Genomic DNA, 53,573 nt, shown 5'->3' with positions numbered 1-53,573 from the left:
CGACTTGAGCCAGGTCGATGAAGGCGGCGGCGTGCTTGATGCGGCGGTCGAGGATCCCGAGGCCCTCGCCGAGATGCTGGCATCGGCCCGAGAGAGCGGCGGAGATGTGGTGACCCGCACCCTCGAGTGGTCCGGTGAGGAGCGAGTGGTGGCGGTCAGCTACATGCCGGAGCTCGACTGGTGGTTGGTGTCGGCGGTCGATCCCTACGCCGCCACCTTGCTGGAAAAGCGTTGGTTGTGGCCGCTGATGTTCGCCCTGGTGGCCAGCCTCGGGGTGGTGCTGCTGGTGGTGGTGATCGCCCTGCGGCGGCTGATCGTCAACCCGATGCGTCGCCTCAGTCAATCCGCCCAGGCGCTGGCCCAGGGCCGTTATGACACCAGGCTCGACAGTGACCGCGGTGACGAGATCGGCGATCTGTCACGGGATTTCCAGCGCATGGCCGATCAGGTTCAGGCCCATACCGAGGAGCTCGAGGAACGCATCCGTCAGCGCACCATGGATCTCACCCTGGCCAATCGGCAGATGAGCGAGGCCAAGCGTCAGATCGATGATTCCCTCGACTGCGCTCGGGTATTGCAGCAGGCGATCCTGCCCAGCCGCGACATGCAACGCTGCGCCGGGCTAAGGCACGGCGTGCTGTGGAGTCCCAAGGATACGGTCGGCGGCGACATCTTCGTGTTCCGGGACTTCGGTCATGACCGCGGCTATCTGCTGGGGGTCATCGACTGCGCGGGACACGGCGTGCCCGGCGCCCTGATGACCATGCTCGCCCGTGCGGCCTTCGACAACTCGGTCAACCAGGTGGGGCCCGAGAATCCGGCGGGTATCCTCGAGGAGATGGACCGGCGCATTCGCCGCACGCTCGAGGCCGACAGCGATGCCCACGGCGTGACGCCGCACATGGATGCGGGGCTGGTGTGGGTCGGCGCCGACCAGCAGCAATTGACCTTCTCCGGCGCCAAGCTGGATCTCTATGCCACCGATGGCCAGCGCCTGGAGGTACTGGCCGGTGGCCGACGCGCCCTGGCGTTCAAGCGTCGTGGGGAGTTCACCAATCAAACGTTGGCACTGGTACCTGGCTGGTCCTGTACGCTGTGCAGTGACGGCTTCCTGGATCAGGCAGGCGGCGAGCACGGGTTCGGCTTCGGCAGGCGGCGTTTCGAGGCCATGCTGCTGGAGCACGCCGGGCTCGATCCCAGGGCACAGGTCGCGGCCTTCCTGGATGCGCTGGCGCGATTCCAGGGCGAGGCGCACCAGCGTGACGATATCACCCTGCTGTGCTTCCAGCCGGCGGTCGAGGACGAGCAGGACGGCACCGCGTCCGCGACGTCCAACATTCACCACGGTCACGATGAGGGAATTCCATGGACCTCTTGACGCTGCGCGACCAATTCGACAAACAGCGCGTGCTGCTAAGCTTCAATGGCCCGATTTCCCATAGCCTGATCGAAGAGATCGGCAAGGCCATTCGCAACTACCTCAACAACGAATCTGCGGCACCATCGGCGGCGATGGACGTGTTCTCGACCTACATCGAAATGACCCAGAACATCAGCCATTACGCCACCGCCATGGGCTATGACGAACAGCGGGCCACCGCCACCGTTGCGGTGGCGCGGGGCGAGCAGGGGCACTATCTGGTGTCGGCGGGCAACGTGGTCGAGCATGCCGATGGCCAGCGTCTGATGGCGACCGTCGAGGAACTCGGTGAGATGGACGCGGTCGAGCTCAAGCGATGCTACAAGCAGCAACTCAGAAAGCCGCGTGAAGACGGCTCCCGGGGAGCAGGGCTGGGGTTGATCGACATGGCGCGCAAGTCCTGCCAGCCGCTTCAGTCGAACCTGACGCCGCTCTCCGATCAACAGAGCTTTTTCTGCATCACCGCCACTATCTGACGGAAAGTCGAGAAAATGATCAACGACATTGCGATTGACGGGACCCAGTCGACCCCTGACATTCGTTCTGACTGGGACGCCGGAACGCTGACCATGCGCGGCGATTCCTATCCCGAAAACACCTTCGAGCTCTACAGTGGCGTGCTGAACTGGGTAGATCACTACCTGCGAGACGGCGAGAGCCCCCTCGAAGTGTGCCTGGAACTGGTCTACCTCAACACCAGCTCGGTCAAGGCGATGATGGACATCTTCGACCTGATGGAGGAGGCTCACCTGGAAGGCAAGGCCTGCAGCGTGGATTGGCGCTACGATGTCAGAAACGAACGCATCGCCGAGCTGGCCGAGGAGTTCAAGGAAGACTGCAGTTTTCCGTTTGCGATCACCCCCGTCGAGGATACCAGTTCATGACCGAAAGGGATCGTCAGCTGCTGCGGGACATCGAGGCACTGCTGGCCTCGTCCGAGCATCAGGACAATCCACTGAAGGCACCGCTCGAAGCGCTCTAACGGCGGCATACCGAGCAGCTTGAGCGGCTGGACCGCATGGCTTCCATTTCCGATGGCTTTCAGCGCAACGTCAAGAGCGACCTGTCCACCGCCGAACGCCGGCTGGAGCGACAGCAGCGTCGCCAGCACAAGCTGTCACGCATCGCCGATGGTTATCAGGAGCTGCTGTTCGAGCGCAAGCAGACGCTGGAAAGCGAGGTCATGCTCGATCCATTGACCAAGATCCCCAACCGTCGTGGCCTGCACACCGAGCTGCGTCGACTGATGGCCGCCTCCAGCCGACAGCAACGCCCTTTTACCCTGGCGATGGTGGACATCGACCACTTCAAGCGCTTCAACGACGAGCATGGGCATGATGTCGGCGATCAGGCGCTGCTGGTAGTGGCCAAGGTCCTCGACGACACCCTGCGTGGTGGCGATATCGTCGGCCGCTGGGGGGGCGAAGAGTTTCTGATCGCCTTGCCCGGCGCTTCGCTGTGGGCGGCTGAACCCCTGTTCGAGCGGCTCCAGGCCAAGCTGCGTACCACCCAGGTGGTGAGCGACGACTCCCTGACGCTGACCGTCAGCATCGGCGCGGCGGAGCACCGTCATGACGAGACCTACGAGCAGACCATGAATCGCGCCGACCAGGCGTTGTATCAGGCCAAGCGCAATGGCCGAGATCGCTGGGAGGCCGCCGAGTGACGGGCGTTCTGACTCAGTATCAGATGGTGTGTCGGCGTTGGAGGTTGCGCGGGTCCGGACCTGGCAGGCAGGAGGTGCCGGCAGCATGCTGAGGGTGTCCGAGCGGCTGTGGCTTGCGTCGATCGGCAAGGAACACTGTGACGCTCTGTGGCACGCCATCGATGCGAGCCGGGAGTCGTTGAGGCCCTGGCTGCCGTGGGTCGATGCCACCCGCGAGCCGGGAGATTGCGAGGTCTTCGTTACCGCTGCCATGGCCGAGCGGCGTCTGGGCTGCGCTCGACACTTTGTCTTGCTCGAGGACGATGAGCTGATCGGCGTCGTCGGCTTCAACCGCATCGTCGAACGTCATCGCTGGGCGTCGCTGGGCTATTGGCTGCGCAACGACCGCCAGGGCGGGGGCCGGATGTCGCAGTCCGTGGCAAGGCTGGTGGAATGGGGCTTCGCCGAGCTCGAGCTTCATCGACTCGAGATTCGTTGTGCCGAGGGCAATAGCCGTAGTCGCGCTATCCCGGAGCGACTCGGCTTTCGGCAGGAAGGCGTGCTGCGCGAGTGCGAATGGGTCGGCGGACGGGCGCTGTCCCATGTGGTCTATTCGCGTCTTGCCGGTGACCCCGCGCCAGGCTGACGGCCTCGCCCTCAGGCCCAGCGTTCCTCGGCGGTAAAGGCGACGGTAAACCAGCGGCGCTCGGGGGGAATGCTCAGTCGTGAGGATATCTCCTCGCGGATCTCGTCCATCTCTACCATGCCGCGCCCGGCGGCGAAGTTCGGCGCGGTGACGATATGGATCTCGATAAAGTGGCCCCGGCCACTCTTGGCCACATGACTGTAGTAGTGGCTGAGACCCTCTCTTTGCATGATCTCCTTCATCGCCGCGTGTACCTCACGATCGATGGCGCTGGGTGCCATCAGCAGGATGTCCTTGGCGGCTCGCCGAATGATGTTGATGGGCACCGGCATGAACACCAGGGTCAGCACCACCAGCAGCGCCGAATCGACGTAGGGCGTCCAGTGGTCGAGCGCGGTACCTTCCAGCATAAGGGCGATCACGAAGGCCACCAGCAGCGCGCCGGTGATCAGCGCCGCCATCAGCCAGTTCTTCTGATCGATTCGCAGAAACTCGGAGTTGGCCCTGCGATTGATCTTCTTGAGATACACCGCCATGGCGCTGCAGATCACCAGCACCACGGCGGCGTAGAGGGTGGCCGCGCCGAAGGCGAGGGCGTGGCCGCCGCCCAGCAATTCCCGCAGCGCGTTGAGAAAGGCATAGAAGCACAAGAGCAGCAGAATGCCACCGTTGAGCGCCGCCACCATCGGCTCGAAGTGCCAGAAGCCATGCTGGAAGCGTGAGGTCGCCTCGCGCACGACCAGCCGCGATACCGCCAGCGCAAGCCCCGACATGGCGGCGTCGATGGTGGAAAAGACGCCATCGAAGAGGATCGACTGGGAGCCGGCCAGCAGGCCGAAACTGACCCCGAGCAGGGCGACGCCCAGGGTGGTGATGATCGAGAGCGACAGGGCCCGTTGTTCGAGTCGTGAATCCATGATCCGATGCAGTGTCGAGGAAAGCTCGACTATAGGGGCTGGCGTCGTTTGGCACCAGCCGGGGCGTTCGCGTCGGCTATCACAGGGCGTGGGAAACAGGGAGAACACCATGAGCAACAATCTCTACGCCAGGGCAGAGTGTGGCTGCGGCGCCATTGCGCTGCTGGTCGCCGGTGAACCCGAGGCCGTCGATCCTCGCCTGAGGCTGGCCTGGTGGCCGGAGACAGCGCTGCAGTTGACGCAAGGGGCGGACTGGCTCGAGCTCACGGATGAACGGCGCGGAGAGCATCGCTTGCTGGTGGAGAGTTGCCGCCGCTGTGGTGACCGGCTCATGGTCTCACGGGACGGCTGGGTCGAGACGACGCTTGAATGGGTGGAGAGGCTGGGGCTGGAGGTATCGACGCTCAGTGCCAGTGATGCACTTCGAGAGAGCTTCGGGCATGCACGCCCCGTTGACTGAGTCGTCGTGATATCCGCCCATGGGCGCTCGCTGCCTGCGCGGTGAAGGGATCAAGGGTGCGCGTTGGCGAGCGAGGGGTAGCCCAGCAACTGCCCCAGGCGCTCGGCGTGAAGCGACAGCCAGTCGGGGTCGATCGGCCCCCAGTCATCGATGCGATAGTGACCGATATTGTGAGGCTTGCCTGGCTGATGCTCGAAGCGGCAGCGGATGTCCAGTTCCTCGAGGGCGGCGAGGGTGTCCTGAGCGGTACGTCTCGGCATGCCGGTGGCGGCGGTGATGGCCGGCACGCTATCGATGCCGGTGGCCACCAGATGGGCCAGGTAGAGGCGTCGATAGAAGCTGGTGCGGGTCTTGCTGAGGCTGGTCATGGGCTTTCGCTATCTCGTCAGGGGCCTTTGGTACCGATGGTTCAGCGTCACGTAAAAGCGCGGCCAGTGCAACAGAGGTTCGAGACTTTGATGCACGTCACAGGCGTGCCTGCCGGCACAGGCTAGAGTGTGGCGACACCGGGCGGTGCTTCATGAACTTCGTCATGGAAATGATTCTTGAAGCGCGAACGGTTCTCGCCATTTTCTATCCCGAGGTTCTCGCATGTCTGCATCGCCGATCTTTGACCGCTCCGCCCTGGCCGCCCTGGCCACCACCCTCTGTCTTGGTGTCTTTTCCAGCAGTGCCTCGGCGCTGGAGTATCCGATCGGCGAGCCCGAACTGGTCAACGGCATGGAAGTCGCCGCGGTCTACCTGCAGCCGGTGGTCATGGAGCCTGCCGGTGAGCTGGCCGCTGCCGAGGCCGATATTCATCTCGAGGCGGATATTCACGCCCTCGAGGACAACGACAACGGTTTTCCTCCTGGCGCCTGGATTCCTTTTCTGCACATTGACTATCGGTTGCAGAAGGAAGGCAGCGACAGTGTGATCGAAGGTAGCCTGATGCCGATGATCGCCAGCGACGGCACGCACTATGGTGTCAATGTGGCGCTCGAGGGCATGGGGCGCTATCACCTGAGCTTCCACATCGAAGCGCCGCACCTGATGCGTCACATCGACAAGGAAACCGGCGTGGCACCCTGGTATGCGCCCTTCGACGTCGAGTACGACTTTGTCTACGCCGGCGTGGGCAAGAAGGGCGGCTACTGAGAGGAGGCGGTCATGTTGCTGCTACGTCGTTCCCGTCTCTCGGGCGCGCTGATCACGGCGCCGTTGGTCGCGCTGTCGCTGATGACACTGTGCGCCACCTCTGGTCAGGCAGAGGCCGGAGCGCTGCCTACCTACCGGTTGACCCTTGTTGACGGCAGGCTTGATCCCGTCGAACTTGAGGTCGTCGCCGGGCAGCGGTTCAAGATCGAACTGCATAATGCCGGAAGTACGCCGGTGGAATTCGAGAGTCGCCGGCTTCGCCAGGAAAAGGTGATGGGCCCCGGCGTTCACTCCTTCGTCGTGGTCCACCCGCTGAAGCCGGGGCGCTACGACTACTTCGACGAGTTTCACCTGCCCGATGCCCAGGGCGTGATCATCGCTCGGGAAGCCTCCGAGGAGGCTCACCCATGAACGAAGCGGCCTTTATCGTGGTCCTGCGCGAGAGCCTGGAGGCCATCCTGGTGGTCGGCCTTGTCTACGCCTGGCTCGCCCGAGAGGGGCGTCGCGATGCCTTGAATTGGCTGTGGGGCGGTGTCGCGGCGGGTATCGCCCTGGCGGTCGTGCTGGGTGCTGTGCTGATGGGAGTAGGGCGCTGGTTGACCGGTGACGCCCAGACCCTGTTTCAGACCGCCATGTCGGCGCTTGCCGCCGCGTTGATCGTGCAGATGGTGGCGTGGATGCGCCGTCGCGGTGCCTCCTTCAAACGCTCCATGGAGTGTGACGCCATGCTGTGTCTGTCGCGCTCACGGCTGTGGGGCATTGCTACCCTGGTGGCCCTGGCGGTGGCTCGGGAAGGCGCCGAGACCCTGGTGTTTCTGTACGGTCTGGGTCTGGCCCAGTGGCGAGGCGGACAACTGACCTCCTTCGCCCTGGCCGCAGGTCTCGGCTTTGTCACGGCGGCTGCCTGCTTCGTGATGCTGCAGTGGTCCTCGCGACGACTGGCCTGGCGCGGGTTCTTCCGGGCCAGCGAGATCCTGCTGCTGCTGGTGGCGGCGGGCCTGTGGGTGGCGGCGCTCGAGCGGTTGATGAATCTGGGCTGGTTGCCGGTCGGGATCGATCCGCTGTGGGACACCAGTGTATGGCTGGATGATGGCCAGGGAGTCGGCGGACTGCTGGCCAGTATCGCCGGTTACCGTGCCTGGCCTTCCTCGACGCTGGTGCTCGGCTACCTGTGTTATTGGGGGCTCGTCTACTGGTGGGTGGGCGGGCAGCGCCCGTCCCACAACGTCGTTGAGGGAGCGGTGTCGTGAACGAGGCGGCGGCAGTGCCGGCAACAGGGACGGCAACAGTGACGCCAGCAGTGATGCCAGCAGTGATGCCAGAAGCCAGCGATCGCCGCTGCGGGTCTGGCAAGGACACTCGGCCAACCGTGGCTGAGAATCGACATCCAGGCGCCCGCAAGACCCGACGCTGGGCGCGTCTGGGAGCCTGGCTGAAGCATCATCGGCGCTGGATTCTGACACTGCAGTGGGCCGTGGTGGCGTTCTACGCCGTGCTGCTGCTGGTGCCGCCCTTGTTGCCCCTGCCGAACCATGAGGCACGCATCCTCGATCACCTCACGGTGTTCGCCGAGTTCGTGTTCTGGGGTATCTGGTGGCCCTTTGTCATGGTCAGCATGGTGGTGGCGGGGCGGCTATGGTGCGGGATGATGTGTCCGGAGGGTGCCATCACGGAAGCAGCCAGCCGTGTCGGCATGGGCCGGGCGATACCGCGCTGGATGCGTTGGGGTGGCTGGCCGTTCGTGGGCTTCGCCATGACCACGATCTATGGGCAGCTGGTCAGCGTCTACCAGTATCCCAAGGCCGCGCTGCTGGTGCTGGGGGGCTCGACCCTGGCGGCGGCCGTGATCGGTCTGGTCTACGGCAAGGGCAAGCGCGTCTGGTGTCGCCATCTGTGTCCGGTCAGCGGCGTCTTTGCGCTGTTGGCCAAGCTGGCGCCGTTGCACTACCGCGCCGACCCCGAGGTGTGGACCGAACACGGACGGCGCCAGCGCCGGCGTGAGGTGTCAAGAAGTCGGGCTCCGGACTGCCCGGTGCTGATCCCGCTGAAGCAGCTGGACAGCGCCAGTGACTGCCATCTGTGCTCGCGTTGTTCAGGCTACAAGGATGCTATCCATCTCGAGCTCAGGGCGCCCGGCATCGAGGTGGTGTCGCCACCGCCTCAGCGACCCGCGACCCTGTGGGAGTTCGTGCTGGTGGTGTTCGGCCTGCTGGGCATCGCGGTGGGGGCATTCCACTGGTCGGCGAGCCCCTGGTTCGTGGCCGCCAAGCAGCAGGCGGCCGTCTGGCTCTATCAGCACGGTTGGGGATGGCCGCTGGAAACCAGCGCACCCTGGTGGCTGCTGACCCACTATCCCGAACACAACGACGTCTTCACCCTGCTCGATGGAGCCCTGCTGCTGGGCTATATCGGTGCCACGACCCTGGTGCTGGGGGGGCTTGTCTCGCTGTCGCTGTCGCTGACCAACCGTCTGCTTGGCCGCTGGCGCTGGCAGCGACTGTGGCACCTGTCCTACGCCCTGATACCCCTGGCCGCGGTCGGCGTCTTCCTGGGCCTGTCGATGACCACCCTGACCCTGCTGCGAGGCGATGGCCTGCTGATCCACTGGGCCAATGACGCCAGGGCGCTGTTGCTGGGGCTTGGCGTGCTGGCAAGCGCGGGGCTTGGATGGGGCATCCTCGGACGCTACGCCAGTGGCCCGCGTCGACTTCTGGCCATGCTGCCCATGCTCGCCGCCCAGGCGCCGGTGATCGGCGCCTGGTGGCTGCTGTTCTGGGGCTGGTAGAACGTGGTAGCGCCTGGTAGAGAGCCAGCCAGCGCCGACCCTGACTATGCAGAAAGAAACGGCGCTTTCATTGCGATGATGATCTGGCGCATTTCGTCATCCGAGGTGATATAGGCCGGCGGGCTGGTAGAGAGCTAGTCAGCGCCGACCCTGCCCACTAATTATGCGTTTGCTGTGAAAGTTATGCGTTTGCTGTGAAAGGCGCCTTCATGGCCTTGATGATCTGGCGCATTTCGTCATCCGAGGTGATATAGGCAGGCATGGTGTAAAGCCATCTGCCGAAGGACCTCAGCCACACGCCCTGTTCACGGGCGATGGCGGCGGCGCCTTTCAGCGCTTTACTGTCGTGCACCTCGATCACGCCGGTGGCGCCGAGCACACGGATGTCGGCCACCGCAGGGTGGGCGCGCAGGTCACTGTCGCCGGCGAGTTCCTGCACAAGGATGGCGTTGAGCCGAGCGATACGGCCCAGATAGTCGTCCTCCTCGAAGACCCTGAGGCTTTCCAGTGCCACGCGACAGGCCAGCGGATTGCCCATGAAGGTCGGGCCGTGCATAAAGGCGTGAAGCTCGCTGTCGCCGATAAAGGTGTCATGGACACGGTCGTTGGCCAGGGTCGCCGCGTGGCCAAGGTAGCCGCCGGTCAGCCCCTTGGACAGCACCATGATGTCCGGACTGACACCGGCATGGTCGGCGGCGAACATGCGCCCGGTGCGGCCAAAGCCGGTGGCCACTTCGTCGAACACCAACAGCACGTCGAACTCGTCACACAAGGCGCGAGCACCCTTCAGATAGTCCGGAGAGGTCATGTTGAGGCCACCGGCGGCCTGCAGCAGGGGCTCCATCAACAGCGCGGCGATCTCGTGGTGGTGGGCTTCCAGCACCGCTCGCAAGGCGTCGAGGTCGGCGGCGACCTGCTCTGGCGTGGCCGTATAGGGTGCCGTCGGCGCCGGGGCGAAATGGTGCTTCGGAAGAAAGCCGGAAAACAGCGAATGCATGCCCTCTTCGGGGTCACACACCGCCATGCAGCCGGCGGTATCACCGTGGTAGGCCTTCATCAGCGACAGCATGCGGTGCTTGTTGGGGCGGCCGCGCAGATGGTGGTACTGCACCGCCATCTTCATCGCCACCTCCATGCCCACCGAGCCGCTGTCGGAGAAGAACACGTGGTTGAGGCCCTCTGGCGTGACGCGAACCAGTTCCCGGGCGAGCTGGTCGGCGGGATCGTGGGTCAGTCCCCCAAGCATCACGTGACACAGCGTGGCAGCCTGCTCCTGAATCGCCTTGACCAGCCGTGGATGTCCGTAGCCGTGGATCATGCACCACCAGGAGCAGGTCGCGTCGAGCAATGATTCGCCGCTGTCCAGGGTAAAGCGGGTGCCCTGGCCGCCGACTACCCGGGGGGCAGGGGCCTGGGTCTTGAGATGGGCGTAGGGATGCCACACCGGAGAGGTCATGTCGGCTCCTGAAGGACGCTTGGTGGTAAACTGAGTGACGAGTTAAAAGTTTACCACTGCTGCTGCTACCGTCGCCAACGCCAGCGCTCGTACCCGGAAAACCGGGGTAGAGCGGGGCAGGCGAGGGCACAAGGAAGAGCGGTGCTTTTTCAGGGATGCTGGGCTCAGGGATGCTGGGCTCGGGGATGCTGGGCTCAGGGATGCTGGGCGTCGACACGTTCGAGAAAGCGTTCGAACAGGAACGCCTCGTCGTTTTTCAGCGAGCGACTCAGGCAGTCGATGAACTCTCGGCGCGGATAGGTGAAGATCCGCGGCGCCTTGTAGGCATCCAGATCGATGGCGATCACCTCTCCGTCGACGACCAGGAAGTTCTCGGTGTGCAGGCCACGACAGTGGATACGGTCACGGTACAAGGCTTCGAGAATGTCCAGGTAGCGGTTCTGCAGTTCCGGCGAGTCGAGGACCAGCTGTTTGAGCGCGATGCCGTGCACGTTGGCGGTGACCAGGCGATAGCGCTCTGCCGACAGGATTTTCGGTGTGGCGATACCCAGTCGCTCCAGTCGGCCGGCGACATAGCGAAAATTGTGGCCGGGGTAGCGCCGGATGCCCAGGCGGTAGCGCCAGCGATCGCTGGTCTTGGGCGTGAAGGTCTTGATGAAGGCGTCCTGGTCCGGATCGTAGTGGACCTCGGTGTACTTGCCGGTCTGGATCAGTTGCATGGCGTCCTTGGCAGGCAGGGGGTGGCGGTCAAAACAAGGAGAGGGAAGACGTCAGGCGTCTTCGTCGAAGCGTGCGTCGAACAGTGCCTCCAGAGCGTCCAGCACCGCGTCCGCGTCCTTGCCTTCGGCCTCCAGGGTCAGTTCCGTTCCGCAGGGGGCGGCCAGCATCAGCAGCGACATGATGTTGGCGGCGTCACCCGAGCGGCTGCCATGGTGGACGGTGACGGTGGCGTCAAAGGGTTGGCAGCAGGTGACCAGGCGTGTCGCGGCGCGTGCATGCAGGCCACGACGATTGGTCAGGGTCAGGGTGCGTCGGGCCACGCCTAGAGTCCTCCGCTGTCCAGTCGGCGTTGCTGGCCGAGTTCGCGGTGGCGTAGACGGACGCGGGGATGCTGGTCGGCCAGGGCCGAGGCGATTCCCTCGGCCAGGTAGACCGAACGATGCTGTCCTCCGGTGCAGCCCACCGCCACGGTGAGGTAGCTGCGCTGGCTTTGCTGATAGCGCGGTAGCCAGGTGCGCACCCAGGCGAGAATGTCGCGCTTCATGTCGGCGACGTCCTGATAGCGTTCGAGGAAGTCGATGACGCTGGGATCGCAGCCATTGGCATCACGCAGCGATGGTTCCCAGTAGGGATTGGGCAGACAGCGGGCATCGAACACGATGTCTGCATCCGGCGGCACGCCACGCTTGAAGCCGAAGGACTCCACGGTCAGGCTCAACTGGCCGCTGCGGTGGTCGGCGACCTGTTCGGCGATGCGCGAACGCAGTTCGTGCACCGACAGGCGAGAGCTGTCGATGACCAGATCGGCCAGGTCTCGAATACCCGAAAGGGCCTTCTGTTCGGACTCGATGGCTTCCGCCAGGGTCATGTCGCTATCACGGGTCAGGGGGTGACGGCGCCGCGTGTGGGAATAACGCTCGAGCAGAATTCGCGCATCACTGGTCAGGTAGACCACCTGGCAGTCGATCGGACTCTGCTTGAGGGACGCCAGCTGGGCGGGGAAGCGTTCCAGTGCCTCAGGCAGGTTGCGGGCGTCGACGCTGACGGCGATACGGCGGGAATGACCGTTTTCCAGCTCGTCCACCAGGGCGCCCAGCAAGGTCGCGGGAAGGTTGTCGATGGCGTAGAACCCCAGGTCCTCCAGGGCTTGAAGGGCCACGGACTTTCCCGAGCCGGAGCGACCACTGATGATCACGAGCTGCATGTCCTGTCTCCTTGGGCAGGCGTCCATTGCTGATGGCCTAGGCAAGGCCGCGATCAGGAGGGAGTGTCGTCCCCTGGCGCCTGTTGGCGGATGGCTTCCTGCAGGCGCTCGTGAAGCTCGCGCTGGGAGCTGGCGTGGCGCAGACGGTGACGTGTGTCGGCGTCGTTCATGACGCCGGCGACCTGGCCGAGCAGGGCGAGATGGGCGTCGTCGGCCTCTTCCGGTACCAGCAGTACGAACACCAGATCGACGGGCTCACCATCGATGGCATCGAAGTCGACAGGTTCCGCGAGTTTGAGGAAGCCGGAGATGGGCGCCTTGCAGTGGGGGTTGCGGGCATGGGGAATGGCGACGCCATTGCCTATGCCGGTACTGCCCAGGCGCTCACGTCCGATCAGCCGACTGAAGACCTCCTGGCTGTCCAGGCTCGGGGTGTTCTGCGCAATGAAGGTGCTGAAAAACTCCAGCACCCTCTTCTTGCTGCCTCCCGGGACATCGAACAATGTGCGCTCGGGAGGGAGAATGGCTTCCAATGTCATGAGAGTCAGCGAATTCCGGCGCCTTGGGCGCGGGCTTGGGATTTTTCCTTGTGCTTGACCAGCTGGCGGTCCAGCTTGTCGGCAAGGGCGTCGATAGCAGCATACATGTCGCCGTCCTGCGCTTCGGCATGCAGGTCGGCACCGGCGGCGTGAAGGGTGCAGGCGGCCAGCTGGCGTTCCTTTTCCACCGAGAGGGTCACCTGGACGTTGGTGATGTTGTCGTAGTGGCGCTCCACACGGGTGAGCTTCTCTTGTACGTAGTCACGCAGGGGATCGGTCAATTCGACGTGGTGGCCGGTGATGTTGACTTGCATGACAGGCTCCTTGCTCTTTCGGGTGGTGGCTTGATTGTAACCCTTTTTCCGATCCTGCAAACCCCCTCGACGCTACGCAGAAAGACGCAGATGTCATGCGAAATTTCAAGTGCTTGCGCTTTCCCGATAACTAGGCTAGCGACGCCGCAGCGCAAGGCCTCAGCGCAGTCGCTTGCGCTCGCTGGAAGACGGAATATTCATGGCTTCCCGGTACTTTGCCACGGTGCGTCTGGCGACATTGACGCCGTCTTCCGCCAGCAATTCCACCAGTTTGCTGTCCGACAGAGGTTTGCGGGCAGGTTCCTTTTGAATCAACGATTTGATCATGGCGCGGATGGCGGTACTGGAATGGGCGTCGCCATCCTGGCCGACCTGGCTCGAGAAAAAATACTTCAACTCGAACACGCCGCGAGGCGTGTGCACGAACTTCTGGGTGGTCACGCGGGAGATGGTGGACTCGTGCATCTCCACCTTGTCTGCGATATCGGCCAGCACCAACGGTTTCATGGCCGCTTCTCCCTGCTCGAGGAAGTCGATCTGACGCACCATGATTTCCCGGCCGACCTTCAGTAAGGTGTCGTTGCGGCTGGACAGACTCTTGATCAGCCAGCGCGCCTCCTGCAGGTGGTCCTTGAGGAACTGGTTGTCCTGGCTCTTGTCCGCGCGCCGAATCAGTGCAGCGTAGTCGGGCTGGATGCGCAGTCGGGGCATTGCATCCGGGTTGAGTTCAACGCGCCAGCCCTCTTCGGTGTGGCGTACCACCAGGTCGGGTATGACGTAGTCGTTATCGCTGTCACCGAACTGGCTGCCGGGACGTGGGTCGAGGCTCCGGATCAGCTCGATGACGCTGTCGAGTTGGTCGTCATCGAGTCCTAGTCGGCGCTTCAGCAGACGTCGGTCGCCGCTGGCCAGCGCCTCGAGAAACTGTCTTACCAGTCGTCCGGCCTGGGGCAGCAGGACGGTATCGCGAGGCAGGCTATCCAGTTGCAGCATCAAACACTCGCGCAGGTCGCGGGCGAACACTCCGGTCGGTTCGAACTGTTGCAGCCGAACCAGCACCGCCTCCACCTCGGCGAGGGGAGGGGGGCGACGACCGTCTTGCTCGAGCCCCTGGGCAATGTCATCCAGCGTCTGCTCGAGATAGCCGTCGGCGTTGACCGCGTCGAGCAGGCTCTCGGCGATCAGGCGCTCCTGGTCGCTGACGTCGAGCATCGCCAGTTGCCAGCTCAGGTGGCTGTGCAGTGACTGGGAGCTTGCCTGGCGCTCGAAATCCGGCGCCTCGCCACTGCCGGCGGGGGTGGTGCCCAGGTCCTGGTAGGTGTCGGACCAGTCGCTGTCCACACTGAGTTCCGAGGGAATCTGATCCGCCCAGTCATCTTCCACGGCTTCCCTCGTCTGCTGTTCGCCGAACTCGTCCTCGAGTTCGAGCATGGGGTTGGCCTCCAGCGCCTGCTGGACCTCCTGGCGCAGGTCCAGGGTCGAAAGCTGCAGCAGGCCGATCGCCTGTTGCAGTTGCGGGGTCATGGTCAGCTGGGTACCGATGCGCAGCTGCAGTGACGCCTTGAGGGCCATGGGTCGGGATCCACCAGTGTTGTCGAAAGGCTTTACCCTAACGACGAGTCATCAGACATGCAAGCATCTTGCCAAGTTGGTGTTTTTTGACCTGTGGGAGGGAGTGTAAAGGTCGATGTGGAACAACTTGGTAGGGGGGAGGTGCTTCTTTCGAGGGAGGCCCTGTGTGCAAGGTGAGGCCGACCCTTTCGGGGCCGGCGGTTGGATGCTGATGCTGGCAAGTGTTGCGGCCGCTTGATGCGACTGCGACTGCGACTGCGGCTGTCGGGCGGCCCTGCGGTCTAGAGGCGGAAGTTCTCGCCCAGGTAGACCTCCTTGACGCGCTGGTTGGCGAGGATGGACTCGGCGCTGCCCTCAGCGATGATCTGGCCGTCGCCGACGATGTAGGCACGATCGCAGATATCGAGGGTCTCGCGCACGTTGTGATCGGTGATCAGGACGCCGATATCGCGGGCCTTGAGTTGACGAATGATGGACTTGATCTCGCCCACCGAGATCGGGTCGACCCCGGCGAAGGGTTCATCGAGCAGGATAAAGGCCGGCTCGGTGGCCAGGGCGCGAGCGATCTCGACCCGGCGCCGCTCCCCGCCGGACAGGCTCATGCCGGGGTTGTCACGAATATGGCTGACGTGGAAATCCTCGAGGAGTTGCTCGAGACGTGCTTCTCGGCCCTCGCGGTCGAGGTCCTTGCGGGTCTCGAGGATCGCCATGATGTTGTCGGCCACCGACAGCTTGCGAAAGATCGAAGCCTCCTGAGGCAGGTAGCCGATACCGGCCAGCGCGCGCTGGTGCATGGCCGCGCGGCTCAGGTCCCGATCATCGATGCTGATGCTGCCGGCGTCGGCTCTGACCAGGCCGACGATCATGTAGAAGGAGGTGGTCTTGCCGGCCCCGTTGGGGCCCAGCAGACCGACGATGCTGCCCTGCTCGATCGACAGGCTGATGTCCTGGACGACGCGACGCTTCTTGTAGCTCTTGGCCAGATGGCGAGCGTGGAGAGTCTTCATCAGTTTCCTTGGCTTTCCGGCTCGAGGGTCATGCGAATGCGCTGCTCGCCCTGGACGCCCTGGGCGCTGGAGCGGGCCTGGACCACGCGGCGATCGAGGAAGTACTCCAGATAGGCACCGTCGAAGGTGTCATTGGCCTTGTGCAGCTCAGCCTGGTCGATCAGCTCCATGCGGCGTTCGGCTACGTGGTAGATCACCTTGCGGCCCCAGCCCTTGACCACCGGTTCTTCCGGGGATGGCTTCTGCTCGAGGTAGGCGCGGGAGCCGGTCGCGGTCGCCAGTGACAGTTGTCCCTGGTCGTTGCGCTGGATCTCGACGCGTTCGCCGGTGAGGATCATGCTGCCTTGCACAATGCGCACGTCGCCGGTATAGACCGCGGTACCGGCGCGATCATCGAGATCCAGCTGGTCGGCCTCCACCTGAATCGGTGCGCTGCGATCACTTTCCAGCGCCAGGACACTGCTGCCGGTGGCGCCGGCGGCCAGGCCAAGGGCCAGGGCAAGCAGGAGGGCGGGACTTGGACGCATCATGGAAGGGGCTCCTTATTGAGGCTCTGGCGGATGATGACCGGTGACATTGTCGGTCAGGCGAGCGGTATTGTCATGGATCCAGGCGTCGAAGCGCTCCCCTTGCATCTGTTGAGGGGGTTGGCGTAGGACGGCTGGCGTTTCGCTCCAGACATGGCCACTGTCGCTGTCGTAGACCAATACCTCGGTATCAAGCTGCCAACGCTCCGCGGGGGCCTCGAGATGGGCGTCGCCCGACAGGGTCAGGGGGTTGCCGTCCGGACCCAGTTCACCGTTGTCGGCGTCGGCGATCCACTCTCGGCCGCTGTCGTCGATCAGCGCAAGGTCCGGCTGGTCCACCCGGGTGATGTCGTCGAGCGGTGTGTGCACAAGGCGTGGCGTATCGATGCGCTGGTGGGGGGTGCCCTGGGCATCGAAGCGGGTCAGGCGGGCATCCACCAGGTAGTAGTCGGGCTCGCCGGCCTTGTCATTGGGTACCAGGTCGGGGACGTTGCTCTCGCGGGGGTCGAGCAACGTCAGGCCGCCACCGAGTACCAGCAGCAGGATGACCAGCCAGAAGCGAAAGCCTGGACGCAGTGCGCTCAGTTTCATGTCAGCGGTCCGTTGCTCAGGTAGCTGTCGATGATATCGTCGAGGCGGCCCTGGGCCATCAGCAGGGTGTCGGTGATCTCGCGCACCGCGCCATGTCCGCCGGCAACCTGGGTGACCCAGTCGGCGTGCTGACGAAGATAGCAGGGGGCGCCTGGCACGGTGATGCCGACCGCACTGCGATGGATGCAGGGAAGGTCGGGCAGGTCATCGCCGCAGTAGGCGACCTGGTCGAGGGTCAGGCCAAGCGAATCGCACAGCGATTCAAGGGCGGGCAGCTTGCGCTCGACCCCTTGCTGTACGTGCTCGATGCCGAGTGCTCTGGCTCTCTGGGTGACCATGGGGGAGCTGCGCCCGGTGATCAGGGCCACCTGGATACCGGCGCGCTTGGCCAGCTTGAGGCCGTGGCCATCCAGGGTGTTGAACGCCTTCAACTCGGAGCCGTCGGCGTGGAAGTGCAGTCGACCATCGGTCAGTACGCCGTCCACGTCCAGCGCCAGCAGCTTGATGTGGCGCAGGCGCTCCACCAGTTCCGGCGCGAGGGAGGCGAGAAGCTCGTGAGACATGACGGCGTTCCTTGTAAAGGGATAAATGAGGCTCAGATGACACCGGCGGCCAGCAGGTCGTGCATATGCAGTGCACCGACTGGGCGCTGCTCGTCATCGACCACCGCCAGGGCGGTGATCCGGCCTTCCTCCATCAGCTTGACCGCTTCCGCCGCCAGGGTGGCGGGGCCGATGCGTCGCCCGGGGGTGGTCATCACGTCATCCACGGTAAGCGAGCTGAAGTCCTGATGGCGATCCAGGGTACGGCGCAGGTCGCCGTCGGTATAGACCCCGGCCAGGGTGCCGTCGGGGGACACCACGCAGGTAAAGCCGAGTCCCTGACGGGTGATCTCGAGCAGGGCGTCGCGCAGCGGCGAGCCCGACGGTACCGAGGGCAGCCGGTCGCCGGTATGCATCAGGTCGGCCACGGTCAACAGCAGTCGCTTGCCCAGGCTGCCGCCCGGGTGGGACAGGGCGAAATCCTCGGCGGTGAAGCCGCGGGTCTCGAGCAGCGCCACCGCCAGGGCGTCGCCCAGCGCCAGCGCTGCGGTGGTCGAAGAGGTCGGGGCCAGGTCCAGTGGGCAGGCCTCGCGCTCGACCCCTGCGTATAGATGGGCTTCGGCGTGGCGGGCCAGGGTCGACTGTGCTCGGCCGGTCATGCTGATCAGTGGAATGCCCATGCGCTTGAGCAGCGGCAGCAGGGCAGTGACCTCGGCGGTTTCGCCGGAGTTGGACAGTGCCAGGACGACGTCGCCGGGCGTGATCATGCCCAGGTCACCATGACTGGCTTCGCCGGGATGGACAAAGAAGGCCGGCGTGCCGGTGCTGGCCAGGGTGGCGGCGATCTTGCCGCCGACATGTCCCGACTTGCCCATGCCGGTGACGACCACCCGGCCGCGGCAGGCCAGCAGCAGTTGGCAGGCACGGTCGAAGTCGCCGTCGAGACGCCCGATCAGGGCGTCGATGGCGTCACGTTCCAGCTCCAGGGTGCGTCGTGCGATATCGCGGACGCTCAGGGTCGGCGTCTGCGCCGAGGAGGGGTGTTTGCTCATGGCCATGATTGTTGCCGTTTACTGCCGTTGTCACAAGGGGCCTGCCGCGACCGAAAGGCCGAGCCAGGTCAGATAAAGCGCATAGGTGCAGGCCAGCAGCGCGCCGATCCAGCGCCCCAGGCGCCCTCGGCGTTGCCACAGCAGCAGCGCCGCCAGCAGCAGCGTCAGGCCAAGCATTACCGGAAAGTCGCGGCCGGCGGCTGCGGGATCGGTGGCTCCCGGCGCCAGCAGCGCCGGTACCGGCAGTACCGCCAGCATATTGAACAGGTTGGAGCCGATGACGTTGCCGATGGCCAGATCGTGGTGGCGCTTCAGCGCGCTGGCCACGCAGGCGGCGAGTTCCGGCAGGCTGGTGCCGATGGCGACGACGGTCAGACCGATCACCAGCTCGCTTACGCCAAAGGTGCGTGCCAGCTCAGTGGCGCCCCAGACCAGGGCGCGGGAGCTGGCGATCATCACCGCCAGGGTCAGCACCAGCCAGCCGATGGCCTTGCCCAGTGCCATGCCGGGAATGTCGTCGGCCATCTCCTGTTCGGCCTCGTCGGCGCGAAACAGCCACCACAGACTGAATACCAGCAGCGCGATCAGCAGGGCCGCGTCGAGGCGTTCGAGGCTGCCATCGGCCAGGGCGTAGCCGGCGAGGCCGGTGGCGCCCAACAGCAGTGGCAGCTCGCGGCGCACGATGGTGAAGCGCACCGGGATCGGCACCACCAGTGCAGTCACGCCCAGTACCAGCGCGATGTTGGCGATATTGGAGCCCAGCGCATTGCCGGTGGCCAGGTCGGGGGCGCCATCCAGCGAGGCCATCACCGAGACCACGATTTCCGGGGCAGAGGTGCCGATGGAGACGATGGTCATGCCGACCAGCATGATGCTCATGCCGGCGCGGTAGGCGGTGGCGGCGGCGGCGCCGACAAAGCGATCCGCGCTCCAGAGCAGGCCCACCAGGCCCAGGGCGACGACGACAGACGGTAACAGCATGGAGAACGACTTGGTTGCAGAAAGGGCGCCCATTGAACCCTTAGATAAACCTGCGCGCAAGCGCGCAACCGGGGCACTGGCATGCTGCATTTGAGTTAAGATACGATGTTCGAAAACCGAGCGCGGCTCAAGGCGCTCTATTCTCAAGGTTCGGGCTCAGGTCTGGCCAGGCGTCGAATCCGAGGATTCGGGGCGGGCGTCCGGTCTGAACCGCCGGTTCACGGTGATACTGACTCTATAGGGACTGCGATGACGGCTTCCTCCTTGGTGGAGGTGGAGAATCTGCATTTCACGCGCGGCGACAGGGATATCTTTCGCGGCGTGGATCTCTCCATACCCCGCGGCAAGATCACGGCCATCATGGGGCCAAGTGGCACCGGGAAGACTACCCTGCTGAAACTGATCGGGGGGCAGCTCAACCCCAGTGGCGGACGCGTCCTGATCGATGGTCAGGACGTCCATCGCCTGTCGCGCAAGGATCTGTTCCAGATGCGTCGGCGCATGGGCATGCTGTTCCAGAGTGGCGCGCTGTTTTCCGATCTCAGTGTCTACGAGAACGTGGCCTTTCCGCTGCGGGTGCACACCGATCTGCCGGAAAGCATGGTGCGTGACGTGGTGCTGATGAAGCTCGAGGCGGTGGGGCTGCGTGGGGCCAGAGACTTGATGCCAGCAGAGCTGTCCGGCGGCATGACACGGCGTGTGGCGCTGGCGCGGGCGGTGGCGCTGGATCCTGAATTGATTCTCTACGATGAGCCCTTCGTCGGCCAGGATCCGATCTCCATGGGTGTGCTGGTCCAGTTGATTCGACGGCTGAATCAGGCGCTGGGCTTGACGGCGGTGGTGGTCTCCCATGATATCAAGGAGACCCTGTCCATCGCCGACTACGTCTACGTGGTCGCCGACGGGCGGGTCATGGCCCACGGCACGCCGGCGTCGCTGGACGTGGAACAGGACGCCCGAGTCAGTCAGTTCGTGCATGGTGAGCCGGATGGCCCTGTGCCGTTTCACTACCCGGCCAACGATTTTCACGATGACATTCTGGGCCAGGGGAGCCGTCCATGATCGAACGAATCACCCATATGGGACGGCGCGGCTGCGACCTGCTGGAGGCCGTCGGCCGGGCCAGCATCTTTCTCGGCCAGTCCATGCTGGGGCGCCCCTCGGCAGAAGGGTTCAGCCTGTGGGTGGCCCAGGTCTATGCGGTCGGTGTGCTGTCGTTGGCCATCGTGCTGGTGTCGGGGCTGTTCATCGGCATGGTGCTGGCGCTTCAGGGTTACACCATCCTGGTCGGGTTCGGTGCCGAGGACGCGCTCGGCCAGATGGTGTCGTTGGCCCTGTTGCGTGAACTGGCGCCGGTGGTGGCGGCGCTGTTGTTCGCCGGGCGCGCGGGCTCGGCATTGACCGCCGAGATTGGCCTGATGAAGGCCACCGAGCAGCTGACCAGCATGGAGATGATCGGCGTCGATCCGCTGCGTCGTATCGTGGCGCCACGCCTGTGGGCGGGGTTCGTCTCGCTGCCGCTGTTGACCATCGGCTTCAGCGTGGTCGGCGTGTACGGCGGCTACCTGGTCGGGGTCGAGTGGCTCGGGGTGTTCGAAGGCTCGTACTGGGGCAACATGCAGGCCAGCGTCGGCTTCTTTACTGATATCGGCAACGGCGTGGTCAAGAGCATCGTGTTCGCCATAGTGGTCACCTGGATTGCCGTGTTCCAGGGGTATGATCTGGTGCCGACCTCGGAAGGTATTTCGCGGGCCACCACCCGTACCGTGGTGTATTCCTCCCTGGCCGTGCTGGGCTTGGATTTCGTTCTTACCGCCGTGATGTTCGGCGGGCTTTCCTGATTCTGCGGAGACTGTCCATGAAGCGCAGCAAGACGATGGAGTTTGGTGTGGGCCTGTTCATGCTGGCCGGTATCCTGGGGCTGGTATTCCTGGGGCTCAAGGTCAGCGGCCTGGACCTGCAACGTGCCGACGACACCTACGAGCTCCGGGCCAACTTCGCGAATATCGGTGGGCTCAAGCCGCGGGCACGAGTGACGATGGCCGGGGTGACCGTGGGACGGGTAGAGAGCATCGAGCTGGATACCGAGTTCTACGATGCCGTGGTGGTGATGTCGCTGGACAGCTCCCTGGCCGGCAAGCTGCCGGATGACAGCACCGCGGCGATCCTTACCTCGGGCCTGCTTGGTGAGCAGTACATCGGGCTGTCGGTCGGGGGATCACCGGAGATGATCGCCGAGGGTGAGGCGATTCGTGATACCCAGTCCGCGCTGGTGCTCGAGGAACTGATCCAGCAGTTCGTGTCCAATCTGACGAAAGACTGATCCGGCAGTTTCCGGAGATACAAGGAGGCAACCCATGACCCGTTCTTTGCCCGCAATGGTTCACCTGCGCCGCTGGTTGATGGCGCTGATGATGGTGCTGGCCAGTCTGCCGGCCATGGCCCAGCAATCCCCCGAACAGCTGATTCGCGACAGCGTCAATGATCTGATGGGGATGATCGGCGGCCGAGAGGCCTACTTCATGGACCGTCCCGACGAGCTCAAGCAGATGGTCGACGAGAGTCTGCGTGGCGTCGCCGACTTTCGCTACATCGGCGCCAGTGTGATGGGCCGCTACTTCAACAATGCCACGCCGGAGCAGCGTTCGCGCTTCGTCGAGGTGTTCAAGCAGACCCTGCTCGACACCTATGCCAAGGGCCTGGTGACCTTCGAGTACAAGGAAGTTCGCGTGCTCGATAACCAGTCCGCCTCACGCTATGACGATCAGGACAGCGTCGAGATGGAAGTGGTGGCCACCGATGGCACCATCTACCCGGTCAACTACACCCTGCGCAAGTCCAACGGCCAGTGGCGGGTGGTCAATGTCATCGTCAACGGCATCAATCTCGGTCTGACCTTCCGCAACCAGTTCGATCAGGCCATGCGTGACCACAACCGTGACTACGACGCCGTGATCAACAATTGGTCGCCGGATGTCGGCGTCGACGAACTGGAGCGCGGTGCGTGAGCGTGTTGATGGAAGTGGCGTCGGCCCGCCTGCTCGAGGACGGAAGTACACTCCGGGTGTGTGGCAAGGTCGACTTCGACGGGGCCGCGGACATGGCCGAGGCAGGTCGTGAGTGGCTCCAGAGTCGGGCATCGGGCACCTCGGTGTGCCTCGACCTGAGCGAGGTGGAGCACGTCTCCAGCGCGGCGCTGACCATGATGCTCGAGTGGGCGCGTACCATTCGCCGGATCGGGCTGTCGCTCAACAGCATCAAGCTGTCGGCGCAGCTCAGGCAGTTGACCGAGCTTGCCGGTCTGGATGATCTGTTGCCTTCCAGCACCGTTACCGCCTAGCGGCGGTTGTCTGGCTGCTGGTGTCCGTGACGCGCCTGGTTCGACGTCTGAATCCAGCGCCTTGATCCGGGCTGCTCGCCCTCGCCGCTAGCCCTTCCGGCACCCCCGACCACCGCAAGGTGGCCGGGGGTGTCTTTTTTGTGACGGATGTATAGGTGGAAACCTCGCTGCGTCATCGCCAAGCGCGCCGCTTTTCTTTACCATATGCCCTTTGAGTTTTTTCGGGACGTCACGGCGAGGCCGTGGGCGTCTCCCGTCATTGGTCTGGTCAAGGAGCAGGTGCATGCAACCCAGCGACGTCAAAGCGCTGCTCGAGAGCCGTGTCGACGGCTGTGAATTTCATATCCAGGGTGAAGGCTGTAACTTTCAGGTGATTGCGGTGGGCGAACGCTTCGCCGAGCTGTCACCGGTCAAGCGTCAGCAGGTCATCTATGGTGCGCTGTCCGAGGAAATCGCCTCCGGCGCCCTTCATGCGGTCAGCATCAAGACCTATACCCCCGCACAGTGGCAGGCTGCCGCCGAAAACACCGGAGCCTGATGGTACCGCCTTCATGGACAAATTGATCATTACCGGCAACGGACCCGCCGAGGGCGACGTCTGGGCCAGTGGCGCCAAGAATGCAGCGCTGCCCATCCTGTGCGCCACCCTGCTGTCCGAAGAGCCGGTAACCATCGGCAATCTTCCCCATCTGCAGGACATCACCACCACCCTGGAACTGCTCGGCCACATGGGCGTGCAGGCGGTGATGGGCGAAAAGATGTGCATTCAGCTCAACGGAGCCCAGGTCAGCGATTGCCACGCGCCCTATGAGCTGGTCAAGAAGATGCGCGCCTCGATCCTGGTGCTGGGACCGCTGCTTGCCCACTTCGGCAAGGCCGACGTGTCGCTGCCGGGCGGGTGCGCCATCGGCTCGCGTCCGGTGGACCTGCATATTCGTGGCCTCGAGGCCATGGGTGCCGATATCCGGGTCGAGGGTGGCTACATCCGTGCTACCACGCCGGGCCGCCTCAAGGGGGCGACCATCTTCTTCGATACCGTGACCGTGACCGGTACCGAGAACCTGCTGATGGCCGCGACCCTGGCCGACGGCACCACGGTGCTCGAGAACGCCGCCAAGGAGCCCGAGATCGTGGATCTGGCCGAGTGCCTGATCAAGATGGGTGCCGATATCCGTGGTCACGGTACTGACACCATCACCATCGAAGGGGTGGAGCGGCTCCACGGGGCTCGCCACGACGTCATGCCGGACCGTATCGAGACCGGCACCTTCCTGGTCGCAGCGGCGCTCAGCCGTGGCCGCGTTAGGGTGCGTCGTACCCGTGCCGACATTCTCGAGGCGGTGCTGGCCAAGCTCGAGGAGGCGGGGGCCAGGATTACCACCGGTGAGGACTGGATCGAGCTGGACATGGAAGGGCGCAGGCCCAGGGCGGTCAATATCAGGACCGCTCCGTATCCGGCCTTTCCCACCGACATGCAGGCCCAGTTCGTGGCCATGAATGCGGTGGCCGAGGGCTCCTCGCGAGTGGTCGAGACGATCTTCGAGAATCGTTTCATGCACGTGCAGGAGTTGAACCGCATGGGCGCCAACATCGCCCTGGAAGGCAACACTGCCGTCATCGAAGGCGTCGAGCATCTGTCCGGTGCACCGGTGATGGCCACCGATCTGCGCGCTTCGGCCTCACTGGTGATCGCGGCGATGATGGCCAAGGGCGAGACCCTGGTCGATCGTATCTACCACATCGATCGCGGCTACGAATGCATCGAGGAAAAGCTCCACCTGCTGGGTGCTCGGATCAAGCGCGTCCCGGGCTGAGCTTTCTTCGCCCAGCCGGCTCGGACTGCCCGAGCCGGCGCGGGGAAACACGCCACATTGACTTCCAACCCGACAACCGGGCGAGACCATGAGCAAGCAATTGATAGTGGCGCTCTCCAAGGGGCGCATTCTCGACGAGACGCTGCCACTGCTGGCGGATGCCGGCATCCGGCCCGCCGAGGACCTGGGCAAGAGTCGCAAGCTGTTGTTCGACACCAATCTGCCAGACGTCAAGCTGGTGGTGATTCGTGCCACCGATGTGCCGACCTATGTGCAGCTGGGGGCAGCGGACCTGGGGGTCGCCGGCAAGGATGTGCTGCTGGAGCACGGTGCCGAGGGGCTGTATGAGCCGCTGGACCTCAATATCGCGCGTTGCAAGCTGATGACCGCTGGTATTCAGGGTGCCGAGCCCGCCCGTGCCCGGCGTCGGGTGGCGACCAAGTTCGTCAATGTGGCGCGGCGCTATTACGCCGAGCAGGGCATCCAGGCCGAGGTCATCAAGCTGTACGGTGCCATGGAGCTGGCGCCGCTGATGAACCTGGCCGACGAGATCGTCGATATCGTCGATACCGGCAATACGCTGCGTGCCAACGGTATGGAGCCACGGGAACTGATGGCCCATATCAGCACCCGGTTGGTGGTCAATCAGGCCTCGATGACCATCAAGCATGATCAGATCAAGCCGCTGCTGCGCCGCTTGAGCGACGCCGTCGAGGCGCGGCGGCAGGCGGCAAGCTGAGCGCACCAGCCAACGGAACCCGAGGGTTCTCAACGTATGGCCAAGACAGAAGCGGAGATTTCCGACATGAGCCAAGACACGCCCCTGGTGGCCCGACTCTCGACCCGGGACGCGGATTTCGAGTCCCGTCTCACCGACCTGCTGGCGTGGGAAGGCGTGTCGGACCATGGTGTCCAGCAGGCGGTCTCCGAGATCATCAGCCAGGTGCGTCGGGAGGGCGACGCCGCCCTGGTGGCGCTGACCTGTCGCCTCGATCGCCTCGAGGCCTCGAGCATGGCGGATCTGACCCTGGGGGACGATCGTCTCGAGGCCGCCTACGCCGCTCTGCCCGACGACCAGCGTCAGGCGCTGGCCACCGCCGCCGAGCGTATCCGCGTCTACCACGAACGCCAGAAGCCCACTTCCTGGCAGTACACCGAAGATGACGGCACCGTGCTGGGGCAGAAGGTGACGCCGCTGGATCGCGCCGGTATCTATGTGCCCGGCGGCAAGGCCGCCTATCCCTCATCGGTGCTGATGAACGCTGTGCCGGCCCACGTGGCGGGAGTGCGGGAGATCATCATGGTGGTGCCCACGCCCGACGGCGTGGTCAACGATCTGGTGCTGGCGGCGGCGCATCTGGCCGGGGTCGACAAGGTGTTTACCCTGGGCGGTGCCCAGGCCGTGGCGGCGCTGGCCTATGGCACCGAAAGCGTGCCCAGGGTCGACAAGATCGTCGGGCCGGGCAACATTTATGTGGCCACCGCCAAGCGCGCGGTCTTTGGTCAGGTGGGGATCGACATGATCGCCGGGCCCTCCGAGATCCTGGTGGTGTCCGACGGCCAGACCGATCCTGACTGGCTGGCCATGGACCTGTTCTCCCAGGCAGAGCACGACGAAGACGCCCAGGCGATCCTGGTCAGCTGGGATGTGGAGCATCTGGCGGCGGTGGAAGCGTCCATGGAACGGCTGCTGCCGACGCTCGAGCGCGAAGCCATCGCCGGGGCCTCGCTGCGTACGCGCGGTGCGCTCATCGCCTGTCGTGACGAGGGCGAGGCGCTGGAGTTGATCAATCGCATCGCGCCGGAGCACCTGGAGTTGTCGGTGGAGCACCCGGAGCGACTGGCGGAGCAGGTGCGCCATGCCGGAGCCATCTTCATGGGACGGCATACCGCTGAGGCGCTGGGCGACTACTGCGCTGGTCCCAACCACGTGCTGCCGACCTCGGGTACGGCGCGCTTTTCGTCACCGCTTGGCGTCTATGACTTCCAGAAGCGCTCTTCGATCATTCACTGCTCGCCACAGGGGGCGTCTACCCTGGGCAAGACCGCCTCGGTGCTGGCTCGTGGTGAATCGCTGACCGCCCACGCGCGTTCGGCGGAGTACCGCATCAAGGATTGAAGCGACGCAGGGCCGGTGGTCGTTGTGACCGAGCGCCCCCGGCCCCAGACAGGCATCCAGACATGAAAAGGCCCGGAGCAATTCCGGGCCTTTTCATGTCTGGACGGTGGGGCACGCTTGGACACTGCTTCTGCGTTACCCACCTCGGGGTGCGTCTCAGGGGGCTGACTGGCTGCTGCCGGTCTGCTGCGACTGGGATTGGGGCGTGGGGCGCTCGCCGACTTCCAGTTCCACCTCGATCGGCTTGCCGTCGCGGGCGACGCTGACGGTCAGGGTGGTGCCGGGAGCCACCGCAGCGATGTCGCTCATGGTCCGACGCGGATCGATCACCGCGCGACCGTCGACCTCGAGCAGTACGTCTCCGGGTTTCAGTCCCGCCCGGTCGGCCGGTCCCTGGGACACCACGCCGGCGATGATTACCCCGGCTGGCGCCTGCAGGCCGAAGGAAGCGGCCAGTTCCTGGTTCAGCTCCTGGGCCTCGATGCCGAGCCAGCCGCGGATGACCCGGCCGTGGGTGACCAGCTCGTCGAGGATGCTGCGGGCCAGGTTGGCCGGGATCGCGAAACCGATACCCTGGGAGCCCCCCGAGCGGGAGAAGATGGCGGTGTTGATGCCGACCAGGGCGCCGTCGGGGTTGATCAGGGCGCCGCCGGAGTTGCCCGGGTTGATCGCCGCATCGGTCTGGATGAAGTCCTCATAGGCGTTGAGTCCCAGATGGCTGCGACCGGTGGCGCTGATGATGCCCATGGTCACCGTCTGGCCGACCCCGAAGGGGTTGCCGATGGCCAGCGAAACGTCGCCCACCGCGACCTTGCGCGAGTCGGTCAGCTCGATCACCGGCAGGTCGCCGAGATCGATCTTGAGTACCGCCAGGTCGCTTTCGGGATCGGTGCCGATGACCCGGGCCAGGGTCTCGCGGCCGTCGCGCAGCGCCACCTGGACCTGGTCGGCGCCGCTGATGACGTGGTGGTTGGTCAGCACGTAGCCGTCCTCGCTGACGATGACGCCGGAGCCAAGGCTCGAAAGCATGCGTTGGCGCGACGGCACGTCATTGTTGCCGAAGAACTGGCGGAAGAAGGGGTCTGACATCAGCGGGTGGGTTTCCCGTTCCACGACCCGCGAGGAGTAGACGTTGACCACCGCGGGCGCGGCCTTCTCCACTGCCTCGGCGTAGCTCACGGGGCCGCCACGGCGGTCCAGCGGCGCAGCCTCCTTGACCTCGGGGGCAGGACGTTGCGGTGCCTGCTGCTCGGTGGTTGTCGCTGGTGGCGTGGCGGGAACTACCGTCAGGCTGTCACCGCTCGGTGACGGTAGTCTGCCGAGCCGTTCGGGGAAGGCATTGATCAGCACGATGGCGAGCAGAATGCCGATGAGGACCGGCCAGATATAGGTCGAGAGGGTGCGTCGCATGCGGCGATGATCCTTGGCGCTTGGCAGTGAGGCGGTCGCGGGCCGGCGGGGCGGTGCGTACAATGTGCGCCATTGTAGCATCGCCAACCTGATGCTTGTTTGGAGCTATTTCAGGAGATCTCATGATAGACCGCGACGAACTGGTATCGGCCTGCGAGCAGCTGCTGGAGGCCCGGCGCTTCAAGGACTACACCGAGAACGGGCTGCAGGTGGAGGGCGCACGCACAGTCACCCGTGTGCTCTCCGGCGTTACCGCCTGTCAGGCGCTGCTTGACGAGGCGGTGCGCTGGCAGGCCGATCTGGTGCTGGTGCACCACGGCTACTTCTGGAAGAACGAGCCGGTGGCGGTTACCGGCATGAAGCGCCGGCGGCTGTCGACTCTGCTGGCCAACGACATCAACCTGCTGGCCTACCACCTGCCATTGGACGCCCATCCCGAGCTTGGCAACAATGCGACCCTGGCGCAGCGCCTGGGGTGGACGGTGGAGGGAACGCTGGACGCGCCCATGGGCGAAGGGCTTCTGTGGCACGGTCGGCTGGAAAGGCCAATGGGCGTTGCCGAGCTGGCTGCCCAGGTAGGAGCGTCGCTGGCACGCGAGCCGTTGGTGATCGAGGCGCCTGGTACCGAGGCGGTGAGTCGAATCGCCTGGTGTACCGGCGGCGCTCAGGACATGATCATCCCGGCCGCCGAGGCCGGTGCCGAGGTGTTCGTTTCGGGCGAGATATCCGAGCGCACCACCCACCTGGCGCGGGAGATGGGGATCCACTATCTGGCGGCGGGTCATCACGCCACCGAGCGCTACGGCGTCCAGGCGTTGGGGGAATGGCTGGCGCAGCGCTTTGGTGTCGAGCACCGCTTCGTCGACATCGACAACCCTGCCTGAGCAGCAAGCGCCATCGACCGCTTGTGTCGCTGTCAACGCCAGAGCCCGCACCAGTGTGCGGGCTCTGTCATGGCGGGGTGGTCAGTAACGTGGCGGGCGCGGTTCTGCGTTCTGGTCGTCATTGGCCTGGCGCAGACCGAAGTCCTCTGACAGGGTGCCGCGGTTGCCGTCGGCGTAGTCCCGCGGAATGGCGATATCATCGCTGGTCTCGCCGGGTTCGCTGGGCGGTGTCACCTCGCCGCCGATGGCCTTGCTGCCAAGCTGGCGCGCCGACTCGTGAAGTTGCCGCTGCAGGGTGAGGGCGTCATCGCAGACCTGCCGGGCCAGGTCGTCCATCTGTTGCAGGTGATCGTCGACACCGTCTTTCCACTCGGTCAGCTGGCGTTCCCGTTCGGTCAGCTTGAGGCGCAGCCTTTGGGCACTGCGTGCGCCGCCGTTGAGCAGGTGGTAGCCCAGCGCGCCGAGTCCAATTCCCGCCACCAGGCAAGCCGCCGCCAGGATCATGTTGAAGTTGCTTGGTTCCACGTAGTTCTCCCTGAGCTCTTTCGGACGACCCGCGGCCGCCGCCGGCCTGGCCGACGGCCCATTATAGAGGCGTTGGCTCATAAAGGGTCAATGGCCTGGGGCCTCCCTTGTCGTGCTGGCGTGATGCGCTGTTGCCGGTCGCGGCCTGGGACCTGCCATTCCTGTGTGGTCTGCGTATAATGCGGCTCCGAACTTGTTGACAGTCAGGACGCTACATGAGCTCTTCCCCGTCGAGCAGTGGTCGGCCAGAAACTCCGCTGGAACGCTACCGGCGCGACCTCCAACGTGATGATTTCACGGAGGATGCCGCCCAGGCCAATGCCGTGGCGCATCTGCAGCGACTGTATGACGAGCTGGTGGCAGCGCCCAAGGCCAAGGCGCCGGCGGCGGCGCGCGACGGCTGGGCGTCGAAGGTGAAGGGCCTGTTCGGGCGCAAGGAGGAAGAGCAGGAGCCGGCGCTGCCAGCCATCTCCGGGCTCTATTTCTGGGGCGGCGTCGGTCGTGGCAAGACCTACCTGGTCGACACCTTCTACGAAGCGCTGCCGTTTCCCCAGAAGATGCGCACCCATTTCCATCGCTTCATGCAGCGTGTCCACAACGAGCTGGATCACTGCAAGGGCGAGAAGAACCCGCTCCGGCTGATCGCCGGCAAGTTTGCCGAGGAGGCGAGGGTGATCTGCTTTGACGAATTCTTCGTCAAGGACATCACCGATGCCATGATTCTGGCCAATCTGCTCGAGGCGTTGTTCGAGCGCGGTGTGGTGCTGGTCGCCACCTCCAACATCGTGCCGGACGATCTGTACAAGGATGGCCTGCAGCGCTCTCGCTTTCTGCCGGCCATCGATCTGCTCAAGCGCCACTGTGAGGTGGTCAACGTCGATTCCGGCGTCGACTATCGACTGCGGGCGCTGGAGCGCGCCGAGATCTTCCATTCGCCGCTGGACGAGGCGGCGGATCAGGAGCTCGAGCGCAGCTTTCGCGAGATCGCCGGTCAGGCGGGGGAAGAGCAGGTGCCGGTGGAGATCAACCATCGCATCCTCAAGGCGCGTCGACTGCACGAGGACGTGGTCTGGTTCGACTTTCTCGAGCTGTGCGACGGGCCGCGCAGTCAGAACGACTACATCGAGCTGGCTCGCGAGTTCCACACGGTCCTGGTGTCCTGTGTGCGGCGCATGGACGCCGCCACCGATGATCAGGCCAGGCGCTTCATCAACATGGTCGACGAGTTCTACGACCGTGGCGTCAAGCTGTTGATGTCCGCCGAAGCGCCGGCAGAGGCGCTGTACCAGGGTGGCAAGCTGGAGTTCGAGTTCGAGCGCACTCTGTCCAGGCTTCAGGAGATGCAGTCCCGGGAGTACCTGGCGCTGCCCCACAAGCCTTGAGCCGACGGTGATTGCGTGTGTCCGAGGGGGTGACGGCACGCTTTCGCTCATGTAGAATGCGCGCTCGCTCGACCGTTGTGGCGGCATCGTCCGGATTTCCGGGTGCCGCGCAACCAAGAAAAATAGGGATGATCTCTTCGCGGCGTGGTCTCGCTGAACACCTGTCGGGTGTCCAGAACACGACGAAAGGGATCCAACACATCGAATTGGTGATTTCATCCATGAAGACGTTCAGTGCTAAGCCGCAGTCCGTCCAGCGCGACTGGTATGTCGTCGATGCCGCGGACAAGACGCTCGGTCGTCTGGCTACCGAAATTGCTCGCCGCCTGCGTGGCAAGCACAAGCCGGAATACACTCCTCACGTTGATACCGGCGACTACATCGTCGTGATCAATGCCGAGAAGGTTAAGGTCACCGGCAACAAGGCCAGCGACAAGATGTACCATCGTCACACCGGTTACCCGGGTGGCCTGCGTTCCATGACCTTCAGCCAGCTGATCGACCACGCTCCCGAGCGTGTCATCGAAGGTGCCGTCAAGGGCATGCTGCCGAAGGGTCCGCTGGGCCGTGCCATGCACGCCAAGCTCAAGGTCTACGCCGGTTCCGAACATCCGCACGCTGCCCAGCAGCCGCAAGAACTGAACATCTGAGGGGATCTTCGCCATGACACAGCAGTATTACGGTACCGGGCGCCGCAAGACCTCAACCGCGCGCGTCTTCCTCAAGCCGGGCACCGGCAAGATCACCGTCAACAGCCGTGACCTGAACGAATACTTCGGTCGCGTGACTGGCCGCATGGTGGTTCGCCAGCCGCTGGAACTGACCGAGACCCTCGGCCAGTTCGACGTCTATGTCACCGTCAAGGGTGGCGGCGGCAGCGCCCAGGCCGGCGCCATTCGTCACGGCATCACCCGTGCCCTGATGCAGTACAACGAGGACTTCCGTCAGCCGCTGCGTGCTGCCGGCTACGTCACTCGTGACGCACGTGAAGTCGAGCGTAAGAAGGTCGGTCTGCGCAAGGCGCGTCGTCGCCCGCAGTTCTCCAAGCGTTAATCACCCACGCTTGCCGATCAACAACGCCCGGGCTATTGGCCCGGGCGTTGTCGTGTCCGGGGTTCGAAAAATTGTGTGCTGTAGTGCTCTGGTGGTGGGGATCATCGGGTCGCCTGGCGGCGCTTGTTTCCCTCGTTAATCTGTCATCGTCTATGCCTTTTGAGCCGCCCTGTCCCTCAAGGCGAACAGGCACAGTGGTATAAAGTTGTTCCACGTCAATTGTCTGGGGCTTGCGCAGGGGGTCTGGGTCAGCCGGCTTCTTGTGCCGGTGGGGGGGATTTCCTAACATACAATCCACTTGTATCCGTGGTCACGGACATTCAAGGGGCCGTGAAAACAACAACGGATAAAGTCTGATGGGAGAAACCAGATCATGGCAGACAACGGCGTGAACAAAGGGCGACGCCGTTTCCTCGTAGGGGCGACCTCCGTAGTTGGAGCAGTCGGCGCCGTCGGGGTAGCGGTACCCTTTGTGGCTTCCTGGCAGCCTAGTGCCAGGGCTCGGGCGGCGGGTGCGCCCGTTCAGGCGGATATTTCGAAGCTCGAACCCGGGCAGCGAATGACCGTCGAGTGGCGGGGCCGTCCTGTATGGGTCATCAATCGCACGCCGGAGATGATCGAACGTACCGAGGCGTTGACCGACGAGGTGCTGGCAGATCCGGATTCCGCCAAGCCGATGCAGCCGGACTATGCCGGCGGTTCGCTGCGCTCCATTCGGCCCGAGATCGGTGTGCTGGTTGGCATCTGTACGCATCTGGGCTGTTCACCGCTGTTCAAGCCGGAGCCCAACGCCGAAGGCGTCGGTGTCGATGACTGGCCCGGTGGCTTCTTCTGCCCGTGCCATGGTTCGCGCTTCGACCTGGCGGGCAGGGTGTTTCGCAATGTGCCCGCTCCGGTGAACCTGGAAGTTCCACCCTACTACTTTGTCAACGAGTCGGTCATCGTGGTCGGCGAAGACGGGGAGGGCGCATAATGGCGAATCCCAACAAGGCCAAGGCCGAACGCGGTTTCATGCGCTGGGTCGATGATCGCTTCCCCGCCACCCAGATGTGGCAGGAGCATCTGTCCGAGTACTACGCGCCCAAGAACTTCAACTTCTGGTACTTCTTCGGCTCCCTGGCGCTGCTGGTGCTGGTCAATCAGATCCTCACCGGTGTCTGGCTGACCATGAGCTTCAACCCCAGCGCCGAGGGTGCCTTCGCCTCCGTCGAGTACATCATGCGTGATGTCGAGTACGGCTGGCTGATCCGCTACATGCACTCCACCGGCGCCTCGGCGTTCTTCCTGGTGGTCTACCTGCACATGTTCCGCGGCCTGCTCTATGGCTCCTACAAGGCGCCGCGTGAGCTGGTGTGGATCTTCGGCATGGCGATCTACCTGGCGCTGATGGCCGAAGCCTTCATGGGCTATCTGCTGCCCTGGGGACAGATGTCCTACTGGGGTGCCCAGGTCATCATCTCGCTGTTCTCCGCTATCCCGAGTATCGGTCCCGACCTGGCCCAGTGGGTGCGCGGTGACTATCTGATCTCCGGGATCACGCTGAACCGCTTCTTTGCCCTGCACGTGGTGGCGCTGCCTATCGTGATCCTGGCGCTGGTGGTGTTGCACATCATTGCCTTGCACGAGGTGGGGTCCAACAATCCCGATGGCATCGATATCAAGGCCAAGAAGGACGAGACCGGCAAGCCGCTGGACGGCATTCCCTTCCATCCCTACTACACGGTGAAGGATATCGTCGGAGTGGCGGTGTTCCTGTTCGTGTTCTGTGCGGTGATCTTCTACTTCCCGGAAGGCGGCGGCTACTTCCTCGAGAAGCCCAACTTCGAACCGGCCAACCCGCTGAAGACGCCGGATCATATCGCCCCGGTGTGGTACTTCACGCCCTTCTACGCGATCCTGCGCGCCATCACCTTCTCGCTGTTTGGTCTGGACGCCAAGTTCCTCGGGGTCATCTTCATGGGGGCGGCCATTGCGGTGCTGTTCGTGCTGCCCTGGCTCGACCGCTCTCCGGTGCGCTCCATGCGCTACAAGGGCTGGATCTCCAAGGTGATGCTGGTGCTGTTCGCGATCAGCTTTGTCATCCTCGGGGTGCTCGGGGTGCTGCCGCCGACCGGCGCCAGGACACTGCTGGCCCAGATCTGCACCGTGATCTACTTCGCCTTCTTCGTGTTGATGCCCATCTATACGCGGCTGGAGAAGACCAAACCCGTTCCTGAAAGGGTGACTGGCTAATGAAAAAGCAACTGTTCGCACTGCTCTTCGCGCTGGTCCCGCTTTGCTCCTTCGCCGCGGGCGGCGAGGGGGTGCACCTGCGCAGCATGTCGCCGGATCTGGAGAACCAGGCCTCGCTGCAGAACGGGATGAAGCTCTACGTCAACTACTGCATGGGCTGTCATTCCCTGGAGTACCAGCGTTTCTCCCGCGCGGCCGAGGATCTGGGGATGCCCCAGGATCTGGTCGAGGACAATCTGATCTTCTCGCCGGAACTGGGGTACAACGACCAGATGCACAAGGCGATGAGTGCCGAGGATGCCGAGGTATGGTTCGGCAAGGCGCCGCCGGATCTGACCCTGGAGGCCAGACTGCGCGGCACCGACTGGATCTACAGCTATCTGCTGAGCTTCTATCGTGACAGCGAGCGTGCCACCGGGGTCAACAATGTGGTGTTCCCGGCGGTGGGCATGCCCAACGTGCTCGAGCCGCTGCAGGGGGTGCAGGAGAAGGTCTGTGCAGCCTCCGATCATGCGGTCGGTGACGCCGAACTCGATCCGCTGACCGGCAAGTACCAGTCCTGCGAGACCCTGCAGGTGACGTCGCCGGGCAGCATGGAGCCCAAGGAGTTCGAGCAGGCGGTGTATGATCTGACCAACTTCCTGGCCTACGTGGGTGAGCCGTCCAAGCTGCATGCCCAGGCGCTGGGACCGAAGGTGCTGATCTTCATCCTGCTGTTTGGCATCATCGCCTACTTCCTCAAGCGCGAGTACTGGCGAGACATTCACTGACCGATTGGTCCGCCATGGCGGGCGCGGGGTCGATGACCACGCGCCCGTTGCCTTTTCTGGTATCATCGTTGCGCCCGGGCGGACCCGCTGCGGGAGCAAAGATGTGCCCCTGATGCCCCCCCGAGAAGGGGGTTGTCGTGTTATCATCCCGGCTTGAACTGATGCGAGGATTGTTTCATGGGTGTAGTGGCCAAGCGGTCGTCGATGATCTTCTACTCCGGTGGCGAGGACCATTTCAGCCATCGTGTGCGGATCGTGCTGGCTGAGAAGGGCGTGGCCGTGGATATTGTCGAGGTGACCGACGACAAGCATCCCGAGGAGTTGGCGGACCTGAACCCTTACAACAGCGTCCCCACGCTGTTGGATCGTGACCTGGTGCTCTACGAGTCCAAGGTCATGATGGAGTATCTGGACGAGCGTTTCCCGCACCCGCCGTTGCTGCCGGTCTATCCTGTCGCGCGTGCCCAGAGCCGACTGTGGATGCATCGTATCGAGCGCGAGTGGTGCCCGATGGTCGATCGCATCCTGTCCGGCAGCAAGAAGGAAGCCGACAAGGCGCGCAAGGAGCTGCGTGAAAGCCTGATCGGTATCTCGCCGATCTTCGAGGACATGCCCTTCTTCATGAGCGAGGAGTTCACCCTGGTGGACTGCTGCCTTGCGCCGATCCTGTGGCGTCTTCCTGCGCTCAATATCGAGCTGCCCGAGAAGCAGGTACGGCCGCTGATGGGCTACATGGAGCGCGTGTTCGCCCGTGATGGCTTCCGTGCTGCGCTGTCCGAGGCCGAGCGCGAAATTCGTCCCTGATGTTTTGCTTGAACGGAATGCCTGAGCCGTGTGTGTCCGGTCGCCACCGGAGTCGCCCGAGTTCCCATTCGCCAACCAAGAGGGCCATATCATGAAGTCGAGCCGTCCCTACCTGGCCAGGGCGCTGTACGAGTGGCTGCTGGACAATGAATTGACGCCGTATATCGTCGTCGATGCGGAGTACGAGAACGTCGAGGTTCCCAGGCAGTTCGTGCAGAACGGCCAGATCGTGCTGAACCTTGGCCCTACCGCCGTGCGTGATCTGGACATGGGCAACGACGTGATTCGTTTCTCGGCGCGCTTCAGTGGCAAGTCGGAGTTGCTGTTTGTACCGCTGCCTGCACTGATTGCCCTGTACGCCCGCGAGAACGGCGTCGGCATGGTCTTTGGTCACGAGCCTGAGCTTCCCGTCGAAGAGGCCAACGACGTCGATGCGCCGGCCCTGGAGAGCGTCAAGGATTCGTCAGAGGAGGAGTCTCCTGCCGCTTCCGATGAGAACGCAGGCAGTGAGTCCGATGGCGGCGATGGCGTGGATGGAGGTGTCGAGAGGTCCAAGCCGCCTCGCAAGGGGCGTCCATCCCTCAGGGTGATCAAGTAAGGCCATCGGGCGCATCGCGCTCGAAAGGTGGTCGGCGGCGAGCTGTCGTCGGCTTGGTCTGCTGGAAAAGCGGGACCTCTTCACAAGCGTGATCTCATAAAAAGCGGCGGGCCTGAGGGCCCGCCGCTTTTTTGTACATCTTTTGCGCTTGAGGGGCGTGCCTTCTTGCGAGGGCACGCCTGTCGCCATCAGTCGATGTAGTCGAATACCTTGACGATACGCTCCATGCCGCCGGCGTTGGATACCACATTGACCGCACGGTCGGCCTCGGCGTGGGTCACCAGGCCCATAAGGTAGACGGTAGCGTTCTCGGTGACTACGGTGATGCGGCCGGAGTCGACCTGATCGCTGGTGGCGAGGGCGGTACGTGCCTTGGTGTCCAGCCAGGCGTCGTTGAGGCGCTGACTGGTGGGCAGGTTGGCCGCCACGCTGAGTTCATTGTGTACCCGGCGAACGTTGCGCACCTGGCTGACGATCTCTTCGGCGCGCTGCTTGAGCTCTTCGCTGGGGACCTGACCGGTCAGCAGTACCACGCCGTTGTAGCTGTCGACGTTGATCCTGGCGTCCTTCAGGCGTGCATCGACGCGTCCCAGGTTGTGGGCGGCCTTGGTCTCGATGCTCTCGTCCTCGACGGTCGCGCCCAGGGTGCGCTCGCCGTAATCCTCGTCGATGGTGCCAGGGTTGGTCACCGAGGTTACGGTGGTGCAGCCGGCCAGCAGGGCGGACAGCAGCAGGGCGGTCATCAGGGGGCGTGTCGAACGGGAATCGCGTTGCGTCATGTTATTCACTCGCACCAAAGAGTTGTTCGTCGATAAGGTCACACAGGCAGTGGATCACCAGCAGGTGAACCTCCTGAATACGGGCCGTGGAGGTGGCCGGCACCCGGATCTCGCAATCGTCCTGTCCCAGCAGGGAGGCCATGTTGCCGCCGTCCCGTCCAGTCAGGGCCACCACCGTCATGTCACGGTCATGAGCGGCCTGGATGGCCTGGATGACATTGGCCGAGTTGCCGCTGGTGGAAATCGCCAGCAGCACGTCGCCAGGCTGGCCCAGAGCACGCACCTGCTTGGAGAACACCTCGTTGTAGCTGTAATCGTTGGCGATGGAGGTCAACGTCGAGGTGTCGGTGGTCAGGGCCAGGGCCGGCAGACTGGGGCGCTCGCGCTCGAAGCGATTGAGCAGTTCGGAGGAGAAGTGCTGGCTGTCGCCGGCGCTGCCGCCGTTGCCACAGGCGAGAATCTTGCCGTCGGTGACCAGGCTCTGGACCATCATCTGGCTCGCGACCTCGATGAACGGTGGAAGCACTTCGCTGGCGTAGGTCTTGGTGTCGATACTGTCGTTGAACTGTCCGAGAATTCGGCTCTGGAAATCCATGCTGCCTTCCTGGTCCATGGGGGCTCGCCGGGAGCCCGCTGTGTCAGTTTGCTTCGAATGCACCGGCGATCCACTGGATGTCGAGGCTCGGTGACGAGCCGGTAACGGCCAGGACATCGAAGCGGCAAGGACATGATAGCCCGTTGCGGTGGAGATAAAAACGCGCCGCCCGGATCAGGCGGCGTTGTTTGGTGATGGTGATGGTTTCTGCAGGATGGCCGTGGCGGATGCTGCGGCGGTGGCGCACTTCGACGAACACCAGGGTCTCGCCGTCGCGCATCACCAGATCGATCTCGCCTCCCTTGGCGCGCTGGTTGCGCGAGATCGGTATCAGTCCACGCTGGCACAGCCAGGCCTCGGCGTGACGCTCGATGGCCTGGCCGCGGGCGACGGCGTCTATGGCGTCAGGGCGCCGCATCACCGAGGCCGTCACTGAACACGGGTGCCGGCACGCCGCTGCTGAACTGCGCCCATGGCAGTTCGCGGTAGATGCGGCCATCGCCGGCGGCGCTCAGGGTGCCGGTCGCGCCCTGCATGCGTGAACCCGGCAGGGCCTGGATCTGCGGCATGCGGCGTGCCAGTTCGTAGGCGTCGACGCCCATCGCCATCAGGCGGAAGATGGCTGGCTTGTCTTCGGCCTTGAGCTCTTGATAGGTGTCGTAGAAGGGGAGAGCCTCGGCCCCGCCCACGGCGGCGTCGGGAATGTTCCAGGGGATATCGGGGAACTGCACGCCGTCGAGGTCGCGGTCCAGGCGCGACTGAGGGGTGCCTTCGTAGAGGTGTGAGGTGGCGTACACCGGCAGATCGGAGGCCGAATAGTATTCCAGTGTCGGCGGCACCTGGCGGGCGAAGTCCGGCAGGGCCAGCAGGAACAGCATGTCCGGACGCGGGTTGCTGATGGCGCGGCGGGTGCTGTCGGTGGCCGAGGCGCCGGGGTTGTAGCGCACCGCCGTGGCGATATCGCCGCCCAGTTCGCTCCAGGTGTTCCAGAAGGCTTCGCCGACCCGCTGACCCCAGTCGTTGTCAGGTACCAGCATGGAGGCGCTGCGGTGGCCGTCCTGCCAGCCGCGGCGGGCCGCCTGGCGGGCTTCGTCTTCTGCCGACAGGCCGTACTCGTACAGGTTCTTGGTCTGGTTGGAGGCGGACTGGCCGTAGTTCAGCGCCAGGGTCGGCAGGGGCACCTCGGCGCGGCTTTCGAGACGAGTCACGTCGCTCTTGTCCAGCGGGCCGATGACCACCTGGGCGCCGCTGCTCTGGGCCTGCTGATAGAGTTCGTCGAGATTGCCGTTGGAGGCGTCGAAGAAGCTGAGCTGGGCCCCGTTTCCGCCGCCGTTGACCACATTGGCCTGGTGGCTGCGAATTCCCTTTTCGATGGCGTCGGCGACGCCGGAAAGCGGGCCCGACTCGGGCAGCAGCACCGCGATGCTCTGCACGCTCTTGCCACGCAGTTCACGCAACTGGGTGATCTGGGTAGGCAGGCGACGGTTGGCGGGGTGGTCCGGATTGGCCACGCGCCAGTCATCGAGACGAGCGAATAGCCTCTGGATGTCACCGCCGCTCTGGTTGACCAGGCGGGTCAGCTCGAGCCAGCCGGTGACGATGGCGTTGTCGGGCTCTTCAAGTGCCTCGAGCTGGCGGCCGTTGAGTGCGCTCAACTGGTCCCAGATGGCGTCGTTGATGTCCTCGCGGCCGGTGGCGCTCTGCACCTGCATCAGCAGGCGAGCCGACTCGAGAGGTTCGCCCAGCTGGCCCAGCGCCAGCCCCTGGCGCAGGCGCAGCAGATTGGCTTCGTCGTTGGGCAGCTGCATCTCGTCGAGCACGCTGGCGGCTCTGACGACCGCCTGGGGATCGCCCTCACTGTCCCCCAGTTCGGACAGCAGCAGTGCCCACTGACGCCGGCTGTCGCCGGAGAGCTGGCTGTCGTCCAGGCTGTTGAGGACTTCCAGTGCCTGGGGGCGGCGTCCGGAGCGTGCTAGGATGTCGGCCGCCCTCAGCCGGGTCTGTGCCGCTTCGGCGCCTTGTTGCTGGGCGGCTTGCGCCAGTAGTTGGTCCGGGTCGTCGTCCATGGCCCGCTGTACGATGCTCGGCGTGAAGCTGCAGCCGGCCAGCGTGATGGCCAGTACAGCGGCGGCCACGGGGCCGCGAGTCAAAGTCCTCATGAATCCTTCCTTGTCCGTGTTCCGGATGGCAGCCCAGGGAGCCAAGATGTCAGAAGCGAAAGCTGGTTCATTGTACGTGGTCGCCACGCCAATTGGGAATCTGGAAGATCTCAGTCCCCGCGCCGCCCAGGTGCTGGGCCAGGTGGCGTTGGTCGCGGCGGAGGATACTCGCCACAGTGCCCGCCTGATGCGTCATCTCGGTCTGTCGCCGGCGATGATTTCCGTGCACGACCATAACGAGGCGTCCCGGGTCGAGACGCTCAGGCAGCGGCTCGCCCAGGGCGACGATGTGGCGCTGATCAGTGATGCCGGTACTCCCTTGATCAGCGATCCCGGCTATGTCGTGGTGCGTGAGCTCAGGGCGGCGGGTTTTCGGGTGGTGCCGATCCCCGGTCCCTGCGCACTGGTCACTGCGCTGTGTGCCGCCGGGCTGCCTACCGATCATTTCAGTTTTCATGGCTTCCTGCCGGCCAAGGGTGCGGGGCGGCGAGCGCGCATCGAGGCCTGGAGGAATTCACCCGTCACCCAGGTCTGTTACGAGTCTCCCCATCGTATCCGCGACACCCTGGCCGATCTGGCCGCCGTACTGGGCGAGCGCAGAGTGGTGCTCGGGCGTGAGTTGACCAAGACCTTCGAGACCTTCCTCGACGGCAGCGCCGCCGAGCTGCTGACACTGATGGAGTCTGACGCCGATCAGGCACGTGGCGAATTCGTGGTGATGGTGGCCGGGGCCTCGGGGCCGGCACCGGACCAGCGAGCGGTGGATGATGAAGCGCTGCTGCGCGCGCTGCTGGCCGAAGGAGTGGGGGTCAAGCAGGCCGCGGCCGTGGCCGCGCGCGTGCTCGGCGGGCCGAAGAAACAGTGGTACGCCCAGGCGCAGGCGTTGAAGGACGCCGATTGAATCCAGCCGCTGGTGCACTGGAGGACGCCCTGTGATCGTCGCTGCAAGGCGGGGATTGGGGGCGTCGAGAGGGCATCAGGAGCGATCGCCTGAAGAGGCTGGGGGTTGTCCCAGGCCCGTCACGGCAAGGCGGGGATTGAGGGCGTCGAGAGGGCATCAGGAGTGATCGCCCGAAGAGGCTGGGGGTTGTCCCGGGCCCGTCACGGCGAGGCGGGGATTGAGGGGGTGGCAGGGCGCTGGTATGCTTGCCGCGGGAGTTGGCCAGACAGTCGCCGCCGCTTGATGCGGGGGAGGAAAGTCCGGGCTCCATAGGGCGGAGTGCCAGGTAACCCCTGGGCGGCGTGAGCCGACGGAAAGTGCAGCAGAGAGTAGACCGCCTACGTCTCCCTCGGGAGGCCGGCAAGGGTGAAAGGGTGCGGTAAGAGCGCACCGCGCGCCTGGCAACAGTGCGTGGCACGGTAAACCCCACTCGGAGCAAGACCAAATAGGAACCCGTTGGCGTGGCCCGCGCTGGGTTCGGGTAGGTTGCTTGAGGGCAGTGGTGACACTGCTCCTAGAGGAATGACTGTCCTCGACAGAACCCGGCTTATCGGCCGACTCCCCATTTTTCTTGCGCGCTCGGGCCTGGCTCGAGCGGCGCGATCACTAGTTTGTGCGGCCAGGAGTCCAGTGGCGTGAGGGTTTTCCACCGCTGACGGCGCTGATGGCTGGCCGCGCGTAGGAACACCGCCGTCGAACGAGACCCGCATGCCGTCACCTTCCCCTGAATCCTCCGTGCGCGGCTTCGCTCATGAAAGCGTCCTGCTCGACGGTGCCGTCGACGCCCTGGTGCATGATCCCGCTGGCGTATATCTGGATGGCACCTTCGGACGAGGCGGTCATTCCCGCGCCATCCTTTCCCGCCTTGCACAAGACGGTGGCCTGCTGGCCCTTGATCGCGACCCCCAGGCGATCGCCGAGGCGGCCAGCATCGATGACCCACGCTTTACCATCGAACGTGCCGAGTTTGCGCGGCTGAGAGAGGTCGCCCGCGATCACGGCCTGGATGGCAAGCTGTCCGGTATCCTGCTCGACATTGGCGTGTCCTCCCCTCAGCTTGACGATCCCGATCGCGGTTTCAGCTTTCTGCGCGACGGCCCGCTGGACATGCGCATGGACCCGACCCAGGGCGAGAGCGCGGCCCAGTGGATTGCGCGTGTGGGCGAGGCCGAGATGGCTTCGGTGTTCAAGCGTTACGGCGAGGAGCGCTACGCTCGTCGGCTGGCGCGGGCCATCATCGCTCGGCGCCAGGAACGGCCTTTCACCCGCACGGCCGATCTTGCCGAGGTGGTCAAGGCCGCCCATCCCGCCTGGGAGAAGGGCAAGCATCCTGCCACTCGCGTGTTCCAGGCCATGCGTATCGAGGTCAACGGTGAGCTCGATCAGCTCGATCTGGCGCTGGAAGCCGCGCTGGAGGCACTGGCGCCCGGGGGGCATCTGGTGGTGATCAGCTTCCACTCGCTGGAGGATCGACGGGTGAAGCGATTTATCCGCGATCACGTCAAGGGCGATACCCAGGTGCCCCGGGGAATACCGCTGCGCGACGATCAGATCGCGCGACGGCTGGAGTCACTGGGCAAGGCGATGAAGGCCAGCGCCGAAGAGGTCGAGGCCAATCCACGCTCCCGCAGCGCCGTCATGCGCATGGCGCGCAAGCGCTACTGAGGACCTTCCATGGCTCAAGGACGACTGGATATCAACGCCTTTGGCTGGCCGCTGCCGCGCACCATGTCGCCACGCCTTTTGCTGGTGGTGGCGCTGCTGCTGGCATGCCTGGTGTCGGCGCTGGCGGTGATCAGCGTCAGTCACCAGACTCGCCAGCAGTATGCTCGGCTCCAGGAGCTGGAGCGTGAACAGCAGCAGTTGCAGACGGAGTGGGGGCAGTTGCTGCTGGAGGAGAGCGCCTGGTCGACGCCGTCGCGTGTCGAACGCCTGGCGGTGGAGCGTCTGGAGATGCGGCTGCCCGATATCCATGACATCGAGGTGATCACGCCATGACCGCGGAACTTCCCCGGGGCGTGACACCTCGCCGCCCGCCGCCGATGGAACCGATGGGGCGGGCGCGCTACGTGGTGATGATGACGCTGATCCTGCTGGGCCTGGGTCTGCTGGCCGGGCGGATCGTCGATCTTCACGTCATCGATCGCAACTTTCTTCAGGTGCAGGGGGACGCCCGTACCCTCAGAACCGATCCGATCCCCGCCCACCGGGGCATGATCTCCGATCGTCACGGCGAACCGCTGGCGATCTCGACCCCTGTGGTGACGCTTTGGGCCAACCCCCAGGATCTGCCCGCCGACGACATCCAGCGGTTGCGCCTGGCCCAGGCGCTGGGCCAGGACCTCGATGCCCTCAACGAGCGTATCGACCGCTACAGCGAACGGGAATTCATGTACCTGCGTCGGCGCATGACCCCGGCCCAGGCCGAAGAAGTGCTCAAGCTGCGGGTGCCTGGCGTCCACGCCCGGGAAGAGTACAAGCGCTACTATCCTGCCGGCGAGGTGACCGCCCAGCTGCTGGGGGTCACCAACGTCGATGACCAGGGCCAGGAAGGACTGGAGCTGGCCTATCAATCCTACCTGTCCGGTGAGCCCGGCAAGCGCCGCGTGCTCAAGGACCGCCGTGGACGTCTGGTGCGCGATCTGGAGGTGCTGCAGGAGGCAGAGCCAGGCGGCAACCTGACGCTGTCCATCGACCAGCGCCTGCAGTACATGGCCTACCGTGAGCTCAAGGCTGCCGTGGATGAGAACGACGCCGACGGCGGCGTACTGGTGATGATGGACGCGCGCAGCGGCGAGGTGCTGGCGATGGCCAACCAGCCCTCCTACAACCCCAACAACCGCGCCGGCCTGGACCCCCAGGGGCTGCGCAACCGTGCCATGGTCGACGTGTTCGAACCGGGCTCGGTGATGAAGCCGCTGGCCATGTCGGCGCTGCTCGAGACCGGTCGCTTTCCACGTGACACCGTGGTGGATACGTCGCCGGGCTGGATGCGAATCGACCGCTACACCATCCGCGACGTCTCCAATAACGGCGAGTTGACCCTGGCCGGGATCCTGCGCAAGTCCTCGAACATCGGCATGGCCAAGCTGACCCTGCAGCTCGACGACCCGGTGGTGCCAGATCGCTACCGCGCGCTGGGATTCGGCCAGGCCCCGGGCACCGGCTTCCCCGGAGAGGCCACCGGCAACATGCCGGCGCCGGCGGTGTGGTCGAGCAGCCAGTGGGCCGCGCTGTCCTACGGTTACGGTCTGTCGGTCACCGCCTTGCAGCTGGCCAGTGCCTATACCTCCATCGCCAATCATGGCGAACGCCTGCCGCCGTCGCTGCTGCGCCTCAACCGCGCCGCCCAGGGCGAGCCGGTCATCGAGCCCGAGGTCGCCGACCGCGTCCTGGCCATGATGGATGAGGTGGTGGCACCAGGCACCGGCGCCCGACGCGCGCTGGTGCCCGGCTACAGTGTGGCCGGCAAGACCGGCACCGTGCGCAAGAGCGGCAGCGGTGGCTACGAGCAGAACGCCTACCGGTCGTTGTTTGTCGGGATTACCCCGGTCTCCGATCCACGCATCATCACCGTAGTAATGATCGACCATCCCCGGGGCGACGCCTACTACGGCGGCGCCATCGCTGCCCCGGTGTTCTCGCGGGTGGCGGGCAGTGCCCTGCGCATCCTCGACGTACCGCCGGATCGCCCCGAACAGGAGGGCGACAGCCCATGACGCAGAAGGCGACGGAATCCGCCATGACCTTATCCCTGGCGCGTCTTGACGACGTGCTGACCCAGTTCTGGAGCGAGCTTGCGCCGAACGCCGCGGTCGCCGGCGAGGTGGCGACCTGGCTCACTACCGACAGCCGCGAGGTGTCGCCCGGCGCGACCTTTGTCGCGATCCCCGGCGTCGCCGCCGATGGCCGCGACTACATCGACAAGGCACTGGATGCCGGCGCCTGCCTGGTGCTGGCGGAAGGTCCGCAAGACGCCCCGCCGCGGGTCGATGGTCGCGTGCTGTGGCTGCCCGGGCTGCGCGCCCGACTCGGCGAGCTCGCGCGCACCCTGTATCAGGTGCCTGATGGGCTCGAGCTGATCGGTGTCACCGGCACCAACGGCAAGAGCTCGGTGACCCACTATATTGCCGAGCTGTCCCGCGCGACGGGCAGCGACTGTGGCCTGATCGGTACCCTGGGTCACGGTCGCCCGGGTGCCTTGACCCAGGGCATGCTGACCACCCCCGAGCCACTGGCGCTGCAGCGCCAGCTGGGTGAGCTCGCCGACCAGGGCATCACTCGGGTAGCCATGGAAGTTTCCAGTCACGCCCTGGAGCAGGAGCGGGTGGCGGGCTGTCGCTTTACTGCCGCGGTGTTTACCAACCTGAGCCGCGACCACCTCGACTATCACGGCAGCATGATCGCCTACGCCGCCTCCAAGGCGAAGCTGTTCAAGCGCCCGGAGATCAGTCTGGCCGTGGTCAATGGCGACGATCCCCTGGCTCGACTGATGCTGGCGGGCATCGGCGAGGGCACCCGGGTGCTGGCCTGTGGTGAAGACGATGCCGTCTCGCTCAGGGCGCTGGATGTCGAGCCCGACGTCGGTGGGCAGCGTGCGCTGATCGCCACGCCGGAAGGCGAGAAGGTGGTGGTGCTGCCGCTGCTTGGTCGCTTCAATCTCGACAACGTCCTGCTGGCCATGGCCACCCTCTACGGTCTGGGTGTCGGCATCGACGAGCTGGTGACTGCCGCCGCGACCCTGACGCCGGTGCCGGGACGGATGCAGGCGTTGACGCGGCCCGGGGCTCCCACCGTGGTGATCGACTACGCCCACACGCCGGATGCGCTGGACAACGCCCTGGCGGCGCTTCGCGCCCACCTGCCCGGACGCGGGGCGCTGTGGTGCCTGGTCGGCTGCGGCGGTGATCGCGACAGCGGCAAGCGCCCGCTGATGGCCCAGGCGGCCGCAGGCCAGGCCGATCGAGTGGTGATCACCGACGACAACCCCAGAAGCGAGGACCCGGACGCCATTCGCCAGGCGATGCTCGCGGGGCTGGAGGGCCAGGCCCGCCAGCAGGCATGGAACATCGCCGGGCGCGGTGACGCCATCGCCCGTACCATCGCCGAGGCGAGCGCCGATGACGTGATTCTGATCGCCGGCAAGGGACACGAGGCCTACCAGGAGATTCAGGGCGTGCGCCACGACTTCTCCGACCTGGCCGAGGCCGAAGCCGCCCTGGACCAGCGTCGACAGGGGCGGGACCAATGAGCGCGCCAGGGCTCGCGTCGCTGGGGTCGGTGTGCCGGGCGCTGGGTGTCGATGAAGAGGGCCGCGGCGTTCAGGGGCTTGCCAACTCGCCGATAGCCGCCATCGTCACCGACACCCGTCGGGTGGCGGCGGACACCCTGTTCGTGGCCTTGAAGGGCGAGCGCTTCGATGCCCATGACTTTATTGCCAAGGCCCGCGAAGGCGGTGCCGTGGCGGCGGTGGTCGAGCACCCGGTGGACGACCCCTTGCCCCAGTTTGTGGTGGGCGATACCCGCATGGCGCTGGGGCTGCTGGCCCGCGAGCGGCGCCGGGCCTGGGGCGGTCCGCTGGTGGCGGTGACCGGCAACAGTGGCAAGACCACGGTCAAGCAGATGCTGGCGACATTGCTGGCTCGTCAGGGCGAGACCCTCGCCACCCACGGCAACCTCAACAACGATATCGGCGCGCCCTTGACGCTGCTGGCGCTTGCCTCGGATCACCAGAGAGCAGTGGTGGAGCTCGGCGCCAATCACCTGGGCGAGATTGCCTGGACGGTAGCGCTGGCCGAACCCCAGGTCGCCATCATCACCAATGTCACCGGGGCCCACGTCGGCGAGTTCGGTGGCATGGGGCGCATCGCCCAGGCCAAGGGCGAGATTCTCGGCGGACTCGGCCCCGAGGGCGTCGCCGTACTCAACCGTGACGACCGCTACTTCTCGCTTTGGCAGCGCCTGGCGTCGCCCCGTGAGGTGATCGATTTCGGACTGACGCCCGAGGCGCGCCTCCATGCCGGGGAACTGGTCTGCGATACGCTCGGGCGCTATGCTTTCACGCTGACTTTCGACGCTCAGGTGCTGGGGCGTGTCGAGCTGCCGCTGATGGGTCGTCACAACGTGTCCAATGCCCTGGCGGCTGCGGCAGGGGCGCTGGCCATGGGACTTCCCGCCGCCGACGTGGTGGCGGGGCTTGGCGAGGTGGTGCCGACGCCGGGACGCCTGACCGTGGAGGAGGGGTTACGCGGTGCGCGGCTGCTCGATGATACCTACAATGCCAACCCGGGGGCGATGAAGGCGGCCATCGACGCCCTGCTGGGACTGCCCGGCCCGCACTGGTGCCTGCTCGGCGCCATGGGAGAGCTGGGTGAAGCGTCTGCCGATCTGCACGCAGAGATCGGACGCTACGCGCGGGAACGCGGCATCACATTTCTCGGTACTCTGGGCGAGGCGGCCGAGACCGCCGCCCGAGCCTTCGGCGAAGGCGGGTACCATTTTTCTGATCAGGCGGCGATGGTCCGCCATGTGCGTCAACATCTGCCCGAGGCGGCCAGCGTGCTGGTCAAGGGCTCCCGCGCCGCGGGGATGGAAGGCGTCGTGGCGGCCTTGCGGCCGGATGTTTCAAGGTGAACCTGATACATGTTGCTTTTCCTGGCTGAATTGTTGGCGAACTATCAAAGCGCCTTCAACGTCTTTGGATACCTCACCCTGAGGATGATTCTGGCGACCATCACCGCGCTGGTGCTGTGTCTGTGGTTTGGCCCCCTGATGATCCGCCGTCTGGTGGAGCGTCAGATCGGCCAGGCGGTGCGCGACGACGGTCCCCAGTCCCACCTGTCCAAGGCCGGTACGCCGACCATGGGCGGCGCCATGATCCTGATGGCCATGGCCGTCAGTACCCTGCTGTGGGGCGATCTGACCAACCATTATGTGTGGGTGGTGCTGGTCGTCACGCTGGGCTTTGGCGCCATCGGCTGGGTCGACGACTATCGCAAGGTGGTGGAAAAGAACCCGCGCGGACTGCCGGCTCGCTGGAAGTACTTCTGGCAGTCGGTGATCGGCCTGGGGGCTGCCGTGGTGCTCTACCTGACCGCGGCCTCGCCGGTGGAAACCAGCCTGATCCTGCCGCTGCTCAAGGACTTCGTGCTGCCCCTGGGTGGCTTCTACATCCTGCTGGCCTACCTGGTGATCGTCGGCTCCTCCAACGCAGTCAACCTGACCGACGGCCTCGACGGCCTGGCGATCATGCCCACGGTGATGGTCGCCATGGGCCTTGGCGTCTTCGCCTACGCCAGCGGCAACGCGGTATTCTCCGAGTACCTGCAGATTCCGATGATCCCCGGTGCCGGCGAGCTGGCGGTATTCTGCGCCACCATTTCCGGCGCCGGACTCGGCTTTCTGTGGTTCAACACCTATCCCGCCCAGGTGTTCATGGGTGACGTCGGCGCCCTGGCGCTGGGTGCGGCCCTGGGCGTGGTCGCGGTGATCGTGCGCCAGGAAGTGGTGCTGTTCATCATGGGTGGCGTCTTCGTCATGGAGACCATCTCGGTGATCCTGCAGGTCGGCTCCTACAAGCTGACCGGTCGTCGTATCTTCCGCATGGCGCCGCTGCATCACCACTTCGAGCTCAAGGGCTGGCCCGAGCCTCGCGTGATCGTGCGCTTCTGGATCATCACCGTGGTGCTGGTCCTGCTGGGTCTGGCCACCCTCAAGATCCGCTGAGGTGGCCATGGACGCCAGTCAGGATGTGCGACTGCCGCAACGCCATGTCGTGCCCGCCCACCTGAGCGTGGTGGTAGGGCTCGGCCTTTCGGGGATGGCGATCTGTCGCCATCTCAAGCGTGAAGGCCGCGATTTCATGGTGGTGGACACCCGCGAGGCACCGCCGGGACTCGACGTCTTCCTGGCGGACTTTCCGGGGGTGCCGGTGCGCCTGGGGCCGCTCGATGGATTGGTGCTGGACGACGCGCGGGAGGTGATCCTGAGCCCCGGCATCGACCCCCATCAGGCGTGCTTCGAGGCGCCGGCCAGGCGCATCGATCCAGACACCGGCGAGCCCCGTCTGGTGGGTGAGATCGCGCTGTTCCGGCGGGCCTGTCGCGCGCCGCTGGCGGCCATCACCGGTGCCAACGCCAAGTCCACCGTGACCACCCTGGTCGGCGAGATGGCCCGCGAGGCGGGGCGGCGGGTGGCCGTGGGGGGTAACCTCGGTACCCCGGCGCTGGACCTGCTGGTGCAGGAACCCGAGGCGAATCTCTTTGTGCTGGAGCTGTCCAGCTTTCAGCTCGAGACGACCCCGTGTCTGGGGGCCGACAGTGCCGCCTTCCTTAACCTCAGCGAGGACCACCTCGATCGCCACGGCGACATGGCCGGCTATCGCCGCGCCAAGCTCGCGATCTTTCGTGGTGCCAGGCACGCGGTGGTCAACGCCGAGGACCCCCTGACCTGGCCGGACGAGGCGTTGCCTGCACTGTCACGCTTCGGCGTGACGGCGCCGCAATCCGGCGACGACTGGGGCGTGGTGGAGCACCAGGGCGAGCCCTGGTTCTTCCACGCGGACCAACCACTGTTGCCGGTGGCTCGCATGCGCCAGAGTGGCCGTCACCACCAGGCCAATGCGCTGGCCGCCCTGGCCATGGGGCAGCGTCTGGGCTTTCCGCTGGAGGCCATGGCCCGGGTGCTCGAACGTTTCAGCGGGCTTGCCCACCGCAGCGAGTGGCTCGCCACCATCGACGACGTCGACTGGATCAACGACTCCAAGGGCACCAATGTGGGCGCGACCCTGGCCGCCATCGCCGGACTCGGCCCGACCCTGGATGGGCGTCTGGTACTGCTGGCCGGTGGTGTCGGCAAGGGTGCCGATTTCTCGCCGCTGGCCGCCCCCCTGTCGCGCTACGCCCGTGAGGTGGTGCTGTTCGGCCGCGACGCCGAGGCGCTGGCCCAGGCCCTGAAGGGCGCGGTCGCCATCACCCGCGTCGACGATCTGGACGCCGCCATGTGTCGCGCACGGGAGGTGGCCAGGCCCGGTGATGCGGTGCTGCTGTCACCGGCCTGCGCCAGTCTCGATCAGTTCGTCAACTATCAGGCCAGGGGAGACGCCTTTCGCGCCTGGGTGCAGGATCTTTCCAGCGGAGCCAAGCCATGAGCCGTCTCGCCCGATCTCGCCAGCGCCTCGGTGCCCTGCGCGAGCGTCTTTCCACCCGCGACCATGCCTTCGATGGCTGGCTGGTGGTGGCTACGCTGTCGCTTCTGCTGATCGGCTGGGTGATGGTGACGTCGGCCTCCACCGAGGTGGCGTCGAGCCTGACCGGCAACGCCTGGTACTTCAGTATTCGCCACGGCATCTTCGTGCTGGGCGGGTTGACCGTGGGGTGCCTGGCGCTGCGCGTCCCCCTGGCCTGGTGGAAGGCCAATGGCCCGCTGCTGCTAGTGGTGGGACTGGTGCTGCTGTTGCTGGTACTGCTGGTGGGGCGCGAGGTCAACGGCAGCCGCCGCTGGTTGTCGATCCCCGGGGTGCCCTTTAATCTACAGGCCTCGGAGGTCGCCAAGCTCTGCTTGATCGCTTACATGGCGGGCTATCTGGAACGCTTTCTGCCACAGGTCAGGCGTCAGTGGGGGGCCTTTCTTCGCCCCTTGGTAGTGGTCGGAGTGGTGGCCGTGCTGCTGATCCTCGAGCCCGACTACGGCGGTGTGGTGGTCATGACCAGCTGCGTCATGGGCATGTTGCTGATGGCCGGGGCGCCCTGGGGGCGCTTTCTGCTGTTGTTCGTGCTGGTGGGAACCCTGGGTGCCATCCTGGCGGTGGCCGAACCTTACCGCATGGCGAGACTGACAAGTTTCATCGATCCCTGGGCGGACCAGTTCGCCAGCGGTTACCAGCTGACCCAGGCGCTGATCGCCTTCGGTCGCGGCCACTTGATCGGCATGGGCCTCGGCAACAGCGTACAGAAGCTGTTCTACCTGCCGGAGGCCCACACCGACTTCGTCTTTGCGGTGCTCGCCGAAGAGCTCGGCATGGTCGGCGCGATCGCCGTGGTCGGCCTGTTCGCACTGCTGGTGTGGCGGGCCATGGCGGTTGGGCGTCGGGCCGAGCTTGCGAGGCTACCGTTTGCCGCCTACCTGAGCTATGGCATCGCCCTGGTGATCGGCGCCCAGGCCTTTATCAACATCGCGGTGAGTACCGGCATGTTGCCGACCAAGGGGTTGACCCTGCCGCTGTTGTCCTACGGTGGGTCGAGCCTGGTGGTGAGCTGTATCATGGTGGCGTTGTTGCTGCGGGTGGACATCGAGACGCGCGAGCGCCAGCGTCGGCAGTCGCCGGCGGCGCGGCGTGACCAGGCCCGCGAAGCGCCCAGGAGAACCAAGGCTGCAGGAGTGAAGCCGTGAGTGACACACAGGGAAGGCGAGCGCTGATCATGGCCGGCGGCACCGGGGGGCACGTCATCCCGGCGCTGTCGCTGGCCAGGGGATTGCAGCAGCAGGGCGTCGAGGTGGCGTGGCTGGGTAGTCCCAGAGGTATCGAGAATCGCCTGGTGCCCGAGGCCGGCATAGTGCTTCACCAGATCGCCATCAGCGGCCTCAGGGGCAACGGTCTGGCGGGCTGGCTCAAGGCGCCGGTGCGCCTTGGACGCGCCGTGTGCCAGGCGAGAAGCGTGATTCGCGAGTTCGACCCACAGCTGGTGGTCGGGCTCGGAGGCTTTGCCAGCGGCCCCGGCGGGCTTGCCGCCCGACTGTGCGGCAGACCGCTGGTCATCCACGAGCAGAACGCCGTGGCCGGGCTGACCAATCGTGCACTGTCGCACCTGGCCAAGCGAGTCTACGCCGCCTTTCCCCAGGCCTTCGGTGGCCGCGCCGAGGTCGTCGGCAATCCGGTCAGGGATGACATCGCCGCCCTCGGCGAGCATGCACGTGTGGCCGACCAGATGCGCGGACGACGCCTGCGGCTGCTGGTGGTCGGCGGCTCCCTGGGGGCGCTGGCGCTTAACCAGCAGATGCCCAGAGCGCTGGCCGAGCTGCCCCCCGAGTCGCGTCCCGAGGTGCGCCACCAGGCCGGTAGAGACAAGGACCAGGCGACCCGCGAGGGCTATCAGGCTGCCGGCGTGGAGGCCGAGGTCAGCGACTTTATCGGTGACATGGCCGGCGCCTACGATTGGGCGGATCTGGTGGTCTGTCGCTCCGGCGCGCTGACCGTGGCGGAGCTGGCGGCGGCGGCCAAGCCGGCGCTGTTCGTACCCTTTCCCCACGCCGTGGATGATCATCAGACGGCCAACGCCCAGGCGCTGGTCGGTGCCGGTGCCGCGGCGCTTATTCAGCAGCGTGACATGAATCCTTCGTCCCTGGCCGAACGCCTGGGGACCTTGCTTGAGCCCGACACCCTGGCGGCCATGGCGAGCAAGGCAAGGGCCGAGGCCCACCTTGACGCTGTGGAACGGCTGGTGGCGGGCTGTATGGAGACAGGTTTTGAGTAATTCGACCCAAGGGCCGGTCCCCGGCCAACTGAGCTCATCCGCTGCCACCAAGCCCGGTCTCGGCATGCGGCGCATTCGTCGTATCCACTTCGTCGGCATCGGCGGCGCCGGCATGTGCGGCATCGCCGAGGTGCTGGCCAATCAGGGCTACCAGGTCAGCGGCAGCGATCTGCGTCATTCGTCGGTGGTGGCGCGACTCGAACAGTGCGGCGCCCTGGTGTTCATCGGACACGCTGCCGAGCACGCCGCCGGTGCCGATGTGGTGGTGGTATCCACCGCCGTGGACGCGGACAACCCGGAGCTTGTGTGGGCCCACGAGCATCGCGTGCCGGTGGTACGTCGCGCCGAGATGCTGGCTGAGCTGATGCGCTTCCGTCACGGCATCGCCGTGGCCGGGACCCACGGCAAGACCACCACCACCAGCCTGACCGCCACCCTGCTCGGCGAGGGCGGGCTGGACCCGACCTTCGTCATCGGCGGCAAGCTGACCAGCGCCGGCACCAACGCCCAGCTGGGGCAGGGCGACTACCTGGTGGCCGAGGCGGACGAGTCCGATGCCTCCTTTCTGCACCTGCAGCCGATGGTCAGCATCGTCACCAATATCGATGCCGACCATATGAGCACCTATGGTGGCGACTTCGAGCGTCTCAAGCACACCTTCATCGAGTTTCTGCATAACCTGCCGTTCTACGGTCTGGCGATACTGTGCATCGATGATGACAACGTGCGTGGCCTGCTCGACCGCATCAATCGCCAGTTCGTCACCTACGGCTTCTCCGACGACGCCGACTATCGCATCGAGAACTTCACCCAGAGTGCCGGCGAAGTCCGCTTTACCGCAGTGCGGCCCGGCAACCTCGAGGATCTCGATGTCAGTCTGGCCATGCCGGGCCGTCACAATGCGCTCAATGCGCTGGCGGCGATCGCCGTGGCCAGCGACGCCGGGGTCGACGCCGAGGCGATTCTGCGGGGACTCGCGAGCTTTGCCGGGGTTGGCCGCCGCTTCCAGGTACACGGTCACTTCGCCGCGCCGAACGGTGAAGGTGAGGTGATGCTGGTGGACGACTATGGTCACCACCCCCGCGAGGTGGAGATGGTCATCAAGGCGGTGCGCGATGGCTGGTCCGAGCGCCGGCTGGTGATGGTCTACCAGCCCCACCGCTACTCACGCACGCGCGATCTC

The 53,573-nt window shown here is 65.0% G+C and carries 60 protein-coding genes and 1 other RNA gene (2 of these 61 running past the window's edge); 40 read left to right on the top strand and 21 right to left on the bottom strand.

All coding sequences use genetic code 11. The annotated features are described in order from the left end of the window. The 5 genes from siaA to NFI08_RS09835 form a co-directional block, all read left to right on the top strand. Positions 1-1,378 carry the 3' portion of a biofilm regulation protein phosphatase SiaA gene (siaA, locus tag NFI08_RS09855; protein WP_349589005.1) on the top strand. Its footprint begins 692 nt before the window's first position, so only the last 1,378 of its 2,070 coding nucleotides appear in the window; the start codon falls outside the window, past its left edge; it ends in the stop codon at positions 1,376-1,378. Beyond that, the gene (siaB, locus tag NFI08_RS09850) at positions 1,366-1,896 is read left to right on the top strand and encodes a biofilm regulation protein kinase SiaB (RefSeq protein ID WP_045993240.1); all 531 of its coding nucleotides are present in this window, start codon (positions 1,366-1,368) and stop codon (positions 1,894-1,896) included. Before siaA ends, siaB begins: the two co-directional genes overlap by 13 nt. A 15-nt stretch (positions 1,897-1,911) precedes the next feature. Further along, a complete protein-coding gene (gene siaC / locus NFI08_RS09845) occupies positions 1,912-2,304 on the top strand; it encodes a biofilm regulation phosphoprotein SiaC (protein ID WP_249742852.1) in 393 nt (130 codons plus the stop codon). A gap of 134 nt (positions 2,305-2,438) precedes the next feature. Further along, positions 2,439-3,086: a diguanylate cyclase gene (locus NFI08_RS09840; protein ID WP_349589000.1), complete on the top strand. Its 648-nt coding sequence runs from the start codon at positions 2,439-2,441 to the stop codon at positions 3,084-3,086. A gap of 85 nt (positions 3,087-3,171) precedes the next feature. Continuing rightward, on the top strand, positions 3,172-3,711 hold the full coding sequence (locus tag NFI08_RS09835) for a GNAT family N-acetyltransferase (RefSeq protein ID WP_286985218.1): 540 nt from the start codon (positions 3,172-3,174) through the stop codon (positions 3,709-3,711). Between the two features lie 11 nt (positions 3,712-3,722). On the opposite strand, the gene NFI08_RS09830 is transcribed toward NFI08_RS09835, so the two are convergent. Next, positions 3,723-4,628 (bottom strand): cation diffusion facilitator family transporter, encoded by a 906-nt coding sequence (locus NFI08_RS09830; protein ID WP_108132642.1) that lies wholly within the window; start codon positions 4,626-4,628, stop codon positions 3,723-3,725. 109 nt (positions 4,629-4,737) lie between these two features. Between NFI08_RS09830 and NFI08_RS09825 the strand changes: the two genes are divergently transcribed. Then, on the top strand, positions 4,738-5,088 hold the full coding sequence (locus NFI08_RS09825) for a hypothetical protein (protein ID WP_286985219.1): 351 nt from the start codon (positions 4,738-4,740) through the stop codon (positions 5,086-5,088). A gap of 50 nt (positions 5,089-5,138) precedes the next feature. Here the strand turns inward: NFI08_RS09825 and NFI08_RS09820 are convergent, their stop codons facing one another. Continuing rightward, positions 5,139-5,456: a winged helix-turn-helix domain-containing protein gene (locus NFI08_RS09820; protein WP_045993245.1), complete on the bottom strand. Its 318-nt coding sequence runs from the start codon at positions 5,454-5,456 to the stop codon at positions 5,139-5,141. 223 nt (positions 5,457-5,679) lie between these two features. On the opposite strand from NFI08_RS09820, the gene NFI08_RS09815 reads away from it, so the two are divergent. The 4 genes from NFI08_RS09815 (at position 5,680) to NFI08_RS09800 (ending at position 9,010) form a co-directional block, all read left to right on the top strand. Further along, entirely contained in the window at positions 5,680-6,225 is a 546-nt protein-coding gene (locus tag NFI08_RS09815; RefSeq protein WP_108447658.1) for an iron transporter, read from the top strand. Positions 6,226-6,237: 12 nt separating this feature from the next. Further along, positions 6,238-6,636: a cupredoxin domain-containing protein gene (locus tag NFI08_RS09810; protein ID WP_231498632.1), complete on the top strand. Its 399-nt coding sequence runs from the start codon at positions 6,238-6,240 to the stop codon at positions 6,634-6,636. Beyond that, positions 6,633-7,475, top strand: a complete 843-nt coding sequence (locus NFI08_RS09805; RefSeq protein ID WP_045993246.1) for an FTR1 family iron permease — start codon at positions 6,633-6,635, stop codon at positions 7,473-7,475. The genes NFI08_RS09810 and NFI08_RS09805 overlap by 4 nt, the downstream gene beginning before the upstream one ends. 119 nt (positions 7,476-7,594) lie before the next feature. Further along, the gene (locus tag NFI08_RS09800) at positions 7,595-9,010 is read left to right on the top strand and encodes a 4Fe-4S binding protein (RefSeq protein WP_286985220.1); all 1,416 of its coding nucleotides are present in this window, start codon (positions 7,595-7,597) and stop codon (positions 9,008-9,010) included. A 181-nt stretch (positions 9,011-9,191) separates the two neighbouring features. On the opposite strand, the gene bioA is transcribed toward NFI08_RS09800, so the two are convergent. From bioA to NFI08_RS09735, 13 genes are all read right to left on the bottom strand, one after another. After that, on the bottom strand, positions 9,192-10,466 hold the full coding sequence (gene bioA / locus NFI08_RS09795) for an adenosylmethionine--8-amino-7-oxononanoate transaminase (RefSeq protein WP_286985221.1): 1,275 nt from the start codon (positions 10,464-10,466) through the stop codon (positions 9,192-9,194). 194 nt (positions 10,467-10,660) lie between these two features. After that, positions 10,661-11,185, bottom strand: a complete 525-nt coding sequence (locus NFI08_RS09790; protein WP_045993248.1) for a BUD32 family EKC/KEOPS complex subunit — start codon at positions 11,183-11,185, stop codon at positions 10,661-10,663. A gap of 51 nt (positions 11,186-11,236) precedes the next feature. Further along, complete coding sequence (locus NFI08_RS09785) at positions 11,237-11,506, bottom strand: HPr family phosphocarrier protein (RefSeq protein ID WP_045993249.1); 270 nt, start codon at positions 11,504-11,506, stop codon at positions 11,237-11,239. Between the two features lie 2 nt (positions 11,507-11,508). Next, positions 11,509-12,390, bottom strand: coding sequence for an RNase adapter RapZ (rapZ, locus tag NFI08_RS09780; protein ID WP_045993250.1), 882 nt, complete (start codon positions 12,388-12,390; stop codon positions 11,509-11,511). A 53-nt stretch (positions 12,391-12,443) separates the two neighbouring features. Next, positions 12,444-12,929, bottom strand: coding sequence for a PTS IIA-like nitrogen regulatory protein PtsN (gene ptsN, locus NFI08_RS09775; protein ID WP_045993251.1), 486 nt, complete (start codon positions 12,927-12,929; stop codon positions 12,444-12,446). Positions 12,930-12,934: 5 nt separating this feature from the next. Continuing rightward, positions 12,935-13,243, bottom strand: a complete 309-nt coding sequence (hpf, locus tag NFI08_RS09770) for a ribosome hibernation-promoting factor, HPF/YfiA family (protein ID WP_108447660.1) — start codon at positions 13,241-13,243, stop codon at positions 12,935-12,937. A 159-nt stretch (positions 13,244-13,402) separates the two neighbouring features. Next, a complete protein-coding gene (locus NFI08_RS09765) occupies positions 13,403-14,815 on the bottom strand; it encodes an RNA polymerase factor sigma-54 (protein ID WP_213228699.1) in 1,413 nt (470 codons plus the stop codon). A 281-nt stretch (positions 14,816-15,096) separates the two neighbouring features. After that, positions 15,097-15,822, bottom strand: coding sequence for an LPS export ABC transporter ATP-binding protein (gene lptB / locus NFI08_RS09760; RefSeq protein WP_045993254.1), 726 nt, complete (start codon positions 15,820-15,822; stop codon positions 15,097-15,099). Next, complete coding sequence (gene lptA / locus NFI08_RS09755) at positions 15,822-16,352, bottom strand: lipopolysaccharide transport periplasmic protein LptA (RefSeq protein ID WP_083970449.1); 531 nt, start codon at positions 16,350-16,352, stop codon at positions 15,822-15,824. Before lptA ends, lptB begins: the two co-directional genes overlap by 1 nt. 12 nt (positions 16,353-16,364) lie before the next feature. Next, the gene (lptC, locus tag NFI08_RS09750; RefSeq protein WP_108447662.1) at positions 16,365-16,940 is read right to left on the bottom strand and encodes an LPS export ABC transporter periplasmic protein LptC; all 576 of its coding nucleotides are present in this window, start codon (positions 16,938-16,940) and stop codon (positions 16,365-16,367) included. Further along, positions 16,937-17,503 carry a KdsC family phosphatase gene (locus NFI08_RS09745; protein ID WP_222516953.1) on the bottom strand — a complete coding sequence of 189 codons (567 nt, stop codon included), beginning with the start codon at positions 17,501-17,503 and terminating at the stop codon, positions 16,937-16,939. The genes lptC and NFI08_RS09745 overlap by 4 nt, the downstream gene beginning before the upstream one ends. A 32-nt stretch (positions 17,504-17,535) precedes the next feature. Then, entirely contained in the window at positions 17,536-18,540 is a 1,005-nt protein-coding gene (locus NFI08_RS09740; protein WP_502881060.1) for a KpsF/GutQ family sugar-phosphate isomerase, read from the bottom strand. Between the two features lie 24 nt (positions 18,541-18,564). Next, positions 18,565-19,515: a calcium/sodium antiporter gene (locus tag NFI08_RS09735; protein ID WP_222516954.1), complete on the bottom strand. Its 951-nt coding sequence runs from the start codon at positions 19,513-19,515 to the stop codon at positions 18,565-18,567. Between the two features lie 249 nt (positions 19,516-19,764). Between NFI08_RS09735 and NFI08_RS09730 the strand changes: the two genes are divergently transcribed. The 9 genes from NFI08_RS09730 (at position 19,765) to hisD (ending at position 26,788) form a co-directional block, all read left to right on the top strand. Then, positions 19,765-20,577, top strand: coding sequence for an ATP-binding cassette domain-containing protein (locus NFI08_RS09730; protein ID WP_045993258.1), 813 nt, complete (start codon positions 19,765-19,767; stop codon positions 20,575-20,577). Next, a complete protein-coding gene (gene mlaE / locus NFI08_RS09725) occupies positions 20,574-21,356 on the top strand; it encodes a lipid asymmetry maintenance ABC transporter permease subunit MlaE (protein WP_045993259.1) in 783 nt (260 codons plus the stop codon). Before NFI08_RS09730 ends, mlaE begins: the two co-directional genes overlap by 4 nt. 17 nt (positions 21,357-21,373) lie before the next feature. Beyond that, on the top strand, positions 21,374-21,838 hold the full coding sequence (gene mlaD / locus NFI08_RS09720) for an outer membrane lipid asymmetry maintenance protein MlaD (protein WP_045993260.1): 465 nt from the start codon (positions 21,374-21,376) through the stop codon (positions 21,836-21,838). Positions 21,839-21,872: 34 nt separating this feature from the next. Continuing rightward, positions 21,873-22,523, top strand: a complete 651-nt coding sequence (locus NFI08_RS09715) for an MlaC/ttg2D family ABC transporter substrate-binding protein (protein WP_045993261.1) — start codon at positions 21,873-21,875, stop codon at positions 22,521-22,523. Continuing rightward, positions 22,520-22,855, top strand: coding sequence for an STAS domain-containing protein (locus tag NFI08_RS09710; protein WP_045993262.1), 336 nt, complete (start codon positions 22,520-22,522; stop codon positions 22,853-22,855). The genes NFI08_RS09715 and NFI08_RS09710 overlap by 4 nt, the downstream gene beginning before the upstream one ends. A gap of 283 nt (positions 22,856-23,138) precedes the next feature. Continuing rightward, entirely contained in the window at positions 23,139-23,393 is a 255-nt protein-coding gene (locus NFI08_RS09705; RefSeq protein ID WP_045993263.1) for a BolA family protein, read from the top strand. Between the two features lie 13 nt (positions 23,394-23,406). Then, positions 23,407-24,669, top strand: a complete 1,263-nt coding sequence (gene murA / locus NFI08_RS09700) for a UDP-N-acetylglucosamine 1-carboxyvinyltransferase (protein ID WP_045993264.1) — start codon at positions 23,407-23,409, stop codon at positions 24,667-24,669. Between the two features lie 88 nt (positions 24,670-24,757). After that, entirely contained in the window at positions 24,758-25,408 is a 651-nt protein-coding gene (gene hisG / locus NFI08_RS09695; RefSeq protein ID WP_045993265.1) for an ATP phosphoribosyltransferase, read from the top strand. A gap of 66 nt (positions 25,409-25,474) precedes the next feature. Next, positions 25,475-26,788 carry a histidinol dehydrogenase gene (gene hisD, locus NFI08_RS09690; RefSeq protein WP_286985223.1) on the top strand — a complete coding sequence of 438 codons (1,314 nt, stop codon included), beginning with the start codon at positions 25,475-25,477 and terminating at the stop codon, positions 26,786-26,788. A 156-nt stretch (positions 26,789-26,944) separates the two neighbouring features. Here the strand turns inward: hisD and NFI08_RS09685 are convergent, their stop codons facing one another. Further along, entirely contained in the window at positions 26,945-28,198 is a 1,254-nt protein-coding gene (locus NFI08_RS09685; RefSeq protein WP_045993360.1) for a Do family serine endopeptidase, read from the bottom strand. Between the two features lie 122 nt (positions 28,199-28,320). Between NFI08_RS09685 and NFI08_RS09680 the strand changes: the two genes are divergently transcribed. Beyond that, the gene (locus tag NFI08_RS09680; RefSeq protein ID WP_108447664.1) at positions 28,321-29,082 is read left to right on the top strand and encodes a Nif3-like dinuclear metal center hexameric protein; all 762 of its coding nucleotides are present in this window, start codon (positions 28,321-28,323) and stop codon (positions 29,080-29,082) included. Positions 29,083-29,163: 81 nt separating this feature from the next. Here NFI08_RS09680 and NFI08_RS09675 read toward each other — a convergent pair whose 3' ends face one another. Continuing rightward, the gene (locus NFI08_RS09675; RefSeq protein ID WP_052704392.1) at positions 29,164-29,607 is read right to left on the bottom strand and encodes a Z-ring associated ZapG family protein; all 444 of its coding nucleotides are present in this window, start codon (positions 29,605-29,607) and stop codon (positions 29,164-29,166) included. 215 nt (positions 29,608-29,822) lie between these two features. Here NFI08_RS09675 and zapE point away from each other — a divergent pair, with 215 nt between their 5' ends. The 8 genes from zapE (at position 29,823) to NFI08_RS09635 (ending at position 36,446) form a co-directional block, all read left to right on the top strand. Then, entirely contained in the window at positions 29,823-30,989 is a 1,167-nt protein-coding gene (zapE, locus tag NFI08_RS09670; RefSeq protein ID WP_253028315.1) for a cell division protein ZapE, read from the top strand. A gap of 221 nt (positions 30,990-31,210) precedes the next feature. After that, positions 31,211-31,639 (top strand): 50S ribosomal protein L13, encoded by a 429-nt coding sequence (gene rplM, locus NFI08_RS09665; protein ID WP_045993422.1) that lies wholly within the window; start codon positions 31,211-31,213, stop codon positions 31,637-31,639. Between the two features lie 13 nt (positions 31,640-31,652). Further along, positions 31,653-32,042: a 30S ribosomal protein S9 gene (gene rpsI, locus NFI08_RS09660; RefSeq protein ID WP_045993363.1), complete on the top strand. Its 390-nt coding sequence runs from the start codon at positions 31,653-31,655 to the stop codon at positions 32,040-32,042. Between the two features lie 373 nt (positions 32,043-32,415). Further along, positions 32,416-33,015 (top strand): ubiquinol-cytochrome c reductase iron-sulfur subunit, encoded by a 600-nt coding sequence (petA, locus tag NFI08_RS09655; RefSeq protein WP_045993364.1) that lies wholly within the window; start codon positions 32,416-32,418, stop codon positions 33,013-33,015. Continuing rightward, positions 33,015-34,274, top strand: a complete 1,260-nt coding sequence (locus tag NFI08_RS09650; RefSeq protein WP_045993365.1) for a cytochrome b — start codon at positions 33,015-33,017, stop codon at positions 34,272-34,274. The genes petA and NFI08_RS09650 overlap by 1 nt, the downstream gene beginning before the upstream one ends. Continuing rightward, positions 34,274-35,044, top strand: a complete 771-nt coding sequence (locus NFI08_RS09645) for a cytochrome c1 (RefSeq protein WP_045993366.1) — start codon at positions 34,274-34,276, stop codon at positions 35,042-35,044. The genes NFI08_RS09650 and NFI08_RS09645 overlap by 1 nt, the downstream gene beginning before the upstream one ends. 177 nt (positions 35,045-35,221) lie before the next feature. Further along, positions 35,222-35,848 carry a stringent starvation protein SspA gene (gene sspA / locus NFI08_RS09640; protein ID WP_045993367.1) on the top strand — a complete coding sequence of 209 codons (627 nt, stop codon included), beginning with the start codon at positions 35,222-35,224 and terminating at the stop codon, positions 35,846-35,848. A 91-nt stretch (positions 35,849-35,939) separates the two neighbouring features. Next, the gene (locus NFI08_RS09635) at positions 35,940-36,446 is read left to right on the top strand and encodes a ClpXP protease specificity-enhancing factor (RefSeq protein WP_286985224.1); all 507 of its coding nucleotides are present in this window, start codon (positions 35,940-35,942) and stop codon (positions 36,444-36,446) included. A 188-nt stretch (positions 36,447-36,634) separates the two neighbouring features. On the opposite strand, the gene NFI08_RS09630 is transcribed toward NFI08_RS09635, so the two are convergent. The 4 genes from NFI08_RS09630 to NFI08_RS09615 are packed head-to-tail and all read right to left on the bottom strand — an operon-like array spanning position 36,635 to position 39,979. After that, a complete protein-coding gene (locus NFI08_RS09630) occupies positions 36,635-37,225 on the bottom strand; it encodes a BON domain-containing protein (RefSeq protein WP_108132656.1) in 591 nt (196 codons plus the stop codon). Position 37,226: 1 nt separating this feature from the next. After that, positions 37,227-37,820 carry a phosphoheptose isomerase gene (locus NFI08_RS09625; protein ID WP_045993370.1) on the bottom strand — a complete coding sequence of 198 codons (594 nt, stop codon included), beginning with the start codon at positions 37,818-37,820 and terminating at the stop codon, positions 37,227-37,229. Positions 37,821-37,863: 43 nt separating this feature from the next. After that, complete coding sequence (locus NFI08_RS09620) at positions 37,864-38,238, bottom strand: YraN family protein (protein ID WP_349588969.1); 375 nt, start codon at positions 38,236-38,238, stop codon at positions 37,864-37,866. Next, a complete protein-coding gene (locus NFI08_RS09615) occupies positions 38,225-39,979 on the bottom strand; it encodes a penicillin-binding protein activator (RefSeq protein WP_286984883.1) in 1,755 nt (584 codons plus the stop codon). Before NFI08_RS09615 ends, NFI08_RS09620 begins: the two co-directional genes overlap by 14 nt. A 46-nt stretch (positions 39,980-40,025) precedes the next feature. On the opposite strand from NFI08_RS09615, the gene rsmI reads away from it, so the two are divergent. The 12 genes from rsmI to murC form a co-directional block, all read left to right on the top strand. Continuing rightward, the gene (rsmI, locus tag NFI08_RS09610; RefSeq protein WP_286984884.1) at positions 40,026-40,880 is read left to right on the top strand and encodes a 16S rRNA (cytidine(1402)-2'-O)-methyltransferase; all 855 of its coding nucleotides are present in this window, start codon (positions 40,026-40,028) and stop codon (positions 40,878-40,880) included. A gap of 253 nt (positions 40,881-41,133) precedes the next feature. Next, positions 41,134-41,485, top strand: an RNA gene (gene rnpB, locus NFI08_RS09605) — RNase P RNA component class A. Between the two features lie 142 nt (positions 41,486-41,627). Continuing rightward, complete coding sequence (gene rsmH, locus NFI08_RS09600; RefSeq protein ID WP_286984885.1) at positions 41,628-42,584, top strand: 16S rRNA (cytosine(1402)-N(4))-methyltransferase RsmH; 957 nt, start codon at positions 41,628-41,630, stop codon at positions 42,582-42,584. A 9-nt stretch (positions 42,585-42,593) separates the two neighbouring features. Beyond that, entirely contained in the window at positions 42,594-42,917 is a 324-nt protein-coding gene (gene ftsL, locus NFI08_RS09595) for a cell division protein FtsL (protein ID WP_052704393.1), read from the top strand. Next, positions 42,914-44,638, top strand: a complete 1,725-nt coding sequence (locus tag NFI08_RS09590) for a peptidoglycan D,D-transpeptidase FtsI family protein (RefSeq protein ID WP_349588965.1) — start codon at positions 42,914-42,916, stop codon at positions 44,636-44,638. Before ftsL ends, NFI08_RS09590 begins: the two co-directional genes overlap by 4 nt. A 23-nt stretch (positions 44,639-44,661) precedes the next feature. After that, the gene (locus NFI08_RS09585; protein ID WP_349588963.1) at positions 44,662-46,170 is read left to right on the top strand and encodes a UDP-N-acetylmuramoyl-L-alanyl-D-glutamate--2,6-diaminopimelate ligase; all 1,509 of its coding nucleotides are present in this window, start codon (positions 44,662-44,664) and stop codon (positions 46,168-46,170) included. Beyond that, positions 46,167-47,552 carry a UDP-N-acetylmuramoyl-tripeptide--D-alanyl-D-alanine ligase gene (locus NFI08_RS09580; protein WP_286984888.1) on the top strand — a complete coding sequence of 462 codons (1,386 nt, stop codon included), beginning with the start codon at positions 46,167-46,169 and terminating at the stop codon, positions 47,550-47,552. Before NFI08_RS09585 ends, NFI08_RS09580 begins: the two co-directional genes overlap by 4 nt. Before the next feature lie 9 nt (positions 47,553-47,561). Continuing rightward, entirely contained in the window at positions 47,562-48,644 is a 1,083-nt protein-coding gene (mraY, locus tag NFI08_RS09575) for a phospho-N-acetylmuramoyl-pentapeptide-transferase (protein WP_349588958.1), read from the top strand. 7 nt (positions 48,645-48,651) lie between these two features. Continuing rightward, entirely contained in the window at positions 48,652-50,067 is a 1,416-nt protein-coding gene (gene murD, locus NFI08_RS09570) for a UDP-N-acetylmuramoyl-L-alanine--D-glutamate ligase (RefSeq protein WP_108447964.1), read from the top strand. Then, the gene (gene ftsW, locus NFI08_RS09565; protein WP_045993378.1) at positions 50,064-51,308 is read left to right on the top strand and encodes a putative lipid II flippase FtsW; all 1,245 of its coding nucleotides are present in this window, start codon (positions 50,064-50,066) and stop codon (positions 51,306-51,308) included. The genes murD and ftsW overlap by 4 nt, the downstream gene beginning before the upstream one ends. Before the next feature lie 29 nt (positions 51,309-51,337). Then, positions 51,338-52,390 carry an undecaprenyldiphospho-muramoylpentapeptide beta-N-acetylglucosaminyltransferase gene (murG, locus tag NFI08_RS09560; protein WP_108447965.1) on the top strand — a complete coding sequence of 351 codons (1,053 nt, stop codon included), beginning with the start codon at positions 51,338-51,340 and terminating at the stop codon, positions 52,388-52,390. A gap of 64 nt (positions 52,391-52,454) precedes the next feature. Continuing rightward, positions 52,455-53,573: the 5' portion of a UDP-N-acetylmuramate--L-alanine ligase gene (murC, locus tag NFI08_RS09555; RefSeq protein WP_108447669.1), read on the top strand. It continues 294 nt past the right edge of the window; the window shows 1,119 of its 1,413 coding nt (coding positions 1-1,119); its start codon is at positions 52,455-52,457; the stop codon falls past the right edge of the window.

Origin of the sequence: Halomonas sp. EF61 (genome assembly GCF_040147045.1) — a bacterium.
GTDB lineage: Bacteria > Pseudomonadota > Gammaproteobacteria > Pseudomonadales > Halomonadaceae > Halomonas > Halomonas litopenaei.
This window is presented reverse-complemented; position numbering and strand designations above follow the sequence as displayed.

What these genes read in the sequence shown, in the direction of transcription:
- petA (WP_045993364.1), top strand. Translation starts at nt 32,416, where the DNA reads ATGGCAGACAACGGCGTGAACAAAGGGCGACGCCGTTTCCTCGTAGGG.
- NFI08_RS09645 (WP_045993366.1), top strand. Translation starts at nt 34,274, where the DNA reads ATGAAAAAGCAACTGTTCGCACTGCTCTTCGCGCTGGTCCCGCTTTGC.
- rplM (WP_045993422.1), top strand. Translation starts at nt 31,211, where the DNA reads ATGAAGACGTTCAGTGCTAAGCCGCAGTCCGTCCAGCGCGACTGGTAT.
- NFI08_RS09630 (WP_108132656.1), bottom strand. Translation starts at nt 37,225, where the DNA reads ATGACGCAACGCGATTCCCGTTCGACACGCCCCCTGATGACCGCCCTG.
- mlaE (WP_045993259.1), top strand. Translation starts at nt 20,574, where the DNA reads ATGATCGAACGAATCACCCATATGGGACGGCGCGGCTGCGACCTGCTG.
- NFI08_RS09765 (WP_213228699.1), bottom strand. Translation starts at nt 14,815, where the DNA reads ATGGCCCTCAAGGCGTCACTGCAGCTGCGCATCGGTACCCAGCTGACC.
- NFI08_RS09650 (WP_045993365.1), top strand. Translation starts at nt 33,015, where the DNA reads ATGGCGAATCCCAACAAGGCCAAGGCCGAACGCGGTTTCATGCGCTGG.
- zapE (WP_253028315.1), top strand. Translation starts at nt 29,823, where the DNA reads ATGAGCTCTTCCCCGTCGAGCAGTGGTCGGCCAGAAACTCCGCTGGAA.
- NFI08_RS09705 (WP_045993263.1), top strand. Translation starts at nt 23,139, where the DNA reads ATGCAACCCAGCGACGTCAAAGCGCTGCTCGAGAGCCGTGTCGACGGC.
- NFI08_RS09585 (WP_349588963.1), top strand. Translation starts at nt 44,662, where the DNA reads ATGACCTTATCCCTGGCGCGTCTTGACGACGTGCTGACCCAGTTCTGG.
- NFI08_RS09735 (WP_222516954.1), bottom strand. Translation starts at nt 19,515, where the DNA reads ATGCTGTTACCGTCTGTCGTCGTCGCCCTGGGCCTGGTGGGCCTGCTC.
- hpf (WP_108447660.1), bottom strand. Translation starts at nt 13,243, where the DNA reads ATGCAAGTCAACATCACCGGCCACCACGTCGAATTGACCGATCCCCTG.
- murA (WP_045993264.1), top strand. Translation starts at nt 23,407, where the DNA reads ATGGACAAATTGATCATTACCGGCAACGGACCCGCCGAGGGCGACGTC.
- NFI08_RS09835 (WP_286985218.1), top strand. Translation starts at nt 3,172, where the DNA reads ATGCTGAGGGTGTCCGAGCGGCTGTGGCTTGCGTCGATCGGCAAGGAA.
- NFI08_RS09805 (WP_045993246.1), top strand. Translation starts at nt 6,633, where the DNA reads ATGAACGAAGCGGCCTTTATCGTGGTCCTGCGCGAGAGCCTGGAGGCC.
- NFI08_RS09590 (WP_349588965.1), top strand. Translation starts at nt 42,914, where the DNA reads ATGACCGCGGAACTTCCCCGGGGCGTGACACCTCGCCGCCCGCCGCCG.
- mlaD (WP_045993260.1), top strand. Translation starts at nt 21,374, where the DNA reads ATGAAGCGCAGCAAGACGATGGAGTTTGGTGTGGGCCTGTTCATGCTG.
- NFI08_RS09840 (WP_349589000.1), top strand. Translation starts at nt 2,439, where the DNA reads ATGGCTTCCATTTCCGATGGCTTTCAGCGCAACGTCAAGAGCGACCTG.
- rsmH (WP_286984885.1), top strand. Translation starts at nt 41,628, where the DNA reads ATGCCGTCACCTTCCCCTGAATCCTCCGTGCGCGGCTTCGCTCATGAA.
- NFI08_RS09820 (WP_045993245.1), bottom strand. Translation starts at nt 5,456, where the DNA reads ATGACCAGCCTCAGCAAGACCCGCACCAGCTTCTATCGACGCCTCTAC.
- NFI08_RS09615 (WP_286984883.1), bottom strand. Translation starts at nt 39,979, where the DNA reads ATGAGGACTTTGACTCGCGGCCCCGTGGCCGCCGCTGTACTGGCCATC.
- siaB (WP_045993240.1), top strand. Translation starts at nt 1,366, where the DNA reads ATGGACCTCTTGACGCTGCGCGACCAATTCGACAAACAGCGCGTGCTG.
- NFI08_RS09620 (WP_349588969.1), bottom strand. Translation starts at nt 38,238, where the DNA reads ATGCGGCGCCCTGACGCCATAGACGCCGTCGCCCGCGGCCAGGCCATC.
- NFI08_RS09815 (WP_108447658.1), top strand. Translation starts at nt 5,680, where the DNA reads ATGTCTGCATCGCCGATCTTTGACCGCTCCGCCCTGGCCGCCCTGGCC.
- NFI08_RS09625 (WP_045993370.1), bottom strand. Translation starts at nt 37,820, where the DNA reads ATGGATTTCCAGAGCCGAATTCTCGGACAGTTCAACGACAGTATCGAC.
- NFI08_RS09730 (WP_045993258.1), top strand. Translation starts at nt 19,765, where the DNA reads ATGACGGCTTCCTCCTTGGTGGAGGTGGAGAATCTGCATTTCACGCGC.
- ptsN (WP_045993251.1), bottom strand. Translation starts at nt 12,929, where the DNA reads ATGACATTGGAAGCCATTCTCCCTCCCGAGCGCACATTGTTCGATGTC.
- rpsI (WP_045993363.1), top strand. Translation starts at nt 31,653, where the DNA reads ATGACACAGCAGTATTACGGTACCGGGCGCCGCAAGACCTCAACCGCG.
- NFI08_RS09745 (WP_222516953.1), bottom strand. Translation starts at nt 17,503, where the DNA reads ATGTCTCACGAGCTTCTCGCCTCCCTCGCGCCGGAACTGGTGGAGCGC.
- NFI08_RS09715 (WP_045993261.1), top strand. Translation starts at nt 21,873, where the DNA reads ATGACCCGTTCTTTGCCCGCAATGGTTCACCTGCGCCGCTGGTTGATG.
- NFI08_RS09790 (WP_045993248.1), bottom strand. Translation starts at nt 11,185, where the DNA reads ATGCAACTGATCCAGACCGGCAAGTACACCGAGGTCCACTACGATCCG.
- sspA (WP_045993367.1), top strand. Translation starts at nt 35,222, where the DNA reads ATGGGTGTAGTGGCCAAGCGGTCGTCGATGATCTTCTACTCCGGTGGC.
- rsmI (WP_286984884.1), top strand. Translation starts at nt 40,026, where the DNA reads ATGTCAGAAGCGAAAGCTGGTTCATTGTACGTGGTCGCCACGCCAATT.
- NFI08_RS09740 (WP_502881060.1), bottom strand. Translation starts at nt 18,540, where the DNA reads ATGGCCATGAGCAAACACCCCTCCTCGGCGCAGACGCCGACCCTGAGC.
- NFI08_RS09830 (WP_108132642.1), bottom strand. Translation starts at nt 4,628, where the DNA reads ATGGATTCACGACTCGAACAACGGGCCCTGTCGCTCTCGATCATCACC.
- NFI08_RS09810 (WP_231498632.1), top strand. Translation starts at nt 6,238, where the DNA reads ATGTTGCTGCTACGTCGTTCCCGTCTCTCGGGCGCGCTGATCACGGCG.
- murG (WP_108447965.1), top strand. Translation starts at nt 51,338, where the DNA reads ATGGCCGGCGGCACCGGGGGGCACGTCATCCCGGCGCTGTCGCTGGCC.
- murD (WP_108447964.1), top strand. Translation starts at nt 48,652, where the DNA reads ATGGACGCCAGTCAGGATGTGCGACTGCCGCAACGCCATGTCGTGCCC.
- NFI08_RS09680 (WP_108447664.1), top strand. Translation starts at nt 28,321, where the DNA reads ATGATAGACCGCGACGAACTGGTATCGGCCTGCGAGCAGCTGCTGGAG.
- NFI08_RS09580 (WP_286984888.1), top strand. Translation starts at nt 46,167, where the DNA reads ATGAGCGCGCCAGGGCTCGCGTCGCTGGGGTCGGTGTGCCGGGCGCTG.
- NFI08_RS09635 (WP_286985224.1), top strand. Translation starts at nt 35,940, where the DNA reads ATGAAGTCGAGCCGTCCCTACCTGGCCAGGGCGCTGTACGAGTGGCTG.
- hisG (WP_045993265.1), top strand. Translation starts at nt 24,758, where the DNA reads ATGAGCAAGCAATTGATAGTGGCGCTCTCCAAGGGGCGCATTCTCGAC.
- bioA (WP_286985221.1), bottom strand. Translation starts at nt 10,466, where the DNA reads ATGACCTCTCCGGTGTGGCATCCCTACGCCCATCTCAAGACCCAGGCC.
- ftsW (WP_045993378.1), top strand. Translation starts at nt 50,064, where the DNA reads ATGAGCCGTCTCGCCCGATCTCGCCAGCGCCTCGGTGCCCTGCGCGAG.
- hisD (WP_286985223.1), top strand. Translation starts at nt 25,475, where the DNA reads ATGAGCCAAGACACGCCCCTGGTGGCCCGACTCTCGACCCGGGACGCG.
- lptC (WP_108447662.1), bottom strand. Translation starts at nt 16,940, where the DNA reads ATGAAACTGAGCGCACTGCGTCCAGGCTTTCGCTTCTGGCTGGTCATC.
- lptB (WP_045993254.1), bottom strand. Translation starts at nt 15,822, where the DNA reads ATGAAGACTCTCCACGCTCGCCATCTGGCCAAGAGCTACAAGAAGCGT.
- mraY (WP_349588958.1), top strand. Translation starts at nt 47,562, where the DNA reads ATGTTGCTTTTCCTGGCTGAATTGTTGGCGAACTATCAAAGCGCCTTC.
- NFI08_RS09685 (WP_045993360.1), bottom strand. Translation starts at nt 28,198, where the DNA reads ATGCGACGCACCCTCTCGACCTATATCTGGCCGGTCCTCATCGGCATT.
- siaC (WP_249742852.1), top strand. Translation starts at nt 1,912, where the DNA reads ATGATCAACGACATTGCGATTGACGGGACCCAGTCGACCCCTGACATT.
- lptA (WP_083970449.1), bottom strand. Translation starts at nt 16,352, where the DNA reads ATGATGCGTCCAAGTCCCGCCCTCCTGCTTGCCCTGGCCCTTGGCCTG.
- rapZ (WP_045993250.1), bottom strand. Translation starts at nt 12,390, where the DNA reads ATGCAGCTCGTGATCATCAGTGGTCGCTCCGGCTCGGGAAAGTCCGTG.
- ftsL (WP_052704393.1), top strand. Translation starts at nt 42,594, where the DNA reads ATGGCTCAAGGACGACTGGATATCAACGCCTTTGGCTGGCCGCTGCCG.
- NFI08_RS09825 (WP_286985219.1), top strand. Translation starts at nt 4,738, where the DNA reads ATGAGCAACAATCTCTACGCCAGGGCAGAGTGTGGCTGCGGCGCCATT.